This window comes from Kluyvera sp. CHPC 1.2972 (assembly GCF_036759925.1).
GTDB lineage: Bacteria > Pseudomonadota > Gammaproteobacteria > Enterobacterales > Enterobacteriaceae > Kluyvera.
Genome location: NZ_JAPKIB010000005.1, coordinates 172,422 through 230,092, shown reverse-complemented (window position 1 = coordinate 230,092; position 57,671 = coordinate 172,422). Strand labels below are relative to the sequence as shown.

55 protein-coding genes (2 of these 55 cut by a window edge) are annotated in these 57,671 nt (G+C 56.2%); 29 read left to right on the top strand and 26 right to left on the bottom strand.

Annotation, left to right across the window (positions count from 1 at the left end; all coding sequences use genetic code 11):
- On the bottom strand, window positions 1-53 hold the 5' portion of the coding sequence (gene bolA / locus V6944_RS11260; RefSeq protein WP_035894301.1) for a transcriptional regulator BolA. The gene continues 265 nt to the left of window position 1, outside the view; only the first 53 of its 318 coding nucleotides appear in the window; it begins with the start codon at window positions 51-53; its stop codon lies beyond the left edge, outside the window.
- Between the two features lie 297 nt (window positions 54-350).
- Between bolA and V6944_RS11255 the strand changes: the two genes are divergently transcribed.
- The 7 genes from V6944_RS11255 (at window position 351) to cyoE (ending at window position 7,711) form a co-directional block, all read left to right on the top strand.
- Window positions 351-929, top strand: a complete 579-nt coding sequence (locus tag V6944_RS11255) for a lipoprotein (protein ID WP_185667149.1) — start codon at window positions 351-353, stop codon at window positions 927-929.
- A gap of 45 nt (window positions 930-974) precedes the next feature.
- On the top strand, window positions 975-2,450 hold the full coding sequence (ampG, locus tag V6944_RS11250) for a muropeptide MFS transporter AmpG (RefSeq protein ID WP_333499008.1): 1,476 nt from the start codon (window positions 975-977) through the stop codon (window positions 2,448-2,450).
- Between the two features lie 473 nt (window positions 2,451-2,923).
- Window positions 2,924-3,871, top strand: a complete 948-nt coding sequence (gene cyoA / locus V6944_RS11245; RefSeq protein ID WP_035894297.1) for a cytochrome o ubiquinol oxidase subunit II — start codon at window positions 2,924-2,926, stop codon at window positions 3,869-3,871.
- A 19-nt stretch (window positions 3,872-3,890) separates the two neighbouring features.
- Entirely contained in the window at window positions 3,891-5,882 is a 1,992-nt protein-coding gene (gene cyoB / locus V6944_RS11240) for a cytochrome o ubiquinol oxidase subunit I (RefSeq protein WP_333499007.1), read from the top strand.
- On the top strand, window positions 5,872-6,483 hold the full coding sequence (locus V6944_RS11235; RefSeq protein ID WP_035894295.1) for a cytochrome o ubiquinol oxidase subunit III: 612 nt from the start codon (window positions 5,872-5,874) through the stop codon (window positions 6,481-6,483). The genes cyoB and V6944_RS11235 overlap by 11 nt, the downstream gene beginning before the upstream one ends.
- Window positions 6,483-6,812 (top strand): cytochrome o ubiquinol oxidase subunit IV, encoded by a 330-nt coding sequence (locus V6944_RS11230; protein WP_333499006.1) that lies wholly within the window; start codon window positions 6,483-6,485, stop codon window positions 6,810-6,812. The genes V6944_RS11235 and V6944_RS11230 overlap by 1 nt, the downstream gene beginning before the upstream one ends.
- A gap of 11 nt (window positions 6,813-6,823) precedes the next feature.
- A complete protein-coding gene (gene cyoE / locus V6944_RS11225) occupies window positions 6,824-7,711 on the top strand; it encodes a heme o synthase (protein WP_185667152.1) in 888 nt (295 codons plus the stop codon).
- 341 nt (window positions 7,712-8,052) lie between these two features.
- Here the strand turns inward: cyoE and V6944_RS11220 are convergent, their stop codons facing one another.
- The gene (locus V6944_RS11220) at window positions 8,053-8,811 is read right to left on the bottom strand and encodes an IclR family transcriptional regulator domain-containing protein (protein ID WP_202216336.1); all 759 of its coding nucleotides are present in this window, start codon (window positions 8,809-8,811) and stop codon (window positions 8,053-8,055) included.
- Between the two features lie 152 nt (window positions 8,812-8,963).
- On the opposite strand from V6944_RS11220, the gene V6944_RS11215 reads away from it, so the two are divergent.
- From V6944_RS11215 to V6944_RS11180, 8 genes are all read left to right on the top strand, one after another.
- Window positions 8,964-9,785 carry a shikimate dehydrogenase family protein gene (locus tag V6944_RS11215; RefSeq protein WP_333499005.1) on the top strand — a complete coding sequence of 274 codons (822 nt, stop codon included), beginning with the start codon at window positions 8,964-8,966 and terminating at the stop codon, window positions 9,783-9,785.
- Entirely contained in the window at window positions 9,782-11,476 is a 1,695-nt protein-coding gene (locus V6944_RS11210) for an FAD-dependent oxidoreductase (RefSeq protein ID WP_333499004.1), read from the top strand. The genes V6944_RS11215 and V6944_RS11210 overlap by 4 nt, the downstream gene beginning before the upstream one ends.
- Window positions 11,473-11,793: an NIPSNAP family protein gene (locus tag V6944_RS11205; RefSeq protein ID WP_035894285.1), complete on the top strand. Its 321-nt coding sequence runs from the start codon at window positions 11,473-11,475 to the stop codon at window positions 11,791-11,793. The genes V6944_RS11210 and V6944_RS11205 overlap by 4 nt, the downstream gene beginning before the upstream one ends.
- 9 nt (window positions 11,794-11,802) lie before the next feature.
- Window positions 11,803-13,497: an FAD-dependent oxidoreductase gene (locus V6944_RS11200; RefSeq protein WP_333499003.1), complete on the top strand. Its 1,695-nt coding sequence runs from the start codon at window positions 11,803-11,805 to the stop codon at window positions 13,495-13,497.
- A gap of 74 nt (window positions 13,498-13,571) precedes the next feature.
- Window positions 13,572-14,375 carry a sugar phosphate isomerase/epimerase family protein gene (locus V6944_RS11195; protein WP_333499002.1) on the top strand — a complete coding sequence of 268 codons (804 nt, stop codon included), beginning with the start codon at window positions 13,572-13,574 and terminating at the stop codon, window positions 14,373-14,375.
- 13 nt (window positions 14,376-14,388) lie between these two features.
- A complete protein-coding gene (locus V6944_RS11190) occupies window positions 14,389-15,753 on the top strand; it encodes an MFS transporter (protein ID WP_333499001.1) in 1,365 nt (454 codons plus the stop codon).
- Complete coding sequence (locus V6944_RS11185) at window positions 15,750-16,769, top strand: Gfo/Idh/MocA family protein (RefSeq protein WP_333499000.1); 1,020 nt, start codon at window positions 15,750-15,752, stop codon at window positions 16,767-16,769. Before V6944_RS11190 ends, V6944_RS11185 begins: the two co-directional genes overlap by 4 nt.
- A gap of 158 nt (window positions 16,770-16,927) precedes the next feature.
- The gene (locus tag V6944_RS11180; protein ID WP_333498999.1) at window positions 16,928-18,292 is read left to right on the top strand and encodes an MFS transporter; all 1,365 of its coding nucleotides are present in this window, start codon (window positions 16,928-16,930) and stop codon (window positions 18,290-18,292) included.
- Between the two features lie 42 nt (window positions 18,293-18,334).
- On the opposite strand, the gene V6944_RS11175 is transcribed toward V6944_RS11180, so the two are convergent.
- Entirely contained in the window at window positions 18,335-18,826 is a 492-nt protein-coding gene (locus tag V6944_RS11175; protein WP_333498998.1) for a YajQ family cyclic di-GMP-binding protein, read from the bottom strand.
- 159 nt (window positions 18,827-18,985) lie between these two features.
- On the opposite strand from V6944_RS11175, the gene panE reads away from it, so the two are divergent.
- On the top strand, window positions 18,986-19,897 hold the full coding sequence (gene panE / locus V6944_RS11170; protein ID WP_333498997.1) for a 2-dehydropantoate 2-reductase: 912 nt from the start codon (window positions 18,986-18,988) through the stop codon (window positions 19,895-19,897).
- Entirely contained in the window at window positions 19,860-20,453 is a 594-nt protein-coding gene (yajL, locus tag V6944_RS11165; protein ID WP_333498996.1) for a protein deglycase YajL, read from the top strand. Before panE ends, yajL begins: the two co-directional genes overlap by 38 nt.
- A 73-nt stretch (window positions 20,454-20,526) precedes the next feature.
- Here the strand turns inward: yajL and thiI are convergent, their stop codons facing one another.
- Window positions 20,527-21,975, bottom strand: coding sequence for a tRNA uracil 4-sulfurtransferase ThiI (thiI, locus tag V6944_RS11160; protein WP_185667164.1), 1,449 nt, complete (start codon window positions 21,973-21,975; stop codon window positions 20,527-20,529).
- 200 nt (window positions 21,976-22,175) lie between these two features.
- On the opposite strand from thiI, the gene xseB reads away from it, so the two are divergent.
- The 4 genes from xseB (at window position 22,176) to V6944_RS11140 (ending at window position 26,237) form a co-directional block, all read left to right on the top strand.
- Window positions 22,176-22,418 (top strand): exodeoxyribonuclease VII small subunit, encoded by a 243-nt coding sequence (gene xseB / locus V6944_RS11155; RefSeq protein WP_035894270.1) that lies wholly within the window; start codon window positions 22,176-22,178, stop codon window positions 22,416-22,418.
- The gene (gene ispA, locus V6944_RS11150; protein WP_220439708.1) at window positions 22,419-23,318 is read left to right on the top strand and encodes a (2E,6E)-farnesyl diphosphate synthase; all 900 of its coding nucleotides are present in this window, start codon (window positions 22,419-22,421) and stop codon (window positions 23,316-23,318) included.
- Between the two features lie 18 nt (window positions 23,319-23,336).
- Window positions 23,337-25,199, top strand: coding sequence for a 1-deoxy-D-xylulose-5-phosphate synthase (gene dxs, locus V6944_RS11145; RefSeq protein ID WP_333498995.1), 1,863 nt, complete (start codon window positions 23,337-23,339; stop codon window positions 25,197-25,199).
- A 63-nt stretch (window positions 25,200-25,262) separates the two neighbouring features.
- Window positions 25,263-26,237, top strand: a complete 975-nt coding sequence (locus tag V6944_RS11140) for an aldo/keto reductase (RefSeq protein WP_333498994.1) — start codon at window positions 25,263-25,265, stop codon at window positions 26,235-26,237.
- An 89-nt stretch (window positions 26,238-26,326) separates the two neighbouring features.
- On the opposite strand, the gene pgpA is transcribed toward V6944_RS11140, so the two are convergent.
- From pgpA to nrdR, 6 genes are all read right to left on the bottom strand, one after another.
- Complete coding sequence (gene pgpA / locus V6944_RS11135) at window positions 26,327-26,824, bottom strand: phosphatidylglycerophosphatase A (RefSeq protein WP_333499054.1); 498 nt, start codon at window positions 26,822-26,824, stop codon at window positions 26,327-26,329.
- Window positions 26,811-27,782 (bottom strand): thiamine-phosphate kinase, encoded by a 972-nt coding sequence (thiL, locus tag V6944_RS11130; protein WP_333498993.1) that lies wholly within the window; start codon window positions 27,780-27,782, stop codon window positions 26,811-26,813. Before thiL ends, pgpA begins: the two co-directional genes overlap by 14 nt.
- A gap of 76 nt (window positions 27,783-27,858) precedes the next feature.
- On the bottom strand, window positions 27,859-28,278 hold the full coding sequence (nusB, locus tag V6944_RS11125) for a transcription antitermination factor NusB (RefSeq protein WP_185667171.1): 420 nt from the start codon (window positions 28,276-28,278) through the stop codon (window positions 27,859-27,861).
- Window positions 28,279-28,297: 19 nt separating this feature from the next.
- Complete coding sequence (gene ribH, locus V6944_RS11120) at window positions 28,298-28,768, bottom strand: 6,7-dimethyl-8-ribityllumazine synthase (protein ID WP_001021161.1); 471 nt, start codon at window positions 28,766-28,768, stop codon at window positions 28,298-28,300.
- An 85-nt stretch (window positions 28,769-28,853) separates the two neighbouring features.
- Window positions 28,854-29,957 (bottom strand): bifunctional diaminohydroxyphosphoribosylaminopyrimidine deaminase/5-amino-6-(5-phosphoribosylamino)uracil reductase RibD, encoded by a 1,104-nt coding sequence (ribD, locus tag V6944_RS11115; protein WP_333498992.1) that lies wholly within the window; start codon window positions 29,955-29,957, stop codon window positions 28,854-28,856.
- A 3-nt stretch (window positions 29,958-29,960) separates the two neighbouring features.
- Window positions 29,961-30,410, bottom strand: coding sequence for a transcriptional regulator NrdR (gene nrdR, locus V6944_RS11110; protein ID WP_052283888.1), 450 nt, complete (start codon window positions 30,408-30,410; stop codon window positions 29,961-29,963).
- A gap of 151 nt (window positions 30,411-30,561) precedes the next feature.
- Between nrdR and V6944_RS11105 the strand changes: the two genes are divergently transcribed.
- The gene (locus tag V6944_RS11105; RefSeq protein WP_333498991.1) at window positions 30,562-31,104 is read left to right on the top strand and encodes a DUF3251 domain-containing protein; all 543 of its coding nucleotides are present in this window, start codon (window positions 30,562-30,564) and stop codon (window positions 31,102-31,104) included.
- Between the two features lie 299 nt (window positions 31,105-31,403).
- Window positions 31,404-32,267 (top strand): nucleoside-specific channel-forming protein Tsx, encoded by an 864-nt coding sequence (locus V6944_RS11100; RefSeq protein ID WP_333498990.1) that lies wholly within the window; start codon window positions 31,404-31,406, stop codon window positions 32,265-32,267.
- A gap of 89 nt (window positions 32,268-32,356) precedes the next feature.
- Here the strand turns inward: V6944_RS11100 and V6944_RS11095 are convergent, their stop codons facing one another.
- The 7 genes from V6944_RS11095 to queA form a co-directional block, all read right to left on the bottom strand.
- A complete protein-coding gene (locus V6944_RS11095; protein ID WP_035895150.1) occupies window positions 32,357-32,464 on the bottom strand; it encodes a type I toxin-antitoxin system toxin Ldr family protein in 108 nt (35 codons plus the stop codon).
- Window positions 32,465-32,752: 288 nt separating this feature from the next.
- Window positions 32,753-33,100 (bottom strand): HNH nuclease YajD, encoded by a 348-nt coding sequence (gene yajD, locus V6944_RS11090; protein WP_035895149.1) that lies wholly within the window; start codon window positions 33,098-33,100, stop codon window positions 32,753-32,755.
- 116 nt (window positions 33,101-33,216) lie between these two features.
- Window positions 33,217-34,188 carry a protein translocase subunit SecF gene (gene secF / locus V6944_RS11085; protein ID WP_333498989.1) on the bottom strand — a complete coding sequence of 324 codons (972 nt, stop codon included), beginning with the start codon at window positions 34,186-34,188 and terminating at the stop codon, window positions 33,217-33,219.
- Window positions 34,189-34,198: 10 nt separating this feature from the next.
- A complete protein-coding gene (gene secD / locus V6944_RS11080; protein ID WP_333498988.1) occupies window positions 34,199-36,046 on the bottom strand; it encodes a protein translocase subunit SecD in 1,848 nt (615 codons plus the stop codon).
- 27 nt (window positions 36,047-36,073) lie between these two features.
- Window positions 36,074-36,406 (bottom strand): preprotein translocase subunit YajC, encoded by a 333-nt coding sequence (gene yajC, locus V6944_RS11075; RefSeq protein ID WP_123649994.1) that lies wholly within the window; start codon window positions 36,404-36,406, stop codon window positions 36,074-36,076.
- A 22-nt stretch (window positions 36,407-36,428) separates the two neighbouring features.
- Window positions 36,429-37,556, bottom strand: a complete 1,128-nt coding sequence (gene tgt / locus V6944_RS11070) for a tRNA guanosine(34) transglycosylase Tgt (RefSeq protein ID WP_123649993.1) — start codon at window positions 37,554-37,556, stop codon at window positions 36,429-36,431.
- A gap of 53 nt (window positions 37,557-37,609) precedes the next feature.
- Entirely contained in the window at window positions 37,610-38,680 is a 1,071-nt protein-coding gene (queA, locus tag V6944_RS11065; RefSeq protein WP_333498987.1) for a tRNA preQ1(34) S-adenosylmethionine ribosyltransferase-isomerase QueA, read from the bottom strand.
- A 91-nt stretch (window positions 38,681-38,771) separates the two neighbouring features.
- Between queA and acpH the strand changes: the two genes are divergently transcribed.
- Window positions 38,772-39,353, top strand: a complete 582-nt coding sequence (gene acpH, locus V6944_RS11060) for an ACP phosphodiesterase (protein WP_333498986.1) — start codon at window positions 38,772-38,774, stop codon at window positions 39,351-39,353.
- A 169-nt stretch (window positions 39,354-39,522) separates the two neighbouring features.
- Window positions 39,523-40,125: a peroxiredoxin gene (locus tag V6944_RS11055; protein WP_064547849.1), complete on the top strand. Its 603-nt coding sequence runs from the start codon at window positions 39,523-39,525 to the stop codon at window positions 40,123-40,125.
- 73 nt (window positions 40,126-40,198) lie between these two features.
- Here V6944_RS11055 and V6944_RS11050 read toward each other — a convergent pair whose 3' ends face one another.
- Window positions 40,199-41,557, bottom strand: coding sequence for an MFS transporter (locus V6944_RS11050; RefSeq protein WP_333498985.1), 1,359 nt, complete (start codon window positions 41,555-41,557; stop codon window positions 40,199-40,201).
- A gap of 12 nt (window positions 41,558-41,569) precedes the next feature.
- Between V6944_RS11050 and V6944_RS11045 the strand changes: the two genes are divergently transcribed.
- Window positions 41,570-41,743 carry a hypothetical protein gene (locus V6944_RS11045; RefSeq protein ID WP_333498984.1) on the top strand — a complete coding sequence of 58 codons (174 nt, stop codon included), beginning with the start codon at window positions 41,570-41,572 and terminating at the stop codon, window positions 41,741-41,743.
- Between the two features lie 61 nt (window positions 41,744-41,804).
- Here V6944_RS11045 and V6944_RS11040 read toward each other — a convergent pair whose 3' ends face one another.
- From V6944_RS11040 to V6944_RS11030, 3 genes are read right to left on the bottom strand one after another with little or no spacing between them, the layout of a single operon-like run.
- Entirely contained in the window at window positions 41,805-43,673 is a 1,869-nt protein-coding gene (locus V6944_RS11040; RefSeq protein WP_333498983.1) for an amidohydrolase, read from the bottom strand.
- A 20-nt stretch (window positions 43,674-43,693) separates the two neighbouring features.
- The gene (locus tag V6944_RS11035; protein WP_442910736.1) at window positions 43,694-44,236 is read right to left on the bottom strand and encodes an antibiotic biosynthesis monooxygenase; all 543 of its coding nucleotides are present in this window, start codon (window positions 44,234-44,236) and stop codon (window positions 43,694-43,696) included.
- 60 nt (window positions 44,237-44,296) lie between these two features.
- Window positions 44,297-44,938, bottom strand: coding sequence for a hydrolase (locus V6944_RS11030; RefSeq protein ID WP_185667181.1), 642 nt, complete (start codon window positions 44,936-44,938; stop codon window positions 44,297-44,299).
- Between the two features lie 251 nt (window positions 44,939-45,189).
- Between V6944_RS11030 and V6944_RS11025 the strand changes: the two genes are divergently transcribed.
- Entirely contained in the window at window positions 45,190-46,092 is a 903-nt protein-coding gene (locus V6944_RS11025; RefSeq protein WP_333498981.1) for a LysR family transcriptional regulator, read from the top strand.
- Here the strand turns inward: V6944_RS11025 and malZ are convergent.
- The 5 genes from malZ to phoB form a co-directional block, all read right to left on the bottom strand.
- Window positions 46,086-47,906: a maltodextrin glucosidase gene (gene malZ, locus V6944_RS11020; RefSeq protein WP_333498980.1), complete on the bottom strand. Its 1,821-nt coding sequence runs from the start codon at window positions 47,904-47,906 to the stop codon at window positions 46,086-46,088. The two genes, V6944_RS11025 and malZ, sit on opposite strands and share 7 nt — an antisense overlap.
- Before the next feature lie 200 nt (window positions 47,907-48,106).
- On the bottom strand, window positions 48,107-49,459 hold the full coding sequence (proY, locus tag V6944_RS11015; RefSeq protein WP_333499053.1) for a proline-specific permease ProY: 1,353 nt from the start codon (window positions 49,457-49,459) through the stop codon (window positions 48,107-48,109).
- 128 nt (window positions 49,460-49,587) lie between these two features.
- Window positions 49,588-50,907 carry a branched-chain amino acid transporter carrier protein BrnQ gene (brnQ, locus tag V6944_RS11010; protein WP_333498979.1) on the bottom strand — a complete coding sequence of 440 codons (1,320 nt, stop codon included), beginning with the start codon at window positions 50,905-50,907 and terminating at the stop codon, window positions 49,588-49,590.
- Window positions 50,908-51,316: 409 nt separating this feature from the next.
- Window positions 51,317-52,612 carry a phosphate regulon sensor histidine kinase PhoR gene (gene phoR, locus V6944_RS11005; RefSeq protein WP_333498978.1) on the bottom strand — a complete coding sequence of 432 codons (1,296 nt, stop codon included), beginning with the start codon at window positions 52,610-52,612 and terminating at the stop codon, window positions 51,317-51,319.
- Between the two features lie 21 nt (window positions 52,613-52,633).
- On the bottom strand, window positions 52,634-53,323 hold the full coding sequence (gene phoB / locus V6944_RS11000; RefSeq protein WP_185667191.1) for a phosphate response regulator transcription factor PhoB: 690 nt from the start codon (window positions 53,321-53,323) through the stop codon (window positions 52,634-52,636).
- A gap of 191 nt (window positions 53,324-53,514) precedes the next feature.
- On the opposite strand from phoB, the gene sbcD reads away from it, so the two are divergent.
- Both sbcD and sbcC read left to right on the top strand, forming a co-directional pair.
- Window positions 53,515-54,717, top strand: a complete 1,203-nt coding sequence (gene sbcD / locus V6944_RS10995) for an exonuclease subunit SbcD (protein ID WP_333498977.1) — start codon at window positions 53,515-53,517, stop codon at window positions 54,715-54,717.
- Window positions 54,714-57,671, top strand: the 5' portion of a protein-coding gene (gene sbcC / locus V6944_RS10990) for an exonuclease subunit SbcC (protein WP_333498976.1). Its footprint extends 183 nt past the window's final position; the window shows 2,958 of its 3,141 coding nt (coding positions 1-2,958); the start codon lies at window positions 54,714-54,716; its stop codon lies beyond the right edge, outside the window. Before sbcD ends, sbcC begins: the two co-directional genes overlap by 4 nt.

The window sequence follows — 57,671 nt, the reverse complement described above, 5'->3', positions numbered from 1 at the left end:
ACAGGTTCAAACGCTGCCCTCAGTTTTTCTTCGATTTGTTCACGCATCATCATGATATTACTCCTCCGACAACGTTAAGATGCCGCCTATCCCTTTAAATGTTAGCCGCTTTTACTGATTCCATTACACGAAGGCAACAAAAAATTAGCGTTCGCGCCCTTTTATTTGTCAAGTAGATGAAGTTAACGTCTTTTACAATCGCTTCTCATCTGAAATCCTGCCGCAGATTGTTCACGCGAGCAGAAAAACACCAACACGATGAAATTACATGCATTGCCTACTTCCCCTGACCGATGGCGATGTTATGATGGCGGGAATTTTCAGTAAACAATGCGTTTGAGACCCCTAACATGTTAAAAAAAATCCTCTTCCCACTGGTAGCACTGTTTATGCTGGCAGGATGCGCAACGCCTCCGACCACGGTTGAAGTGTCGCCAAAAATCACCCTGCCTCAGCAGGATCCAAGCCTGATGGGCGTGACCGTTAGCATCACCGGCGCTGACCAGCGTCAGGATCAGGCGCTGGCCAAAGTCACCCGCAACAACCAGCTGGTTACCCTGACCGCTTCCCGCGACCTGCGTTTCCTGATGCAGGAAGTGCTGGAAAAACAGATGACCGCGCGCGGTTATATGATTGGCCCGAACGGTGCGGTAAATCTGCAGATTATCGTTAATCAGCTGTATGCCGACGTTTCCCAGGGTAACGTGCGTTACAACATCTCTACCAAAGCCGATATCGCTATCATCGCGACTGCCGCTAACGGTAACAAGATGACCAAAAACTACCGTTCTAACTACTCCGTTGAAGGCGCGTTCCAGGCTTCCAACAAAAACATTTCCGATACCGTTGATAGCGTGCTGGGCGATACCATCGCCGATATGGCACAGGACACCTCTATCCACGATTTCATCAAGCAAAACGCTCGCTAATCCCGTCACAGACCCGGCTCAGGCCGGGTCTGAATGTAGAACACTATGTCTGGTCACTATCTCCGCATTTTTCAGCAACCGAAATCAGCCATTCTGCTGATTCTTGGCTTTGCTTCCGGCTTACCGCTCGCCCTGACCTCAGGGACGATGCAGGCGTGGATGACGGTCGAAAATATCGATCTGAAAACCATCGGCTTTTTCTCGCTTGTCGGCCAGGCATACGTCTTTAAGTTTCTCTGGTCACCGGTCATGGACCGCTACACGCTGCCATTTTTAGGGCGCCGTCGCGGCTGGCTGTTGACGACACAATGTTTACTGCTTATCGCCATTGCTGCAATGGGCTTCCTTGAGCCCTCCACGCAGCTGCGCTGGATGGCAGCGCTGGCGGTGATTATCGCGTTCTGCTCCGCCTCTCAGGATATTGTCTTCGATGCCTGGAAAACCGACGTGCTGCCAGCGGAAGAGCGTGGCGCGGGCGCGGCGATTAGCGTACTGGGCTATCGCCTGGGGATGCTGGTTTCCGGCGGGCTGGCGCTATGGCTGGCCGATAAATGGCTAGGCTGGCAGGGCATGTACTGGCTAATGGCGGCGCTGCTTGTACCGTGCATTATCGCCACCTTGCTGGCTCCCGAACCGAGCGACGTTATCCCGGTCCCGAAAAGCCTTGAGCAAGCGGTGGTGCAACCGCTTAAAGATTTCTTCGGCCGTAACAACGCCTGGCTCATTCTGCTGCTCATCGTGATGTATAAGCTCGGCGACGCCTTCGCCATGAGCCTGACCACCACCTTCTTGATCCGCGGCGTGGGGTTTGACGCCGGCCAGGTCGGGATGGTGAATAAAACCCTCGGCCTGTTTGCCACCATTGTCGGCGCGCTGTACGGCGGAGTACTGATGCAGCGCCTGACGCTGTTCCGCGCGCTGCTGATTTTTGGCATTTTGCAGGGCGTGTCGAACGCTGGCTATTGGGCGCTTTCGGTCACGGATAAGCATATTTATTCGATGGCGGCCGCGGTCTTCTTTGAAAACCTGTGCGGCGGTATGGGCACGGCGGCATTCGTCGCACTGCTGATGACGCTGTGTAATAAATCGTTTTCTGCCACCCAGTTTGCGCTGCTATCGGCGCTGTCCGCCGTCGGCCGTGTCTACGTTGGGCCAATTGCTGGCTGGTTTGTCGAAGCGCACGGTTGGCCGACGTTCTATCTCTTCTCGGTGTTTGCCGCCGTACCGGGCATTCTGCTGCTGCTTATCTGCCGTAAGACCCTGGAATATACTCAGCGAACCGAACAATTTATGCCGCGTGATAGCTATGCGGGCGCCTATCGATTCGCGCTACGTCTGCTAATGCTGGGTGCCACGCTGCTGGGAGTCTGGCTGGTAATGCTGCTGGCAAATGCTCTGAACCTCACCGCCATTCAGTGGTCCGGAATCGTACTCGAGATAGGCGTCGTGATAGCCTTTATTGGCATCATTTACGGCTGCCTGCTGGACTACCTTGCCCTGCGTAAAACGCAGTTCCAATAAAATAAGCGGAAAATGTGAAGAGTACGTTGTAATCACGACGCGTAATAATAACGTTTACGTCGTATGTGAAAAAAAATATTTATGCTTTTGTGCGCTTTAGAATTCTGGAAATTATTGGAACGTCTAAAATGTGCTTTATTTCTTTAACCGATTCAGCACCAGAACAATTAATTTTTCGTTTTTGAATTGTCCATTATTTGATGATTAATTGTTAATTATTTGTATATTTTTGGCAATGGTTATACCAATTGCCATCTTAACCCCTTCCCCATACCCCCTTTCGTTATAACGCCCGCCAGATGGGCTTTCCGCTCGGAAAATAGACACATTTGGCAACATCTGTGACAGGCACGGCAGAACCCGGTAACACATAACTGACAGAGCACCAATGATGTTTACAGTAATGTAACCTTCCCGTAAAATGACCCCACACTTTAAACGCCACCAACACCCCGTGGAATTGAGGTCGTTACATGAGACTCAGGAAATACAATAAAAACTTGGGATGGTTGTCATTAATCGCCGGCACTGTATTACTCAGTGGTTGTGATTCTGCGCTACTTGACCCCAAAGGACAGATTGGACTGGAACAGCGCTCGCTGATTCTGACGGCTTTCGGCCTGATGATGATCGTCGTGATTCCCGCCGTCTTAATGGCCGTTGGTTTCGCCTGGAAGTATCGTGCGAGCAATAAAGATGCGAAGTATAGCCCGAACTGGTCACACTCCAATAAAGTGGAAGCTGTGGTCTGGACCGTGCCAATTCTTATCATCATCTTCCTCGCCGTACTGACCTGGAAAACCACTCACGCTTTAGAACCAAGCAAACCGCTGGCTCATGATGAGAAACCAATCACTATCGAAGTGGTTTCCATGGACTGGAAATGGTTCTTCATCTACCCGGAGCAGGGCATTGCTACCGTTAACGAAATCGCCTTCCCGGCGAACGTTCCGGTGCAGTTCAAAGTGACCTCCAACTCCGTGATGAACTCCTTCTTTATCCCGCGTCTGGGCAGCCAGATTTACGCGATGGCCGGTATGCAGACCAACCTGCATCTGATCGCTAACGAAGCAGGTATCTACGACGGTATCTCTGCTAGTTATAGCGGCCAGGGCTTCTCTGGAATGAAGTTCAAAGCCATTGCTACGCCGGATCGTGCCGCATTCGATCAGTGGGTCGCGAAAGCGAAACAATCTCCGAACACCATGGATGACATGGCCACCTTCGAGAAATTGGCTGCACCGAGCGAATATAACAAGGTGGAGTACTTCTCCAGCGTGAAACCAGATTTGTTTAAAGCAGTGACCAGCAAATTCATGGATCACGGCAAGAGCATGGACATGACCAAACCTGAAGGCGAACACGCATCGCACGAAGGAATGGAAGGCATGGACATGAGCCACGCGGAATCCGCTCACTAAGGGGCCGAGGAAGAATACGATGTTCGGAAAACTGACACTGGATGCAGTGCCCTACCACGAACCCATTATCGTGGTTACGGTGGCTGCCATTATCGTCGGGGGACTCGCTCTCCTGGCGGCCATCACTTACTTTGGTAAGTGGTCCTATCTATGGAATGAGTGGCTGACCTCCGTCGACCACAAACGTCTTGGCATCATGTATGTCATCGTTGCTATCGTCATGCTGCTGCGTGGCTTTGCCGATGCCGTGATGATGCGTAGCCAGCAGGTTCTGGCTTCGGCCGGGGAAGCTGGGTTCCTACCACCGCATCACTACGACCAGATCTTTACCGCCCACGGCGTTATCATGATCTTCTTCGTCGCGATGCCGTTCGTTATCGGTCTGATGAACCTGGTGGTTCCACTGCAGATCGGCGCGCGTGACGTAGCGTTCCCGTTCCTGAACAACCTGAGCTTCTGGTTCACCGTTGTCGGTGTGGTTCTGGTTAACCTGTCTCTGGGCGTTGGTGAATTTGCTCAGACCGGTTGGCTGGCCTATCCGCCGCTCTCGGGAATAGAGTACAGTCCGGGCGTAGGTGTCGATTACTGGATTTGGGCGCTTCAGCTCTCCGGTATTGGTACCACACTGACCGGTATTAACTTCTTCGTGACCATCATCAAGATGCGTGCACCAGGAATGACGATGTTCAAGATGCCGGTATTTACCTGGGCATCTCTGTGCGCCAACATCCTGATTATCGCCTCCTTCCCAATTCTGACGGTTACCGTCGCGCTGCTGACCCTGGATCGCTATCTGGGCACCCATTTCTTTACCAACGATATGGGCGGCAACATGATGATGTACATCAACCTGATTTGGGCCTGGGGTCACCCGGAAGTGTACATTCTGGTTCTGCCTGTCTTCGGTGTGTTCTCTGAAGTTGCAGCAACCTTCTCGCGTAAACGCCTGTTCGGTTACACCTCTCTGGTGTGGGCGACCGTGTGTATTACCATCCTGTCGTTCATCGTTTGGCTGCACCACTTCTTCACCATGGGTGCGGGTGCGAACGTAAACGCCTTCTTCGGTATTACCACGATGATCATCGCCATCCCTACCGGGGTGAAGATCTTCAACTGGCTGTTCACCATGTACCAGGGGCGTATCGTCTTCAACTCAGCAATGATGTGGACCATCGGCTTTATCGTGACCTTCTCGGTCGGCGGTATGACCGGCGTTCTGCTGGCAGTGCCGGGTGCGGACTTCGTGCTGCACAACAGCCTGTTCCTGATTGCGCACTTCCATAACGTTATCATCGGCGGTGTGGTCTTTGGTTGCTTCGCAGGTCTGACCTACTGGTGGCCGAAAGCCTTTGGCTTCACGCTGAACGAAACCTGGGGCATCCGTGCTTTCTGGTTCTGGATCATCGGCTTCTTCGTAGCGTTTATGCCGCTGTATGTGCTGGGCTTTATGGGTATGACCCGTCGCCTGAGCCAGCAGATTGACCCGCAGTTCCACCCAATGCTGGTTGTTGCAGCATGCGGTGCAGCGCTGATTGCCTGCGGTATCCTGTGCCAGCTGATTCAGTTCTACGTTTCTATTCGCGACCGCGAGCAGAACCGTGACCTGACCGGTGACCCATGGGGCGGCCGTACGCTGGAGTGGGCAACTTCTTCCCCTCCTCCATTCTACAACTTTGCCATTGTGCCGCAGATTCACGAACGCGATGCATTCTGGGAAATGAAAGAGAAAGGCGAAGCGTACAAGCAGCCGGCGCACTATGAAGAAATTCATATGCCGAAAAACAGCGGCGCGGGCATTGTGATTGCCGCCTTCGCAACCATCTTTGGTTTCGCCATGATCTGGCATATCTGGTGGTTAGCGATTGCTAGCTTCGCAGGCATCGTGATCACCTGGATTATCAAAAGCTTTGACGAGGACGTGGATTACTACGTGCCGGTTGCAGAAGTCGAAAAACTGGAAAATCAGCATTTCGATGAGATTTCTAAGGCAGGGCTGAAAAATGGCAACTGATACTCTCGCGCATAACGCCCACGCGCACGAACACGGGCACCACGATACAGGGCCGATGAAGATCTTCGGCTTCTGGATCTACCTGATGAGCGACTGCATCATCTTCGCCACCCTGTTCGCTACCTATGCCGTTCTGGTGAACGGCACGGCTGGCGGCCCGGCGGGTAAAGATATCTTCGAACTGCCGTTCGTTCTGGTTGAAACCGCACTGCTGCTGTTCAGCTCCATCACCTACGGCATGGCGGCTATCGCCATGTACAAAAACAACAAGAGCCAGGTCGTTTCCTGGCTCGCCCTGACCTTCCTCTTTGGTGCAGGGTTCATCGCGATGGAAATCTATGAATTCCATCACCTGATTGTTGAAGGTATGGGCCCGGATCGCAGCGGCTTCCTGTCAGCGTTCTTCGCACTGGTAGGGACTCACGGTCTGCACGTCACCTCCGGTCTTATCTGGATGGCCGTGCTGATGGTGCAGATTTCCCGCCGCGGCCTGACCAGCACTAACCGTACTCGTATCCTGTGCCTGAGCCTGTTCTGGCACTTCCTGGACGTAGTGTGGATCTGTGTGTTCTCCGTTGTTTACCTGATGGGGGCAATGTAATGAGTCATTCTAACGATCACAGCGGCGCATCCCACGGCAGCGTGAAGTCGTACATGACAGGTTTCATCCTGTCTATCATCCTGACGGTCATTCCGTTCTGGATGGTAATGAGCGGAAGCGCGTCGCATGCGGCGATTCTGGGGACCATTCTGGTCACCGCTGTTGTGCAAATTGTCGTACACCTGGTGTACTTCCTGCACATGAACAGCAAGTCTGACGAAGGCTGGAACCTGACCGCGTTTGTCTTTACCGTGATAATCATTGCCATCGTGGTGGTAGGCTCCATCTGGATTATGTGGAACCTGAACTACAACATGATGGTTCACTAAGAGCGGCGAGTATGTTTAAGCGATACCTGCAAGTAACGAAGCCTGGCATCATTTTTGGCAACCTGATCTCCGTGATCGGCGGTTTCCTGCTGGCCTCCAAAGGTCACATCGACTATCCGCTGTTCGCCTGGACGTTGATCGGCGTGTCTCTGGTGGTCGCCTCGGGTTGTGTTTTCAACAACTACATCGATCGTGACATCGACCGTAAGATGGAGCGAACGAAGAACCGAGTGCTGGTTAAGGGACTGATTGCGCCAAAAACGTCACTGGTCTACGCCACCTTGCTGGGTCTCGCTGGCTTCATGCTGCTGTGGTTCGGCGCCAATCCCCTCGCCTGCTGGCTGGGGGTGATGGGGTTTGTGGTTTATGTCGGCGTTTACAGCCTGTACATGAAGCGCCACTCCGTTTACGGCACGCTGATTGGTTCACTCTCCGGCGCTGCGCCGCCGGTGATTGGCTACTGCGCAGTGACCGGTGATTTCGACAGCGGCGCACTGATTCTGCTGGCGATCTTCAGCCTGTGGCAGATGCCTCACTCCTACGCTATCGCGATTTTCCGCTTCAAGGATTATCAGGCAGCGAACATTCCGGTTCTGCCGGTGGTGAAAGGCATTGCAGTGGCGAAAAACCACATCACGCTGTACATCGTGGCGTTTGCTCTGGCCACATTGATGCTCTCCCTGGGTGGCTACGCTGGGTATAAATACCTGATCGTTGCAGCAGCAGTGAGCGTCTGGTGGCTTGGCATGGCGCTGCGCGGTTACAAAGTGGAAGATGATAAGGTCTGGGCGCGCAAGCTGTTCGGCTTCTCCATCATCGCCATTACCGCGCTCTCCGTGATGATGTCCGTCGACTTTATGGTGCCAAATTCTCAGAACCTGCTGACTTACGTCTGGTAAAGAGACTCCGTTTGAAAAAACCTCGCTTCGGCGAGGTTTTTTATTGCCTGAAGAAAATTGCCCAGTATTGATGTTTTCCTAAATAACGGTGAAGCCAGCGCTGAGGCAGCTCATTTGAAGGGAAGAGGTATAGAATCGCGGCGGGTGCTTGAGACTGTTTGTCTTGAGCATGATGTGAAAGGCAAATAGACAAAAGCCCCAGATAACATTCTACGTCCGGCAAGACGCTTAACATTAATCTGAGGCCCCTAGCCTCTTACCGACCTTAGGGTCAAGGAGAAGTAGCCTATGAAACGGTACTGTTGACAGGTATTCTCAACGCACCCAATTTTTTCATTTGACTAGCCCACCAGCATCGCCTGGGCGCTATACAGCAGATCCAGATGATCCCGGCACAGCGCCTCCAGCGAGGTGCGCGACTGGTGGCTGGTCAAGCTCAACGCCCCCCAGTACAGCCCTTCCCTATCAGCAAGCGGAACGGCTATCACCAGCATGCCTATCTCAAACTCCTGCTCAATAGAGGCGTATCCCTGACGGCGTACCTGCGCGATACGCTCCATCAATGTTGGTACATCCGTCACCGTGTAAGGCGTTCGCTGCTCACGGGTTACGCGCTGCAGTACCGCTTCACACTCCGCTTCCGGTAACGAAGCCAGCCATAACCTGCCGCCTGCGGTGCAGTGAATCGGTACTCGTTCACCGAGTCGCACAGAGGTTGAGTTAAACGGCGTGTGTTTGCTGCGGGCGATATAGACCAGCTCGTTATCATCAATCACCCCAACTGACGCGTGTTCTTCGCTGCGGCTAGCCACGTACTCCACGATAGGCCGCACCATTCGCGGGAACTGCGCGGAATCAACATAGGCCTGCCCCAGACGCAGCGTTTTCGCCATTAGCCAGTAGTAGCGCCCGTCGGTATCCAGATAGCCGTCATGCACCAGCGTCAGGAAAAATCGGCGGGCGGCGCTCTGCGTCAACCCGCTCATTTTCGCCGCCTGCGGCACCGTCAGTCGCGGGTTCGCCTTCGAAAAAAGCTGGATCAGCGCCAGCCCTTTTTGCAACCCGACGATCAAATCGCGCTGATGAATCTCGTTTTGCATAGCTGTTCACACTTTTGCAACTGAGGGAGTCGATTACTGCGATTATCGCACTGCTGGTGCGATTAACAACCAACCTGTCCGAATTCTGCGTTGTCGCTCACCCCTTACATTGAAATACTCAAGCAACAGTTTATTAACAAGTGAGGTGAGCAATGGTCAGCGGATTTACTCAGGTCGTCGCCGTTATCGGGCATCCCATTACCCAGGTGAAATCACCGGACAACTTTAACCACTACTTTGCCACTCAGGGCATGGACAAGGTGATGATCCCTGTCGATATCGCGCCAGAAGCCGTCGCCGACTACCTGAATGCCCTGCGCGGTTGGCAGAATATGAGCGGCATTCTGGTTACCGTACCGCATAAACAGCGTGTTGCCGGTCTGCTTGATACCCTCACGTCCCGCGCTCGCCATCTCAACGCCGTTAACGTGGTGCGCAAGCTGGCAGACGGTCGTTTAGAGGGGGACATGCTGGACGGCGTGGGCTTCCAGCGCGCGGCAGAAGCTCACGGTTTTAACCCTACAGGTAAACGCGCCCTGCTTTCCGGTTGTGGCGGCGTCGGTAGCGCTATCGCCTGGGGACTGTGCGAAGCGGGTATCAGCCATCTCGCACTGTATGACCGCGATGACGCCAGTCGTCAGCGTCTGGAAAACCGTTTAGCCACCCATTTCCCTACCGTACATATCACTCCCCTTCCCGACTCGCTCTCGGAGATTGATCTGCTGGTCAACGGTTCTCCCGCTGGCATGGCGGGCTTCGACGCACTGCCGTTAAGTCAAAATCTGCTGGAGACATTAACAGCGGCCACTCACGTCGCCGACGTCGTCACCGCGCCGGTTATCACCCCGTTGCTAGCCTTTGCTAACACCCGAGGCTGCCGTACACAAACCGGCCCGGAAATGGCGCTGGCGCAGATGCAGCTGATGGGGCAATTCATCGGTGCTATTGAACAACCAGACGAGGCCGCAGCATGAAAAGCTGGGATGTGATCGTGATTGGCAGCGGCGCGGCGGGTTTCGCCACCGCCGTTACCGCCTGCTGCAAAGGTCTCTCGGTACTGATGCTGGAAAAGGCCCCGCATTTTGGCGGGACGTCAGCAATCTCCGGCGGCGCGGTGTGGATTAACGACACCGACCAGGCCCGTCGCCTGGGAAAAAGCGGCTCGCCGGAGGCAATAAAAACCTACCTGCGCACCATCATTGGCGAAGCGAACTACCGCCCAGACATGGTTGACGCATTCGTCCATGCCGGGCGAGAAGCGCTGGCCTTTCTCGAACAGGAAGGCGCGGTGAAATACAGCCTGCGCCCGCTGTCGCCGGACTACTATCCGGATGAACCTGGCGGGGTGGACGTCGGCCGGGCGCTGGAAGTAGTGGAATATGATGGCCGCGAGCTGGGTGAGCACTTTACCACCCTGCGCTCGCCGCCGCCGGGGATGCTGCTGTTTGGCGGCATGATGGTTAACCGTGTCGATATTCAGCACTTCCTCGATATGCGCCGTTCATGGCGCTCATTGCGCCACTGCACCAGGCTGCTGCTCCGCTATGGGCGCGATCGTCTGCGCCATCATCGCGGTACCCGTCTGGCAATGGGCAACGCGCTGATTGCCCGCATGGCGACGCTGGCGCTGCGTAAAGGGCTGGAGCTGGAACTTAACGTGACGGTGAAATCGCTGGTCGAACGGAACGGTCGTGTGACCGGGGTTGAAATCGAACGCGATGGTCAAACGCTGACATTACACGCCCGTCGTGGCGTCGTACTTGCCGCCGGAGGCTTTGCCGCCGGGCGCATCGCCCCCCAGTATCGCCCAGCGACGCAGCAGCACTACACCATGTCGCCCGCCACTAACGACGGTGCAGCATTCCAACTGGGACTTAGCGTTGATGCCCGACAAGGCGCAGACCTGCCGTCAAACTTTTTCTGGGCACCGGTCTCCGTGCTGCGTCGCCCGGACGGTAGCGAGGAGCGCTTCCCACATCTGGTGACCGACCGCGCCAAACCGGGGGTGATCGCGGTTAACCAACGCGGCGTACGTTTCGTCAACGAATCAAATTCCTACCACCATTTTGCCAGCGCCATGCAGCAGCAGCCGGAAAACGCCCCGTGCTACCTGTTGTGCGATGCCCAGGCAATGAAACGCTATGGCTTGGGGTTGGCGCGCCCGGCACCGGTTAACAACGACGCGTTGGTGAACGCCGGTTATCTGCATCAGGCCGAAAGCCTAAGCGAACTGGCGCAGCAGTTAGGTATAGACCCGCAACAGCTTGAGCACACCGTTTCCCGCTACAACCTGCATGCGGCACACGGCAGCGACCCGGCGTTTCATAAAGGCGGTAACAGCTATAACCGCGCGATGGGCGACGCGGCACACGCCCCGAACGCCTGCAACGCGCCGCTGCTCAGCGCGCCGTTCTACGCCATCAAACTCTTTACCGGCGACTTAGGCACTTCACGCGGGTTGGTCACTACCGCCGACGCGCAGGTCATTAACCAGCAAGGCCAGCCTATCGGCGGTCTGTATGCGGTCGGCAACGATATGGATTCGATGATGGCGGGCACCTACCCCGGCCCAGGCATCACCCTCGGCCCAGCGCTCACCTTCGGCTATCTGGCCGCCATGCATATGACAAAAGCATCCTCACTCACTTCAGGAGAAGCAGCATGATCTACGAAAAACGCACCTACACCATCAATCCGCTGAAAATGGCCGACTGGCTTGCGCTATACAAAAGCGACGCCTTTGCGGTGCAAACTGAACACCTCGGCAAGCTAATTGGCTTTTTCTTTACTGAAATCGGCGTGGTCAATCAGGTGGTGCATATCTGGGCCTACGAGAGCCTGGATGACCGTCTGGTGCGCCGCGCGCGCATGTCTCAGGACGAGCGCTGGCTGACCTTCTCACGGAAAAACCGCGAACTGGCGGCGGTTGAACGCCTGGAATCGGTGCTGATGCGCCCTACCGATTTCTCGCCGCTGCAATAAGGAGTCCCCATGAGCAGGCATGTAGAGGTAGATATGCTGGTGATTGGCTCCGGCGCCGCCGGGCTTTCTGCTGCCGTCACCGCCGCATTGCGCGGTGCGCGAGTGCTGGTTGCCGAAAAAGAGTCAACGATCGGCGGCACCAGCGCCTGGTCGGGCGGCTGGCTGTGGATCCCGCAAAACCCGCTAGCCCGTGAGGAAGGCATAATGGAAGACGATGCTGCCCCATTGAGCTATCTACAGTCCGAAATGGAAGGCTGCTCTGCCGATGCACGCCTGCGCACCTTTTTACGCTACGGCCCGGAAATGGTGGATTTTTTCCGGCAAAACACCGCCGTGCAGTTTCTGTCCGGTAGCAAAATGCCTGACTTTCATAACAACACGGGCTTTGTCACCGGCGGCCGCTCCGTCACCGCCCAACCGTACGACGCTCGCGGACTAGGCGACTGGCTTCACCGCCTGCGCCCGCCGCTGGAGACCATCAGCCTTGCCGGTATGGGCATTGCGGGCGGCGCGGATATGGCGCACTTCTTTAACGCGACGCGCTCACCGCGTTCGGCACTGTATGCCGCCCGCCGCCTGGCGCGTCACGGCTGGCAACGCCTGCGCCACGGACGCGGCCGTCATCTGGTCAACGGCAACGCGCTGGTCGCGCGTCTTCTGCGCTCGGCGCTCGACGCTAACGTCAGCTTTCAGCTCAACGCCCCGGTCACACGTTTATTACAGGATACCCAAGGCGTGACCGGTGCCATCCTCAGCGGCGATGATGGTGAGGTTCAGGTTACGGCCCGTGCGGTGGTACTGGCCTGCGGCGGTTTTCCGCATGATAAACAGCGGTTGGCCGAGCAGGTGCCGCACGCGGCGCAGGGCTACGGCCACTTCTCCGCCGCGCCACCGGGAAATCAGGGCGATGGCATTCGCCTTGGCGAAACCGTAGGCGGCCAGTTTGACCGCTCGCTTAAGCACCCGATGGCGTGGGCTCCGGTCTCCCGCGTCTCGCTCGCCAGTGGGCTACAGCTGGCGTTTCCGCACCTTGTTGAGCGAGCTAAACCGGGGTTTATCGCGGTACGCAGTAACGGCAAGCGTTTCGTCAACGAAGCCGACTCCTACCATGATTTTATCGCCACGCTGCTGGATGCCACGCCAGAAGGCGAAAAACCGGTGGCCTGGTTGATTGCCGATAGCCGCGCGCTGCACCGCTACGGCCTGGGTCACGCACGCCCCACCCCGTTCCCGGTAAAGGCCTGGCTGCGAACCGGCTATCTGCAAAGTGCCAATACGCTTGAGGCACTGGCGCAACAGTGCGGCATCGACGGTTCCGCGCTCAGCGATACCGTCGAACGCTTTAATGGCTTCGCCCGACAGGGGCGCGACGACGACTTCCAGCGCGGCGCATCGGCCTATAACTGTGCGCAGGGTGATGCTAGCCACCAGCCCAGCCCGACGCTGGGCGAGTTGAAACAGCCGCCTTACTATGCGGTACGTATCCTGCCCGGCTCGCTGGGATCATTCAGCGGCCTGAAAACCGACGAACAGGCGCGCGTTCTGGATGCCGAACAACACCCCATCCCCGGCTTATTTGCCGTGGGAAACGATATGTCTAGCGTGATGCAGGGGTTCTACCCCAGCGGCGGCATCACGCTGGGCCCCGCCATGACGTTTGGTTACCTGGTGGGGAAAAATCTGTCCGCAAATACAACCTCATAAAAAAAACACGCATTTAGCCAGGGAAAGGCGCCAAAAAAACAACAAACCTCACCTGCAACTGTACTGGAGTCTGTATGAATATGCGTTCTCTCTCCCTAGCGGCACTAACCGTGCTGGACGTTTCACCGCCGGAACAGGTGCGTATCGCCGCGCTCACCGGCTACAGCCACGTCGGCATTCGTCTGTTGCCCGCGACGCCTGACGACCCCGATTACGACATGCTTGGCGATACGCGCACCGTACGCGAAACGCTGGCCGCGATGCGCGATACCGGTATTCGCGTCTCCGACGTGGAGATTGTGCGCCTGACGCCGGATTTCAGCCTCGATGCGCTGCGTCCGTTCCTCGACACCGCTGCCCGATTGGAAGCCCAGCAGGTGCTGGTCGCCGGTAATGACGATAACCTTCCTCGCTGCGCGGAGAACCTGGCGACGTTGGCACAGGCGGGGGAAGCCTACGGCCTGACCATGAACCTGGAACCGATGCCGTGGACTCATCTGCCCACGCTTGCCAGCGCGCAACAGCTGATTGCCGCCAGCGGGCAGCGCAACGTCGGTATTCTGGTGGATGCCATTCACTTCTGGCGAGCAGGCGAGTCGCTGGAGGCACTGAGTGCGCTTGCACCAGAGCGGTTGAACTACATGCAGCTCTGCGACGCCCCAGCGCGAATTCCCACGGATACCCAGGAGTTGATTTATCAGGCCCGCAGCGCGCGTCGTGTCCCGGGTGAAGGTGAGCTGGATCTCCACGGTCTGCTTGCAGCGCTCCCGCCGACCATTCCCGTCTCGATAGAGGTGCCGCTGGCCGGCGCTCAGGGAGCACTTCCGGCACAACAACGCGCTCAGCTGCTGTTTAACGCTGCACAATCCTTCCTGTAAACAGGAGCTTGCCATGTCACAGACACAACGCCTGGATGTCAGAGAATTAATTAACACCAACCCGCTCAGCCGCTACCAGAAGCTGGTCATTTTTCTCGGTTTTTGCGTCATTGCGCTGGACGGTTTTGATATCGCCATCATGGGCTTTATCGCCCCAACGCTAAAGCAGGAATGGGGCGTCAGTAACCATGAACTCGGCTTTGTTATTAGCACGGCGCTGATTGGCCTTGCGCTCGGCGCGCTCTTCTCCGGCCCGCTTGCCGACTGGCTGGGACGCAAGAAAATCATCATCAACAGCGTCTTCTTCTTCGGTTTCTGGACCATCGCGACGGCGTTCTCCCAGAACATCGAACAGATGATCTTTTTCCGTTTCATGACCGGCCTCGGGCTAGGCGCCGCCATGCCAAATATGAGCACGCTGGTTTCGGAGTACGCGCCGGAGCGCCAGCGCTCGTTTATCATCACCGTTATCTTCTGCGGTTTTACCTTTGGTGCGGCCATCGGCGGATTTGCCGCCTCGTGGCTTATTCCACAGTTTGGCTGGCATTCACTGATGGCGCTGGGCGGTGTGCTGCCGCTGCTATTCGCACCGTTTCTTATCTGGAAGCTGCCGGAATCGGCGCGCTTTCTGGTGATTAAACAAGCCCCCGCCGCACGAATACACGCCATCCTTCAGCGCTTTTTCCCCGGCCAGGTCAGCGAAAATGTCAGCTTTATTCTGCCCCAGCAGCCGATTAAGAGCAGCGCCATGCGCATTGTGCTGTCACGTGAATATCTGTTCGGCTCGCTAATGCTGTGGCTGGTCTACTTTATGGGGCTGTTTCTGGTCTATATCCTCGGCAGTTGGCTACCGACGCTGGTGAAAGAGATAGGGCTGACCGTCAGCCAGGCGGCGATAATGACCGCGATTTACCAGGCTGGCGGCACCGTCGGCTCCCTGTTCGCGGGCTGGTTGATGGACCGTATCGATCCGCACCGGGCGTTGGGGGTTATCTTCGCCGTGGGTGGCCTGTTCACCATGGCGATTGGTTACGCGGGGGTGAACTTCCCGTTGCTGTGCCTGCTGGCGTTTGTCAGCGGCGCCTGCCTTAACGGCGCGAATACCGGAATGAACGCCCTTTCCGCCCGCTTCTACCCCACCCAGGCACGTGCGACCGGTTCCAGCTGGATGCACGGCGTCGGGCGAATCGGCGCCATTCTCAGCGCATTTGCTGGTGCGGAAATGCTGGCGCTGGGGCTCGATTTTAAATCGGTGTTCCTGATCCTCGGCATTCCCGCAGCGCTGACCGTCATCGGTCTGGCCGCCAAAGGCTACTGGGCGGCAAGCCCGACTAACGCGAAGCCAACCGTCACAACCACCCTGAGGAGCCCATCATGAATCGCATCCGTCTTGCCATCATCGGTGCAGGCGCTATCGGCCGCAAGCATATTGAGGTCATTCAGCAGACGCCAGAGGCGGAGCTGGTCGCGCTGGCCGATCCGTCACCGCAGGCTCAGGCGCTGGCGACATCGCTGGGCATCGCGTGGTATGCCGATATCAACGACATGCTGGATCAGGTCAATCCGCAAGGAGTGATTAACGCCACGCCAAACACCCTGCACGTGCCGTGCGCTATTGCCTGCATCGAGCGCGGTATTCCGGTGCTGGTAGAAAAACCGGTCGCCGAATCGCCAGAACGCGCGCAAGCGCTGGTCGACGCCGCGGCGCAGCATGGCGTTCCCGTTTTGGTGGGCCACCACCGGCGGCACAACGCGCTGACGGTGGCGGCAAAGTCGCTTATCGACAGCGGTGAGCTGGGCAACATTGTGGCGGTCTCGGCGCACTGGATCCTGCAAAAGCCCGATGACTACTTCAACGTTGCCTGGCGTCGTGAACCAGGTGCCGGGCCGCTACTGGTGAATCTGGTGCACGATATCGATCTGCTACGCTATCTTCTGGGGGAAATTGAGGAAGTGCAGGCAATGACCAGCAACGCCGGGCGCGGCTTCGCCAACGAAGATAGCGCGGTAGTGAATCTGCGCTTTGCCTGCGGAGCGCTCGGCAGCGCGGTGCTCAGCGACTGCGGCGTCAGCCCGTGGAGCTGGGAGATGAATTCGGCGGAGAATACGGTTTACGCCCATACCCCAGAAAACTGCTATCTGATTTCCGGCAGCAAAGGGGCGCTGGCCATTCCGCAAATGCGCTGGTGGCGCTACGGTGAACAAAGCGGCTGGCATGCGCCGCTGTTGCAGGAAACGCTCGCCGTCGAGCCTATCGATCCCTTTATCCTGCAATTGCGCCATTTCCTGCAGGTGATCGCCGGTGAGGCCGAGCCAATCATTGATGCGGCAGATGCTTTGCGTTCACTGAAAGTGATCGACGCCATTCGCCAGATATCGCAGAAAGCCGCCTGACCAGGCTTTGAACCCGACGGCCTTCGGGCCGCCGGGTTATTGTTTATGTCTCTATTCCGCACAAATGATTCAATAATGTAATATTTGTTAATTAAGCGTCTGTTTACCCTGCCCTCTCCCCGCACTACACTACTCCCAGCTTTTATATAGAGGTGGGAATGAACGATTACAAAATGACGCCGGGTGAGTTACGCGCCACCTGGGGTTTAGGGACCGTATTTTCTTTGCGTATGCTCGGCATGTTTATGGTCCTTCCGGTTCTGACCACATACGGCATGGCATTACAGGGCGCAAGCGAAGCGCTGATTGGCCTGGCCATCGGTATTTACGGGCTAGCGCAGGCCGTTTTTCAAATTCCCTTTGGACTTATCTCCGATCGCATTGGCCGCAAACCGCTGATTGTCGGCGGGCTGGCCATTTTCGTTCTCGGCAGCGTGATTGCGGCAATGTCGGATTCTATCTGGGGCATTATCCTCGGCCGCGCCCTGCAGGGCTCTGGCGCGATTGCCGCCGCGGTCATGGCGCTGCTTTCCGACCTGACCCGTGAACAAAACCGCACCAAGGCGATGGCGTTTATCGGCGTCAGCTTTGGCGTCACCTTTGCGATTGCGATGGTGCTGGGCCCGATTATCACCCACAAGCTCGGCCTGCACGCGCTATTCTGGATGATTGCCGGGCTGGCAACGTTGGGCATCTTGCTGACCCTTTGGGTGGTGCCGGACAGCAAAAACCACGTGCTTAACCGCGAATCAGGGATGGTCAAAGGCTGCTTTAGCAAAGTGCTGATGGAGCCGAAGCTGCTGAAGCTAAACTTCGGCATCATGTGTCTGCACATCCTGCTGATGTCGACCTTCGTGGCGCTGCCTGGTCAACTGGAGCCCGCAGGCTTCCCGGCCGCTGAACACTGGAAAATCTATCTGGTGACCATGGTCGTCTCGTTTGTCGCGGTCGTGCCTTTTATCATCTACGCCGAAGTGAAGCGGCGCATGAAGCGCGTGTTCGTGCTGTGTATCGCCCTGCTGCTGATTGCCGAAATCGTGCTGTGGGGATCCGGTACCTACTTCTGGGAACTGGTCGCTGGCGTACAGATTTTCTTCCTTGCGTTTAACCTGATGGAAGCGCTGCTGCCTTCGCTTATCAGCAAAGAGGCTCCGGCGGGCTACAAAGGTACGGCAATGGGGATTTACTCCACCAGCCAGTTCCTCGGCGTCGCTATCGGCGGCTCGCTAGGAGGCTGGATTGACGGCCTGTTCGACTCACAAACGGTATTCCTCGCCGGCGCGCTGCTGGCAACGGTCTGGCTACTGGTTTCGATGACGATGCAGGAGCCGCCGTACGTTAGCAGCCTGCGCGTGCAGATCCCGGATGATGTCGATGCGGACGACGCGCTGCGCGAGCGCCTGCTGGCGACCGAGGGCGTTAAAGAGGTATTGGTGGTGGCTCAGGAACACTCTGCCTACATCAAAATTGACAGCAAAGTGACAAACCGCTTTGAGGTAGAGCAGGCGATAGCTGCCAGGTAAGACGAAACTGCCCGCAGCAGCGTGCGGGCAGTACTTTCACGGTTAGTCGCGGAAGTTTTTAAACTGGAACGGCTGACCGAGGTCGCCGCCGCGCACCAGCGCCATCGCGGCCTGCAGATCGTCGCGAGATTTCCCGGTTACACGAATCTCTTCGCCCTGAATCTGCGCCTGCACCTTCAGCTTGTTGTCTTTGATAAGCTTAATGATTTTCTTCTGAATCGCGCTTTCAATGCCCTGTTTCAGCTTCGCTTCCACAAACCAGGTTTTGCCGCTGTGGACGAACTCTTCCGGTACATCAAGAGATGTGCCTTCAATGCCGCGCTTGAGCAGCTTGGCACGCAGGATATCCAGCAGCTGGTTCACCTGGAAATCGGACTCGCTCAGCACCTTAATGGTCTTATTCGCTTCGTTAAGCTCAATTTTCGCTTCTACGCCGCGAAAATCGAAGCGAGATTCAACCTCACGGGCTGCGTTATCCACGCCGTTACGCGCTTCCTGAAGATCGACTTCAGAGACAATATCGAAAGATGGCATCTTTTCCCCTCCCTTAGTTTCTTTTGCGTTGCATAATACCTGCAACACGGCATAACTCAACTTGTTATCCCCGGAAGCTTAGTTGATAACGCTATACTCATTCGAGTGCTCGCGTGAAGTATGACATACCAGCAGCATCTGGTGTGGTAAGGAGGATGTTTGAAAATTACCGTTTTGGGATGTGGTGCGCTTGGCCAGCTCTGGATGACCGCGCTCCATAAAAAAGGATTTGAAGTACAAGGATGGCTACGCGTACCTCAGCCCTACTGTAGCGTCAACGTGATGGAATTGGACGGTAGCGTATTCAACCACTCATTTATCGCCAATGACCCTGACTTCCTGGCGCAGAGCGATCTGCTGCTGGTGACCCTCAAAGCCTGGCAGGTGTCAGACGCGGTCAGAAGCCTGGCGGCGACGCTTCCGGCAACAACGCCCATTTTGCTGATTCATAACGGTATGGGGACGCTGCAGGAGCTTAACGGCCTACATCAACCGATTCTGCTTGGGGCAACCACGCAGGCCGCCCGCCGCGACGGCAATATCATTATTCATGTCGCCAACGGCACCACCCACATCGGCCCGGCCAAATGCTACGATGACGACTACAGCCAGCTGGCGGAAATCCTCCAGGAGGTGTTGCCGGACGTTGCCTGGCACGACAATATTCACTCCGCCATGTGGCGTAAGCTCGCCGTAAACTGCGTGATTAATCCGATGACGGCGCTGATGAACTGCTCTAACGGTGAACTTCGTCATCATCAGGAGCAGGTGGCGCGTATTTGCGATGAAGTGGCAATGACCATGACGCGGGAAGGGTTTCATACCTCTCCGGAAAGTCTGTTATTTTATGTTAACCAGGTGATCGATCTGACGGCGGAGAACATTTCCTCCATGCTGCAGGACATCCGCGCGCTTCGGCATACGGAAATCGACTATATCACCGGTTTCCTGCTCAAGCGCGCACGGGCGCACGGCATTCCGGTGCCGGAAAATACTCGCCTGTATGAACAGGTTAAACGTAAGGAGAGTGAATATGAGCGCGTCGGCACTGATTTGCCTCGCTCCTGGTAGTGAAGAGATGGAAGCCGTCACCACTATCGATCTGTTAGTGCGTGGCGGCATCAGCGTCACCACCGCCAGCGTCGCCAGTGATGGCAACCTGACCATTACCTGCTCCCGCGGCGTTAAACTGCTGGCCGATGCCCCGCTGGTTGAAGTGGCAGACGGTGATTTCGATATCATCATCCTGCCGGGCGGCATTAAAGGCGCGGAGTGCTTCCGCGATAGCCCTCTGCTGGTCGAGACGGTGAGACAGTTTCACAACTCCGGGCGTATTGTCGCCGCTATCTGCGCAGCCGCCGCCACCGTGCTGGTGCCCCATGAGCTCTTCCCTATCGGCAATATGACCGGTTTCCCGGCGCTGAAAGACCAAATCCCTGAAGGTCAGTGGCAGGATAAGCGTGTGGTCTGGGACCCGCGCGTCAACCTGCTAACCAGCCAGGGGCCGGGCACATCGATTGATTTCGGGCTGAAGATTATCGACCTGCTGGTCGGGCGTGAAAAAGCGTATGAGATTGCGTCGCAGCTGGTGATGGCGGCGGGGATTTATAACTTTTACGAAGAGTAGGTGCAAAACCCGGCGTCGCTCTGCTCAGCCGGGCTACCTGATATAAAAAAACCGGCCAGGCCGGTTTTTTTAGTTATGGGCGGTATACCTTAACATTGGTGAAGCCCTGCTCACGCAGATAAAGCGCCTGCAGGCGGCTCATCACGCCGCGCTCGCACCACAGCAGGTAGGTTTTACTCTGGTCGAGGTCACCGAACTGGGTGCTCAGCTTGTAGAACGGCAGAGAAGCAATTTCCACGCCTTCCAGCTTCAGTGGTTTATCGTCCTGCTCATCAATGGAGCGGATATCCAGAATCACGTCGTTGTCGCTAAAGCCGCTGACGGTTTCAACTTCCACCACGTCTTGCTGGGTCTGCTGCGCGATTTCGCGGATATCGACGTTATTCGCTTCGGCAACCACTTTATCCAGAATCGCAAAATCGAAGTTTGCTTCTTCCGCTTCGATTTTCGCCTTCACCGCTTTGATAGTCGGGCTCTTCGAGATCACGCCGCAGTATTCCGGCATGGTGCGGGCAAAGTCTTCAGTGCCAATTTCACGCGCCAGATTTATGATGTGCTCTTTATCGTGAGAAATCAGTGGACGCAGGATCAGGGTGTCAGAGACGTTATCAATCAGACGCAGGTTGGTCAGCGTCTGGCTGGACACCTGACCCAGCGCTTCACCGGTCACCAGCGCCTGTACGCCGTAGCGCTCAGCCACTTGCGATGCCGCACGGACCATCATGCGCTTCAGCACGACGCCCATCTGGCCGTCTTCCACTTTCTCAAGAATTTCGCCAACCACCGGCTCGAAGTTGATCGCCACGAAACGCACGCGGTGTGAGCTACCGAAACGGTTCCACAGATAATGCGCGACCTGACGAACGCCGATTTCATGAGCCGCGCCGCCGAGGTTGAAGAAGCAGTAGTGCACGCGACAGCCGCGACGCATCAGCATATAGCTGGACACGCCGGAGTCGAAGCCGCCGGAGATCAGCGACAGCACGTCTTCCTGAGTACCAATCGGGAAGCCGCCAATGCCTTCGTAGCGCCCTTTCACCAGCAGCAGACGGTCGTTCTCGATTTCGAGGTTAACGGTCACGTCTGGGTTAGTCAGCTTCACGCGTGCCGTTTCAATGTGCTGATTCAGGCCGCCGCCAACATACCGCTCCACTTCAATTGACGTGAATTCGTGCTTACCACGACGCTTAACGCGCACGCAGAACGATTTACCTTCCAGCGCTTCACGCCACAGCGGCAGCGTCTGCTCAAAAATATTGTGCAGCGAGGTAAACGGAACGTCTTCGACTTCCAGAATATGGTGGATACCCGGAATACGGGTCAGCGCGTCGCGAAGCACCAGACGTTTGTCTTCATCTTTAGAACGCACTTCGATGTGGTCCCAATGGCGAACGACGGCAAGCGTTTCATCGTAGTTTTTAAGAACGTTACGAATATTCCCGGTTAAAATTTTAATAAAGCGCAAACGCACAGTTTGGCTTTTGATGGTGATTTCCGGGAACAATTTAATGATAAACTTCATGGCGGCAATGGTTCGTTGGCAAGCCCGACGGGGCTTTAGGCAAAAAGATGTATCGCAGCGTACCGTTTCATAGCGAGGGCACCTGCGTCCAGGACGCGGAGTATACCATCATCCCGCTTACCATTGCGTGTTATTTGCTTCACACCCAGACTCCGTTACCATAGACGCAGTCGCGACATAACAAGAGCCAAACATTCACTATGCCAAAGAAAAACGAAGCCCCGGCCAGTTTCGAGACCGCTTTAACCGAGCTGGAGCAAATTGTTAACCGTCTGGAAAGCGGCTCCCTTCCTCTGGAAGAGGCGCTGAACGAATTCGAACGTGGTGTGCAGCTGGCACGTCAGGGGCAGACCAAGCTGCAACAGGCGGAACAACGCGTGCAGATCCTGCTGGCCGATAACGAAGATTCCCCACTAGAGCCTTTCACGCCGGACGCTGAATAAATGGATTTTTCGCAACAGCTGAATGCCTGCGTTGAGCAGGCAAACGACGCGCTGCGCCGTTTTATTGCACCACTGCCGTTTCAGAACACTCCTCTGGTTGATGCCATGCAGTATGGCGCACTATTAGGCGGTAAACGTCTGCGTCCGTTCCTGGTGTACGCCACCGGGCAGATGTTCGGCGTTAGCCTCGCGACGCTGGATGCACCCGCAGCGGCGGTTGAGTGCATTCACGCCTATTCGCTGATGCATGACGATCTCCCGGCGATGGACGATGACGACCTGCGTCGCGGTCAGCCGACCTGCCATATTAAATTTGGTGAGGCGAGCGCCATTCTGGCCGGGGATGCGCTACAAACGCTGGCGTTTTCTATACTGAGTGATGCGCCGATGCACGAGGTCTCCGATCGCGATCGTCTGGCAATGCTCTCCGAGCTGGCAACCGCCAGCGGCGTGGCGGGTATGTGCGGCGGTCAAGCGCTGGATCTGGAAGCCGAGGGGCAACAGGTTAATCTTGAAATGCTGGAGCGCATCCACCGCCATAAGACCGGTGCGCTAATCCGCGCCGCCGTGCGTCTGGGCGCACTCAGCGCGGGTGAACAGGGCCGCAAGGCGCTGCCGCTACTGGATAAGTATGCCGAAAGCATCGGCCTCGCGTTCCAGGTTCAGGATGACATTCTGGATGTGGTGGGCGATACTGCGACCCTCGGAAAACGCCAGGGTGCCGACCAGCAGCTCGGCAAGAGCACCTATCCTGCACTACTGGGCCTTGAGCAAGCCCGGACTAAAGCCAGTGACCTTATTGCCGATGCCCGTCAGTCTCTTACCGAACTGGCCGCGCAATCACTGGATACCACAGCACTGGAAGCGCTAGCGAACTACATCATCCTGCGCGACAAATAAACCATAAATGAGTCTCAGATGAGTTTTGATATTGCCAAATACCCGACCCTGGCGCTGGTCGATTCCACTCAGGAATTACGTCTGCTGCCAAAAGAGAGCCTGCCGAAGCTGTGTGACGAGCTGCGCCGTTACCTGCTCGACAGCGTGAGCCGTTCCAGCGGACACTTCGCCTCCGGGCTTGGCACGGTGGAGCTCACCGTGGCGCTGCACTACGTCTACAATACGCCGTTCGACCAGCTTATCTGGGACGTCGGCCATCAGGCCTATCCGCACAAAATTCTGACCGGCCGTCGCGACAAAATTGATACCATTCGCCAGAAAGGTGGCCTGCACCCATTCCCGTGGCGCGGCGAGAGCGAGTACGACGTGCTGAGCGTCGGTCACTCCTCCACCTCGATTTCCGCCGGTATTGGTATTGCGGTTGCGGCGGGCAAAGAAAACAAACAGCGTCGCACCGTCTGCGTGATTGGCGATGGCGCGATTACCGCCGGTATGGCGTTTGAAGCGATGAACCACGCGGGCGATATCAAGCCCGATATGCTGGTGGTGCTGAACGACAACGAAATGTCTATCTCTGAGAACGTCGGCGCGCTGAACAACCATCTGGCGCAGCTGCTTTCCGGCAAGCTCTACTCTTCCCTGCGTGAAGGCGGCAAGAAAGTCTTCTCCGGCGTACCGCCGATTAAAGAGCTGCTGAAGCGTACCGAAGAACATATCAAAGGCATGGTGGTGCCGGGCACGCTGTTTGAAGAGCTGGGTTTCAACTACATCGGGCCGGTTGACGGTCACGACGTACTGGGGCTGGTGAATACGCTCAAGAACATGCGCGACCTGAAAGGCCCGCAGTTCCTGCATATCATGACCAAAAAAGGCCGTGGCTATGAGCCGGCCGAAAAAGATCCTATTACCTTCCACGCGGTGCCGAAGTTTGATCACACCAGCGGTAAGCTGCCAAAAAGCAGCGGTGGCCTGCCGTCGTACTCGAAAATTTTCGGTGACTGGCTGTGCGAAACCGCGGCGAAAGACAGCAAGCTGATGGCGGTGACGCCAGCGATGCGCGAAGGCTCCGGCATGGTGGCGTTCTCGAAAAAATACCCTGACCAGTATTTCGACGTGGCAATTGCCGAACAGCACGCGGTGACTTTCGCCGCGGGCCTGGCGATTGGCGGCTACAAACCGATCGTGGCTATCTACTCTACCTTCCTGCAGCGCGCCTACGATCAGGTGATCCACGATGTGGCTATCCAGAAGCTGCCGGTACTGTTCGCTATCGATCGCGCGGGCATCGTCGGCGCCGACGGGCAGACGCACCAGGGGGCATTCGATATCTCCTATCTGCGCTGCATTCCGGATTTCGTCATCATGACGCCAAGCGATGAAAACGAATGCCGCCAGATGCTCTATACCGGCTATCACTACAGCAGCGGGCCAAGCGCGGTACGCTACCCGCGCGGCTGCGGTACCGGCGCGGAACTTCAGCCGCTGGAAAAACTGCCGCTCGGCAAAGGGGTGGTGAAACGCGAAGGCGAGAAGCTGGCGATCCTCAACTTCGGTACCCTGCTGGCCGAGGCGGAAATCGTTGCCGAGAAACTCAACGCGACGCTGGTGGATATGCGCTTTGTCAAACCGCTGGATGAAAGCCTGATCCTCGAAATGGCCGCGCGCCACGACTCGCTGGTGACGCTGGAAGAGAACGCCATCATCGGCGGTGCGGGCAGCGGCGTGAACGACGTGCTGATGGCGCATCGTAAACCAGTGCCGGTGCTCAATATTGGCCTGCCTGACTTCTTCGTCCCGCAGGGTACGCAGGAAGAGGCCCGAGCCGACCTCGGCCTGGATGCCGCCGGTATCGAAGCGAAGATCACGGGCTGGCTAGCATAATCCTCCCCATCGCTCCTGCTATGCTTAAAGGTAAACCGCTTACCCGCTAGCAGGAGCTGATTCATGCAATACGATACGTTAGGACACACCGGCCTTCGGGTCTCTCGTCTTTGCCTTGGTTGTATGACCTTCGGCGAACCGGATCGGGGTAAACACGCCTGGACACTTCCGGAAGACAGCAGTCGCCCCATCATCCAGCGCGCCATCGAAGGCGGCATCAACTTTTTCGACACCGCTAATAGCTATTCTGACGGCAGCAGCGAAGAGATCGTCGGCCGTGCGCTACGTGATTTCGCTCGCCGTGATGAAGTGGTGGTCGCCACCAAGGTTTACCATCAGGTGGGGGATCTGGAAGAGGGTCTGTCCCGCGCGCAAATTCTCCGATCCATCGACGACAGCTTAAAGCGCCTCGGGATGGACTACGTCGATTTGCTGCAAATTCACCGCTGGGACTACCGCACGCCCATTGAGGAGACGCTGGAAGCGCTGGATGAGGTAGTGAAGTCCGGCAAGGCACGATTTATTGGCGCATCGTCAATGCACGCTCGTCAGTTTGCCCACGCGCTGGCGCTGCAAAAAACCAACGGCTGGACACCGTTCGTCACCATGCAGGATCACTACAATCTGATCTACCGGGAAGAGGAGCGCGATATGCTGCCGCTCTGCACTCAGGAAGGGATAGCGGTGATTCCGTGGAGTCCGCTGGCGCGTGGTCGCCTGACGCGCCCGTGGGGCGAGACGACGGCAAGGCTGGTTTCCGACGAGTTCGGGCAAACGCTGTATAGCTCAACCGAAGAGAACGATGAGCAGATTGCCGGGGAACTGGAGCGGGTCGCGCAGGAAGTTGAAGCCAGCCGGGCGCAGACGGCGTTGGCATGGCTGCTGAGTAAACCGGGCGTTGCGGCACCGATTATTGGGGCGTCGCGCGAGGATCAGTTGGATGAGCTGTTGAACGCGGTGGATATTACGCTGACGCCGGAACAGATTGCGTCAATGGAAGCGCCGTATCAGCCGCATCCGGTGGTTGGGTTCAAATAATCTGTAGCCCGGGCGAGGCGGTCACGCCGACCCCGGGGCAGCTCCGTACCCTCCCCGGCGTCGCTCTGCTCGGCCGGGCTACAGAAACATCACAAAATGTAATGCCCCACCACAAACAGTATCCCCGCCGAAATCACCCCGGCGATAACATCGTCGACCATAATCCCCATTCCACCGTGGACGTTTCGGTCGAACCAGCGAATAGGCCAGGGTTTCCACATATCAAAAATACGGAACACCACAAACCCCGCCAATACCCACTGCCAGTTGATGACCGGAATCGCCATCAGCGTGATCCACATGCCGATAAACTCATCCCAGACGATGCTACCGTGGTCATGCGTGCCCATATCACGCGCCGTGCGGCGGCAGATATAAACACCGATACAAATACCGAACATCACCACCAGCGAATAGAGCTGCAACGGCAGAAACGTCAGCACGTACCAGAAGGGAATGGCGGCAATCGATCCAGCCGTGCCCGGCATTACCGGGCTCAGGCCGCTGCCAAACCCCGTTGCCAGCAAGTGCCAGGGGTTGCGTAAATTAAGACGGCTTTTTGCGTCATCATGCTTAGCCAAAATGATCGTATCCCTTCCAGTCAAGCTGCACCGCTTTCCCTTCCTGGGTGAAATGCAGTCCTTCTACATCAGCGCTGATTTGCCCGATGCAGGTAAACGGTGTGCCCAGTTGACCCAGCGCCACTTCCAGCGCGCCACGGTTCAGTTCCGGAACGGTAAAACAGAGCTCATAGTCTTCACCACCGGAAAGCGCCCAGCGACACGCCTGCTCCGGCGGTACATGGCGACGCAGCGCATCCGAGTACGGCAGCAGATCGAGGTCAATGCGAGCACCTACACCGCTGGCGTTAAGAATATGCCCCAGATCGGAAATCAGACCGTCGGAGAGATCGATAGCCGAGCTTGCCAGGTCGCGCAGCGCTTGTCCCTGCAGAATACGCGGCGTCGGACGAAGATGACGCTGACGCAGATAGGCTGCATCTTCAGGGTTATCAATCGTCAGCTGATTCAGAATCAACGCCAGACCCGCCGCGCTGTCACCGGGCGTGCCGGTCACGTAGATCCAATCACCCGGTTTTGCACCAGAACGTTTTAGCGCGCGGCCCGCCGGCACGTAGCCGTGAATACCCAGCGTCATCGACAGCGGCCCTTTGGTCGTGTCGCCGCCAATTAACTGCATATCGTAATAGCTTAACAGCTCAAACAGGCTGTCACTGAACGCCGCCAGCCAGGCTTCATCCACCGCCGGTAGCGTCAACGCAAGCGTCAGCCAGGCCGGGTCTGCACCCATTGCCGCTAAATCGCTAAGGTTTACCGCCAGTGCTTTGTGGGCCAGGTCAGCCGGGTCGATATCAGGAAGGAAATGGTTGCCCACCACCAGCGTGTCGGTGCTGATAGCCAGGGTCTGTTTTTCGGGAATATTGAGTAACGCGCAGTCGTCGCCGATTCCGGTTTCTACATCAAGACGGGCGTTTCGTACTCGGTCAAAATAACGGGCAATCAGGGAGAATTCGCCGCATGCCATACGTTATGCCTCAGCAGAAGGATAAAACAAGGCCGGAATTTGCCAGAAAGAGATTCGGCAAAACCCGGCCTGAAGATTACTTTTTGTGGGGACGAATAGCAGGAGCGGCTTTATCCAGCACGCCGTTGACAAACTTGTGGCTGTCTTCAGCGCCAAAGGTTTTTGCCAGTTCGATAGCTTCGTTGATAGCCACTTTGTATGGCACATCATCACGCTTCGACAGCTCGAACAGCGCGATGCGCAGTACGGCTTTCTCTACCTGGCCCAGCTCTTCGAGCATACGGGACAGGTATGGCTTCATCAATCCGTCGAGGTACGCGCTGTTAGTCGCCACCCCGGACAGCAGCTCACGGAAGTACACGACGTCGACATCTTTAACGTCTTGTTCCGCCAGGAACTGGTATTCAACATCGGAGATGTCGTTCTGGGACAACTGCCAGGAGTAGAGTGCCTGGACGGCACACTCACGGGCGCGGCGACGAGCAGCAGGTTTCACGGATTTCCCCTTACAAAAATCAGGCCTTGATGGCTTTCAATACATTAATCATTTCAAGCGCGGTCAGTGCAGCTTCTGCACCTTTGTTACCGGCTTTTGTGCCAGCGCGTTCGATGGCTTGTTCAATACTTTCGGTGGTCAGAACACCAAAGGCTACCGGGATTTCGCTGTCCTGAGCGACGTGCGCCAGGCCATTGCTTGCCCCGCCAGCAACATATTCGAAGTGCGCAGTACCGCCACGGATAACTGTACCCAGCGCGATCACCGCATCGTATTTACCGGTTTTTGCCAGTGCGCCAGCCGCCAGAGGCAGTTCATAAGCACCTGGAACCCAAACAACGGTGATGTTTTCATCTTTAACCTGACCAATGCGCTTCAGGGCGTCGATAGCACCTTCCAGCAGGCTGTCATTGATAAAGTTGTTGAAACGCGCGATGGTGATGGCGACGCGAGCGTCCGGGGTAGCAACGTTAGCTTCAATAATGTTCATACTCTTCCTTTGGGTTCATTTGCCCCGCAGGGGGGCGGATTTTATCATAATATTCTGGGCGCTGCTTCCTCTAATTCGGAAAGCCTCACGCAGTGGTTAAATGCAGGCACACATCCGGGCCCACCTGGCGTATCTCGTTGAATTTGAAATGGGGGGCGTCGGCCAGTTTCTCAAGTCCTGGCAGCACACATAATCCCCGCGCATCGCTTCCTAATAGTTTAGGCGCGATATAGACGATAAGCTCGTCAACCAGCCCCGCCTGAATCAGCGCGCCAGCAAGCGTTGGCCCCGCCTCCACCCAAATGCTGTTAATCTGCTGTTTGCCCAGTTGCATCATCAGCAGCACCAGATCGAGATGACCGTTGTGCTCCGGTATTTTCAGCGTCTGTACGCCTTCCGGCCACACGCGGGTATCCTCCTCGGTGCGCGCAAACAGCGTTTCACCCGGCTGCTGCACAATGCGGTGCTCCGGCGTGACGCGGTTGCCGCTATCGATAACGATGCGCAGCGGCTGACGCAGATTTGCCTGCGGGTAGAGCGCCTGCGTTTCGGCATTGAGCTCGTCCCAGCGCACGGTCAGCGCCGGGTCATCCGCCAGCACCGTCGCGCTGCTGGTTAGTATCGCGTGGCTTTCCGCGCGCAGGCGCTGCACGTCGCGTCGTGCCTGCGGCGAGGTAATCCATTGGCTTTCACCGCTGGCCATTGCCGTGCGGCCGTCGAGCGATGCGCCAAGCTTCAGTTGGATGTAAGGGAAACCGGTGCGCATCCGCTTAAGGAAGCCTTTGTTCAACGCTTCGGCTTCGCTCATCATCAGACCGTGGCTGACTTCAATACCCGCCTGCTGCAGGCGGTACAGCCCACGCCCTGCGACCTGCGGGTTTGGGTCCTGCATGGCGGCGACAACGCGGGAAACGCCCGCGGCAATCAGCGCGTCACAGCACGGCGGCGTCCGGCCATGGTGACTGCACGGTTCGAGCGTCACATAGGCGGTAGCGCCTTTCGCTTTATCACCCGCCATGCGCAGCGCATGCACTTCCGCATGGGGTTCACCGGCGCGATAGTGGAAACCTTCGCCAACAATTTCGCCCTGATTGACAATCACGCAGCCCACACGCGGGTTGGGATGCGTGGTAAAGCGACCGCGTTGCGCCAGCTTTAGCGCGCGCGCCATGTACATTTCATCGTGCATAGCTTAGTCCTGTAAGCGGGCGATCTCTTCGCCAAATTCTTTAATATCTTCGAAGCTGCGGTAAACCGACGCAAAGCGGATATAGGCCACTTTATCGAGCTTTTTCAGCTGTTCCATGACCAGGTTACCCAGCAACTTGCTCGGCACTTCGCGTTCACCGGTCGCGCGCAGGTGCGATTTGATATGGTTAATCGCCATTTCCACATCATCGGAGCTGACCGGACGTTTTTCCAGCGCACGCAGCATGCCGCTACGCAGCTTATCTTCATTAAACGGTTCACGCACGTCGTTGCTTTTCACCACGCGCGGCATCACCAGTTCTGCCACTTCAAAGGTGGTAAAGCGCTCGTTGCACACCAGGCATTGCCGACGGCGGCGGACGGAAGAACCTTCTCCCACGAGACGGGAGTCAATGACTTTAGTATCTACGGCGAAACAGAATGGGCAGTGCATACGACGTCCTGACGATGAGGTGATGGGAATCTATTTTACCCTGAACTGCGGATACAACAAAGGCGCAGCGCTTTTTGAGACAAAGGATCGATGCCAGATGCCGTATTGCGCGCTACCATTGCGTTATCCCGAAGAGAAGGAAACAGACAGCATGACAAGACGTTACCTAAGAATCGCCCTGCTGGGAAGCCTCGTCAGCCTGAGCGCCTGCGCGCAGCAGTCTGAAGTCAAGCAGATGCATCAGAGCATCAGCGCGCTCAGCACCGAGATGACGCAGCTGAATAAAGAGACGGTGAAAATCACCCAGCAAAATGCGCTGAATGCGAAATCAACGCGCGGTGTCTATCTGCTTCCCGGCGCTAACACCCCTGCCCGTCTGAACAGCCAGGTGGGAACCCTACGCATGTCGCTACGCAATATCGCCGCGAATGCTCAGGGCACGGCGGTGACGCTGCGCATTCAGGGGGAATCAAACGAGGCGCTCCCGGCCTTCACCGGCACCGTAGAGTGGGGCCAGATTCAGGGCACAACCGAGCAGTATCAAGAGGTTAACGTGCAGAACCAGCTCTTCTCCGCGCCAGCAAGCGTGCTGGCACCGAGCGATGTCGATATTCCGCTGCAGCTTAACGGCGTGACTCCCGATCAGCTCGGCTTTGTCCGTATTCACGACGTACAGCCTGCCAACACGCAGTAACCGTACTACAAGGGGGAGTTGTAACAATACTCCCCACTCAATCCAACCTCTTTGTCCCCTGCCTGAAACACATTTCTCGTATGTAAACATTTGCAATAATTCACCCCATCAGTACAATCGCGGCGTCTAAACTACGCAAACGTGAACGCAATCGATTACGCGTTTGAAAAATGTGTGAACTATGACTGATTTTCGTGAGCAAGGATTCATATAATAGGCTCGCAGAAACACGAAACATTTAGAAAAACTTCGGTGATAAAAATCACTCTCTTTCGATTTTTTTTATTAGTGGCAGAAATATGAAAAAAACATTATTAGCAGCCGGTGCTGCACTGGCGCTCTCCGCATCTTTCACTGCTAACGCAGCAGGCGATTCTCAACCTCAGTATGTCTCCGACTGGTGGCATCAGAGCGTGAACGTAGTGGGTAGCTACCACACCCGCTTCTCGCCAAAGCTGAACAACGATGTGTACCTGGAATATGAAGCGTTTGCCAAGAAAGACTGGCTCGACTTCTACGGCTACATCGATATTCCTAAGACCTTTGACTGGGGTAACGGCAACGATAAAGGCGTATGGTCCGACGGTTCTCCGATGTTTATGGAGATCGAACCACGCTTCTCTATCGACAAGCTGACCGGTGCTGACCTGAGCTTTGGTCCGTTCAAAGAGTGGTACTTCGCGAACAACTATATCTACGATATGGGTGACAACAAAGGCAGCCGCCAGAGCACCTGGTATATGGGCCTGGGTACCGATATCGATACCGGCCTGCCAATGGGTCTGTCCCTGAACGTGTATGCCAAATACCAGTGGCAGAACTACGGTGCCGCGAACGAAAATGAGTGGGATGGCTACCGCTTCAAAGTGAAATACTTCGTACCAATCAGTGACCTGTGGGGCGGCAAGCTGAGCTACATCGGCTTCACCAACTTCGACTGGGGTTCCGATCTCGGCGACGAACCAAACCGTACCAGTAACTCCATCGCGTCCAGCCACGTCCTGGCGCTGAACTACGATCACTGGCACTACTCCGTGGTTGCCCGTTACTTCCATAACGGCGGCCAGTGGCAAGGCGGTTCGAAAATGAACTGGGGCGAAGGCGATTTCAACGGTCAATCGACCGGTTGGGGTGGTTACTTTGTTGTAGGCTACAACTTCTAAGTTCGACACCGCAAAAAAGGCCAGAGGTTTCCCTCTGGCCTTTTTCGGGCGCATGCTGCCACGCGAGCGGCAGGTTCGCCCACCTCACCTTATCTCTGACTATGCCACCAGCCTAAAAACAGACCTGTCGCAATACCGACCAGCGTAGGTGCTGCCAGATCGTGCCAGACAATAATGCAAACTTCCGTGAGCGTCATACAGCCGCCTTGGTTGCAATGGCAACGGTTCGCGGCTATCCTCAACTTGTCTAGAGATAGGATTGCCCCCGTTATGTTGCCGGTGAATACCGAACAATGTGCGGGGGTTTTCTCTTTCCAGCGACAAGGCCACCGGGGATCAAGCCCCCGCAACACTGCGCCTCACCGGGAGACCCGGCTTGCCGCTGATTCTACTCTGCTCATCGGCATCGACATGGCCTAAAAATAAAAAAATCCCGACCTTGCGATCGGGATTCCAGTAACCATGTACGCATTACAGCACGTCGGCTATTTCTTTTTGTTCAGCATCGCTTTCAGGTCTGCAAACGGATTGTAGGTCGCCTCGCCCACATCTTTCTGCGCATCTTCCCCGGCCACTACCGTGGACCCGTACTGATCCGCCTCGGTGTACTTCGAGTGTTCGTGATCGTGACAGAACAGGCAAAGAAGCTCCCAGTTGCTACCATCTTCCGGGTTATTGGTGTGGTCGTGGTCCATATGGTGAACCGTCAGCTCACGCAGATTGGAGTAGACGAACTCGCGCGAACAGCGCCCGCAGACCCACGGAAACAGTTTCAGCGCTTTTTCTCGGTAGCCGCTTTCCAGCCGCACATAGTTTTTTGGGATGATGGCCATAATGACTCGATATGTCGTGTTCAATGTAAGGGAATACGCACAGTCTAAATGGGCAATAAAAAAGCCGCAACACCCTACGGCGTTGCGGCTTTTATTCGTGCCCTAAGTGCGACAGATTACGGCAGAATTGACGGCTGATCCGCCCCTTCTTTCTCCACTTTCTGCTGCAGCATATGTTCACGCTTCATACCCAGCTTCAGCGCCAGCGCCGAGGCTACGTAGATAGACGATGCGGTACCGATGGAGACACCGATAAGCATAGTCAGCGAGAAGCCTTCCAGTACCGGACCACCGAAGAGGTACAGCATCAGAATAACCACTAACGTGGTACCGGACGTAATCAACGTACGGTGCAGCGTCTGGGTCAGCGACACGTTAAAGATTTCGTACGGCGTACCGCGACGAATCTTGCGGAAGTTTTCACGAATACGGTCAGATACCACGATACTGTCGTTCAGCGAGTAACCGATGACCGACATCAACGATGCCACGATGGTCAGGTCAATCTCGATATGGAACAACGACAGAATCCCGAGCGTAATGATAACGTCGTGCGCCAGCGCGATAACCACACCTGCCGCCAGTCGCCACTCAAAGCGGAAACCGACGTACACCAGGATAGAGATCAGCGCCACCATCAGCGCCATGGCACCGGTTTGCGCCAGATCGGCCCCCACGCTTGGCCCAACGAATTCGATACGCTTCACGGCAGCATTCTGACTGGTGGATTCGTTAATCACACTCAGCACTTTGCTACCCAGTACCTGGCCACCATCTGCACCTTTAGTTGGTGGCATACGTACCATGATGTCATGGCTGCTGCCGAAGTTCTGCAGAAGCGGATCAACGAAGCCCGCTTTCTCCAGCGCATCGCGCATCAAGTCCATGTCCGCCGGTTTTTCCAGCGTAATTTCAATCACCGTACCACCGGTGAAATCGAGACCCCAGTTAAACCCGCGAACGCCCATCACCACGATGGCCGCGATCAGCAGGAAACCGGAAATACCGAAAGCCCAGTAGTCCCAGCGCATAAAGTCATAGACTTTACGGCCGTGGTTTAATTGTTCAACACTATATTCCTGTGCCACATCGCACTCCTCAGATTGACAGCTTTTTGACGCGTTTGCCGCCATACAACAGGTTTACGATGGCACGCGTACCGACAATCGCGGTAAACATCGACGTTGCCACACCGATACCGGTAGTAATCGCGAACCCTTTAATTGCCCCGGTGCCAACTGCATACAGGATCAGGACTTTAATCAGCGTCGTAATGTTCGCATCGAAGATGGAACTGAACGCGCCGGCATAGCCCTCGTTGATTGCCTGTTGTACCGAACGTCCGTTACTCAGTTCTTCTTTGATACGTTCGTTGATCAGTACGTTAGCATCGACCGCAACCGCCAGGGTTAACACAATCCCCGCGATACCCGGCATACTCAACGTCGCGCCCGGCAGCAGTGACATGATACCGACGATCAGTACCAGGTTAGCCAGCAGTGCGCTTGTCGCGATCAGACCAAACTTCTTATAGAAGAAGAGCATGAACAGGATAGAGACCACCAGACCGGCCAGACACGCTTCCAGACCTTGCTTGATGTTCTGCATACCCAGGGTTGGGCCGATAGTACGTTCTTCAACAATCTGAATTGGCGCAATCAGCGCACCAGCACGCAGCAGCAGAGAGAGCTGACGCGCTTCGTTCGGGTTGCTGATACCGGTAATACGGAAGCTGTTGCCCAGGCGAGACTGGATATTGGCGATGTTAATCACCTCTTCCTGTTTCACCAGAATGGCGCGACCGTTAGCATCTTTCTTACCGCTGTCTTTGTACTCCACGAACAGGGTCGCCATCGGCTTACCGATGTTATCCTTGGTGAAGTTAGACATGATGTTACCACCCGCGCTATCGAGCGAGATGTTAACCTGCGGCTGGTTGTACTCATCCTGGCTTGAAGTGGAGTCGGTGATATGGTCACCGGTCAGAATCACGCGCTTGTACAGCACAACCGGCTGACCTTCACGGGTATCTTTCACTTCAGAATCGCCCGGCACGCGGCCAGATGCAGCAGCAGCCTGGTCAACGTTGGTGTTTACCAGACGGAATTCCAGGGTTGCAGTCGCACCCAGAATCTCTTTCGCACGCGCGGTGTCCTGAATACCTGGCAGTTCAACCACGATGCGGTCAGCACCCTGACGCTGAACCACTGGCTCAGCAACGCCCAGCTGGTTAACACGGTTACGCAGAATGTTGATGTTCTGCTGAACCGCATATTCGCGGGCTTCGCTCAGGCGAGCATCGGTCATCACCGCACGCAGCGCAGTGCTAACCTGGCTGGAAATCACCAGATCCTGATGGCGTTTGCTCAGATAAGAGACCGCTTCATCACGCGCATTGCTATCACGGAAAGCAATGCTCAGACCGTAGTTGTCTTCTTTGCGAACGGTAGTATAAGGAATGCCTTTTTCACGCAGGTCACTGCGCAGGCTATCGATATTTTGTTCCTGGAGTTTGCCCAGCGCAGTGTCCATATCCACTTCCATCAGGAAGTGCACACCACCACGCAGGTCAAGACCGAGCTTCATTGGCTCTGCGTTAATCGCAGCGAGCCAGCGCGGTGTTGCCGGAGCAAGGTTAAGCGCCACGACGTATTTGTCACCCAGCACGTTTACCAGCGCTTCACGCGCACGCAGCTGGATGTCGGTGGTGTCGAAGCGCGCAAGAATAGCGCCCTCTTCCAGTGCCACAGACTTAGCGGTAATTTTTTCTTCTTGTAACGTTTTCTGGACCTGGATCAGCGTTTGCTCACTGGCGGCGACGCCGCGCACGCCAGTGATTTGAACGGCCGGATCCTCACCATACAGGTTGGGAAGCGCATACAGCAGACCGACGACAATAACGACGATCAGCATGACATACTTCCACAAAGGATAACGGTTTAACACGGCAGTTCCCTTTGGGAAAACGAAATATTACAGCGCCTTCATGGTGCCTTTCGGCAGAACGGCAGCTACGAAGTCACGTTTGATAACCACTTCAGTGGTGTCGTTCAGTGCGATAGCAATGTAGCCAGTTTCCGCTACTTTGGTCACACGACCCACCAGGCCACCGTTAGTCAGCACTTCATCGCCTTTCGCGATGGAGCTCATCAGGTTTTTATGCTCTTTGGTACGTTTTTGCTGTGGACGCAGGATCATGAAATAGAAGATCAGGCCGAAAACCACCAGCATCAGAATCAGAGACATCGGGCTGCCCTGCGACGGAGCCCCGGTTGCTGCTACCGCATCAGAAATAAAAAAGCTCATTCAAATTCCCTCATTATTAAAATTAATCAACGTTCAAAGGTGGAACGGTACGCCCCTGGCGTTGGTAGAAATCGGTCACGAAGCTCTCTAATTTACCCTCTTCAATAGCCTTGCGTAAACCAGCCATTAAGCGCTGATAGTAGCGAAGATTATGAATGGTATTGAGGCGCGCGCCCAATATTTCGTTGCAACGGTCAAGATGATGCAAGTATGCACGCGAATAATTGCGACAGGTGTAGCAATCACACTCGGCATCAAGCGTGCTGGTATCGCTCTTATGTTTGGCATTACGGATTTTCACCACACCGTCGGTCACAAACAGATGACCGTTACGGGCGTTACGCGTTGGCATAACGCAGTCAAACATATCGATACCGCGACGAACGCCTTCAACCAGGTCCTCTGGTTTGCCGACGCCCATCAGGTAACGCGGTTTGTCAGCAGGGATCTGCGGGCAAACGTGCTCCAGGATACGGTGCATGTCTTCCTTCGGCTCACCTACCGCCAGGCCGCCGACAGCGTAGCCATCAAAGCCAATCTCCACCAGACCTTTGACGGAGATATCACGTAAATCTTCGTAAACGCTGCCCTGAATGATGCCAAACAACGCATTTTTGTTGCCAAGGCCATCGAAACGGTCGCGGCTACGTTTAGCCCAGCGCAGAGACATTTCCATCGAGCGCTTGGCGTAGTCCCAATCCGCCGGGTACGGCGTACATTCATCGAAAATCATCACGATATCGGAACCGAGATCGTACTGAATTTCCATCGATTTTTCTGGATCGAGGAAGATCGGGTCGCCGTTGATAGGGTTGCGGAAGTGCACACCCTGCTCGGTGATTTTGCGGATATCGCCCAGGCTGAAGACCTGGAAACCGCCGGAATCGGTCAGGATTGGCCCTTTCCACTGCATGAAATCATGCAGGTCGCCGTGCAGCTTCATGATTTCCTGACCCGGGCGCAGCCACAGGTGGAAGGTGTTGCCAAGAATGATTTGTGCGCCGGTCGCTTCTACTTCTTCCGGCGTCATGCCCTTAACGGTGCCGTAGGTACCCACCGGCATAAAGGCTGGCGTTTCGACAACGCCGCGATCAAAAACCAGGCGGCCGCGGCGGGCGCGACCGTCTGTGGTGTCCAGTTCAAATTTCATCTTTACTCCTGCGTCAGAAAAACAGTCCGACGTTAAATTCTCATGCCGGGAACTTATTCCCCGACACGCTCAAAAATAGCCTGCGGATTGTACGTGATAAACATGGCATCGCCGTAACTAAAAAAGCGATATTTTTGTTCTACAGCAGCCTTATAGGCGTTCATGGTGTGCTGATAACCCGCAAAAGCGGAAACCAGCATGATAAGCGTCGATTCCGGCAGGTGGAAGTTGGTCACCAGTGCATCAATCACCTGGTATTGGTAGCCCGGGAAAATAAAGATTTGCGTGTCGCCGAAGAATGGCGCAATCAGTTCATCTTTTGCCGCCTGCGCCGCGCTTTCCAGCGAGCGAACAGAGGTGGTGCCCACCGCAATCACACGGTTGCCGCGCGCTTTCGCCGCCAGCACCGCATCAACCACTTCTTGCGGTACTTCTGCATATTCGGAGTGCATGATGTGGTCTTCAATGCTGTCGACGCGCACCGGCTGGAAGGTGCCCGCCCCCACGTGCAGGGTAACAAACGCCATCTCGATGCCCTTTTCGCGAAGCTTCGCCAGCAGCGGTTCGTCGAAGTGCAAGCCCGCGGTTGGTGCCGCAACGGCACCCGGTTTTTCGCTATACACGGTCTGATACAGTTCGCGGTCAGCGTCTTCGTCCGGGCGATCGATGTATGGTGGCAGCGGCATGTGGCCGATAGCATTCAGAATATCCAGCACGCTGCGATCGTCGTCGAACTCAACTTCAAACAGCGCATCATGGCGGGCAACCATCGTCGCTTTAATGCTGTCATCATCACCCAGCAGCAGCTCAGCACCCGGCTTCGGCGCTTTAGAGGCGCGAATATGTGCCAGAATACGTTTATCATCCAGCATACGCTCGACCAGCACTTCAATCTTGCCGCCGCTGGCCTTACGACCAAACAGGCGCGCCGGGATCACGCGGGTATTGTTAAAAACCAGCAGATCGCCAGGGTTGAGCTTATCGAGCAAATCGGTGAAAGTACCGTGCGTCAGCGCGCCCGTCGGCCCATCCAGCGAAAGCAAGCGACAGCTGCTACGTTCGGCTTGTGGATAGTGGGCAATCAGGGATTCGGGTAGTTCAAAGGAGAAATCGGCAACGCGCATGACTGTGACTCTGGGCTTAATAATGAGGCGGGTAGTCTAGTGCCGGGGAGACATCCCTGCAACCCTTACCCCTCTGGATAAACGTTTAACAATGAATTTTCTCGCTCACCTGCATCTCGCGCACCTGGCCAATAGCTCGCTATCGGGAAACCTGCTGGCAGATTTTGTTCGCGGTAACCCGCAGCAGGATTACCCGGCCGACATCGTTGATGGCATCTATATGCATCGCCGCATTGACGTGATGACCGACAATTTGCCGCAGGTTAAAGAAGCGCGCGAATGGTTCCGCCCCGAAACGCGCCGCGTTGCGCCGATTACGCTCGACGTCATGTGGGACCACTTCCTTTCGCGCCACTGGGCACAAATCTCGCCGGAGATAGCCCTGCCTGAGTTCACCCACTATGCACGCAGCGAAGTCGCCACGATCCTTCCGGATGTTCCGGCACGCTTTCTGACGCTGAACGAACACCTGTGGTCTGAACGCTGGCTGGAGCGCTATGGCGAGATGGACTTTATCCAGAGGGTGCTGAACGGGATGGCCAGCCGTCGTCCGAAGCTCGATGCGCTGCGCGATTCATGGCATGACCTCGACGCGCACTATGATGCGCTGGAAACGCGTTTCTGGCAGTTCTATCCACAGATGATGGCGCAGGCGAAAAACAAAGCGCTGTAGGGCTTGCATCGGGCCACGGAACGGCTATGCTTATTCCTTTGGTAAGATAATAATTGATAGGTGAATCCTATCTTATTAATCGTCATAGTCTTTTTGTGTTCCCCGCTTACCCTCCCTATACTGGCCCGCGTTGCGTTCCATTAACCTTATAAATTCAAAGGAGAACCCCATGGTTCTGGTTACTCGTCAAGCGCCTGACTTCACCGCAGCAGCGGTACTGGGCAACGGTGAAATCGTTGAGAAATTCAATTTCAAACAGCACACCCAGGGTAAAGCCACCGTTCTGTTCTTCTGGCCGATGGACTTCACCTTCGTCTGCCCGTCCGAGCTGATTGCCTTCGACAAACGTTACGAAGAGTTCCAGAAGCGCGGCGTTGAAGTGGTTGGCGTCTCTTTTGACTCCGAATTCGTTCACAACGCATGGCGTAACACCCCTGTCGACAAAGGCGGCATCGGTGCAGTGAAATACGCTATGGTTGCCGACGTTAAACGCGAAATTCAGAAAGCTTACGGTATCGAACACCCAGACGAAGGCGTTGCACTGCGCGGCTCCTTCCTGATCGACGCTAACGGCGTGGTTCGTCACCAGGTGGTTAACGACCTGCCGCTGGGCCGTAACATCGACGAAATGCTGCGTATGGTTGATGCGCTGCAGTTCCACGAGCAGCACGGCGAAGTGTGTCCGGCGCAGTGGGAAAAAGGGAAAGAAGGCATGAACGCGTCTCCGGACGGCGTTGCTAAGTACCTGAGCGAAAACGTATCCAGCCTGTAATCGGCTGACGTTTCGTCAAAAAAGGCTCGCATTGCGAGCCTTTTTGTTTTGCAGGAGTCGGTGATACACCCCGTTATGAAGACTGCTGCACATACACCGCCCGCTTCGGTGCAAAGAAAATCATGATAATCACGCTCGCCAGCAGCACCGCCGCAATGCTGTAAAGCCCCGCATTACTGCTCCCGGTCATATCCCGCGTCACGCCCATTATCCACGGTGCAAAGAAGCCGGACGACGTGGAGATCATACTGATCATCGCAATCCCCGCCGGCGCTTTCACCGGATCAAGATAGGTCGATGGGAAGGTCCAGGAGATCCCCGATGCCCCGCTAAAGCCAAACCCGGCCACCCCCAGCAGCACCAGCTTCAGATACATCGGCACCTCCAGATAACCCACCGCAATCAGGCTCACGGCAGCAAGCGTCGCACCAAAGACAAAGTGCCAGCGGCGTTCACGACGGATATCGGAGCTGCGGCAAATCGTGAGTTCCCCCAGAATCGCCATGGCGAACGGGATCGCCCCCAGCAGCGCGATAACCGCAATATTGCCAACCCCCATCTCTTTAATCATCGTCGGTAGCCAGAAGTTAAACGCATACGCGCCGCAGTTGGTGGCAAAAATAAAGGCGATCAGCAGGAACACTTTCGGGTCAGCCAGCGCCCCCAGCATCGCTTTGTTACCGTGCGTGCCATAACCCGCCGTGATGCCCTGCTTTTCCCGGTCTTTCTGCATCATCTGCTGGTGCAGCGCCTTTTCCTGCGGGCTTAACCATGTCGCCTCTTCCGGCTTGTCGGCGAGATTAAAATAGATAACCCCCGCGATGATAAAGACCGGCAGCGCGTCCAGCAGGAACATCCACTGCCAGCCCTCCAGCCCGTGCCAACCGTGCATATATTGCAAAACAACCCCGGAAACCGGGCCGCCAATCATTGGTGCGGTCAGCGTGGCAACCAGGAAGATGGCGGTGATGCGCCCGCGAATATGGCTCGGGAACCAGTAGGTAAAGTAGAGGATCACCCCCGGTACAAATCCAGCTTCAAAAATACCCAGCAAGATCCGCAGCGCATAAAGCTGGTTGATAGTCTGCACAAACATCGTGCAGGCGGAAAGCGCGCCCCACAGCAGCATGATGCGGGTCAGCGTTTTACGTGCGCCGATTTTATCCATCAGCATATTGCTGGGAATTTCGCATAGCGCATAGCCGATAAAAAAGATCCCCGCCGCAATCGCATACTGCGTATCGGTAAAGCCAATAGCGCTCTGCATCTGCAGCTTGGCATAGCCAATATTGACGCGGTCAAGAAAAGAGAAAAAGTAGGCGATAAACAGTACCGGCATGATTTTCCACACCACCTTCTTTAATAACCGCTGTTCTTCTGCACTGCCGGTCAGGCTGTTTAATATTGGTTTATCGGCATAAACGTGACTCATCTGGCATCCCCATTGGCACGTAAAAACGGTGGCCAGCGCGGTATTGCGCTCGCCTTGCTCTATTCTGATATATACAAATCTATTGATTATTATCTAATCATTAAGATGTTAATGACATTAGAAGAGGCAGGCGCAAAGATCCAGACGGATCGCACCAATAAAGATCACAAATTTGAAATATATTGATAACAACAAGGCGAGAATCACAAGAAAAGGCGGTCAGTGAACCTGACCACCTGAGAGCGGGTTAGAACGAGAAGCAGGAGCAGCCGAGTGCGCCCCAGAAGGCGCGATCGTCAGATACCGGAATACCAGACTGACGCGCAATGTCGTGCTGATGCCCGTGTACGCCGCAGCTGCCGCAGCACTGGTGCATCTGAACCACCGCGCCGATATGCTCAGAACCCGGAGGCGCGGAGCGATAGTGACCCGGCACTTTCACCACTGGCGACCAATCCGGCACCACCGGAATCGACGGCGGGGCGATCGGCGTGAAGTGCCCGGCGGCGTAGACCACGCGGCCATCGACAATCGTCATCACCGACTCAATGCCTTTGATCTCTTCTTCCGGCACGTTGAAATAGTCCTTCGACAACGCCACCAAATCCGCCAACTGCCCAGCGGCAATACGTCCCTTTTTCCCCTGCTCGCTGGAGAACCAAGCGCTGCCTGCCGTCCACAGTTCCAGCGCCACATCGCGCGGCAGACGGTTTTCATCGTCATACATCGCCATACCGCCGACGGTACGCCCGGAAACCAGCCAGTACAGTGCCGTCCACGGGTTATAGCTCGCCACACGGGTCGCGTCCGTACCCAAACCAACAGGAACGCCCACCTCCAGCATTTTCGCCACCGGCGGCGTGTGTTTCACCGCATCTTTGCCGTAGCGATCGACAAAGTATTCCCCCTGGAAGGCCATACGGTGCTGCACCGCAATCCCGCCACCCAGCGCCTTCACGCGCTCAATGTTACGCTCGGTGATGGTCTCTGCGTGGTCAAAGAACCAGTGCAGACCATTGAACGGAATATCACGGTTAACCTTCTCGAACACGTCCAGCATGCGGCTGATCGATTCATCGTAAGTGGCGTGCAGACGGAACGGCCAGCGATGTTCGACCAGGTGACGAACCACACGCTCAAGCTCATCTTCCATACCCGGCGGCAGATCCGGACGCGGCTGCAAGAAATCTTCAAAGTCGGCCGCCGAGAAGACCAGCATCTCGCCCGCGCCGTTGGCACGGTAGAAGTCGGTGCCCTGCCCCGGTTTCAGCATATCCGTCCAGCGTTCGAAATCCTCGACCTCCTGCTTCGGACGCTGGGTAAACAGGTTATAGGCGATGCGGATAGTCATCTGCTTATTGGCGTGCAGCTGCTCAATAATTTCGTAATCTTCCGGGTAGTTCTGGAAGCCGCCGCCCGCATCAATGGCGCTGGTCAGCCCCAGTCGGTTGAGCTCGCGCATAAACTGACGGGTGGAGTTGACCTGCATCTCCAGCGGCAGCTTCGGCCCCTTCGCCAGCGTCGCGTAGAGGATCATGGCGTTAGGTTTGGCAATCAGCATCCCGGTCGGGTTGCCGTTGTTATCGCGGACAATTTCGCCGCCCGCAGGAGCTGGCGTATCTTTGGTGTAGCCCACCGCCTTCAGCGCGGCGCGGTTGAGCAGCGCACGATCGTAGAGGTGCAGCACAAATACCGGCGTATCTGGCGCGGCATCGTTAAGCTCTTGCAGCGTTGGCATCCGGCGTTCGGCAAACTGGAACTCGCTCCAGCCGCCCACCACGCGCACCCACTGCGGCGACGGCGTACGGTCGGCCTGCTCTTTGAGCATGCGTAGCGCATCCGCCAGCGACGGTACGCCTTCCCAGCGCAGCTCCAGGTTGTAGTTCAGCCCGCCGCGAATCAGGTGCAGGTGCGAGTCGTTAAGGCCGGGGATCACCGTGTGACCATGCAGGTCGACAATCTGCGTGCCTTCACCCGCCCAGGACATCATCTGCGCGTCGCTGCCGACGGCCAGAATTTTGCCGTCGGCAATGGCCACCGCATCCACGAGCGGCTGTTGCGGGTCAAGCGTGTGAATCTGCCCCTGGGTTAAAATCAGGGTAGCGGTTTGTGACATAGCGTTCTCCTCGCGTCGGTTCAGGCTTTTTTCAGCCAACCGGCAAACAGGCGGGTCACGATGGGCATCCAGAACCAGACCACCAGCGCGACCACACAGGCATCATTGATAAAATGCAGCGACAGGGTTCCCTTTAACGACGGCAGCAGCGCGCCGGTAATCGCGGGCACCAGATTGGTACTGGGGAAAATCACCAGCAGCGTTATCAGAAACTGTTTCCAGCGCTTGGGCTGGCGGACGTTGGCGGCGGGCGGGGTAAACCAGAAGGCGGCTTCGGTGCGCACTTCAGTATGGTCGCCCTCACCCAGCACCGGGGCAATCTCCTCAACCAGCTTGCGCCGCACGTCAGACTGGGTCCAGGCATAAAGGTGTTCGATGGTGTCGAAGCGGATGATGATATTCCAGGCCGTTTGCCCATCGACGGGGCGAATAACGTTGGCCCCCAGATGGCCCGGATAGTTAGCGGCGATAGGCATAATCTCGCCCAGCCAGGCTTCATACTGCACAACGTGTTCGGGGCGAATAGCGTGAGTAATGACCAGCGTGACATGCTTTTGCGTCATGACGATAGGTTCCTTGCGCTTGCAAACCGGCGGGGTCATCGCCCCACCGGATCTCTGGCCTTAAGCTTTGCGCTCAGGCGCGCCATGCACCATGGTGTAGGCGTAATCCACGCCCATCCCATAGGCGCCGCTGTGCTCACGCACCAGATCCATCACCGCGTCATAGGTCTCTTTACGCGACCAGTCACGCTGGTACTCCAGCAGCACCTGCTGCCAGGTCACCGGCACCGCACCGGCCTGTACCATGCGGTCGATAGAACGTTCATGGGCATCCACGGAGGTGCCGCCAGAAGTATCGGTCACCACGTAAACCTCATAGCCCGCTTCCAGCGCCATCAGCGCCGGGAAAGTCAGGCAGACTTCAGTCCACAGCGCGGAGATAATCAGTTTTTTACGTCCGGTCGCTTCCACCGCTTTCACAAAAGCAGCATCTTCCCAGGAGTTCATTGAGGTACGTTCGATAGGCTTAACGTCAGGATGAACGGCGAGTAATTCTGGCCAGATATAACCGCTAAAACTTTTCGTTTCGACGGAGGTATAAATGACCGGAACATTAAATATTTTCCCAGCTTTCGCTAACGCTACGGTATTATTTTTTAATGTCTGGCGATCAATATTCGCCACACCGAATGACATTTGTGGCTGATGGTCAATAAAAATAAGCGCAGAGTTTTTAGGGTCAATCAGTTCCCGGATAGACATAACACACCTTCTTAATCAATAAGTTAAAAGGTAACGGTCTTAAACTGCCGTCAGCAGCAGGATCCTGAATCAGAAAGCTTGTTGAGTATAGCGGGAAATTTCTAACGAGTTATTAAAGAAAACTTACCATCTTGTGACGGTAATAAATCAGCATCAAAAAAATGCGACGCTTTTATCTAATTTATTCACTGGCATTGTTTTTCACTATTCGTTACAACGTAGTGGTTTAATTTTCAGGATATTTTCCCATTATGCGAATCAATCTGGACGTACTGCTTATTCTTGATGCTCTTGAGAAACACGGGACCTTTGCCGCCGCTGCTGATTCGCTGTTTAAAACGCCCGCAGCGCTTAGCTATATGATTCAAAAGCTGGAAAGCGACCTGAACATTACGCTGCTCGACCGCTCCGGGCATCGGGCAAAATTCACCGATACCGGACGCATGATGCTGGAAAAGGGCCGCCTACTGCTCAATGCGGCGAAAGATCTGGAAAAACAGGCGATACAGCTAACCTCTGGCTGGGAAAAAGAGCTAGCGATTGCGCTGGACGACTCGTTTCCCTTTGCCGCGCTATTGCCGGCGATCGACGCATTTTATGCGCTGAATAAACAGACGCGCCTCAACTTTACCCACCACACGCTGGCGGGTTCCTGGGAAGAACTGACCCATAACGGCGCAGATATTATCCTCGGCGCAATTAACGAACCGCCCACCTCGGCCGCCTGGTCATATCGTATGCTCGGCACGCTGGATAACGTGTTTGTGGTCGCCCCGAACCATCCGCTGGCGACCGCCTCAGAGGGCTTAACCAACGAGCAGCTCTGTTTACATCGCGCGGTGGTGATAAGCGATAGCGCGCGAGTATGCCACCCCTTGCAGACCAACCTGATGGATGAACAGCCGCAGATTCGCGTCGACGATTTTCACAGTAAGGTGACGCTGCTTCGTGCCGGTATGGGCTGCGGATTCCTCCCCCGCCATATTGCCAGCCCGTGGCTGGCAGCAGGAGAACTGGTGGAGAAAACGGTAGACTCGTTTCGCCAGAAAGATGTCGCCTATATCGCCTGGCGCAACGGCAGCGACGGGCTCGCTCAGCGCTGGTGGCGTGAAACCCTGCTCGCCAGCGCTGAGATTCGCCGTCTCTATCAGTGACCGGTCCACACCGACGCGGAGACAGCCGGTAGCGTCAGGCCCATGCCCTCAAGCTGCGCATCGCCCTCCCGGCGATGCCAGCGGGCTACGTGCAGCAGCGGAGAGTCCGCTAACGTAATGTCGCAGGCTTCCCCCCGATTAATCGCGACCAGCACGCGCTCAGCGCCAAGTACGCGCAGGAACACCACCACATCTCCCGCCGCATAGAGCACCTGGCAGGCGCCAAGGCGCAGCGCAGGCGTCGCTTTACGCAGCGCCGACAGACGCTGGTAGAGCGCTAGCAGGTTTTTATCCTGTTTATTTTCATCCCACGGGAATGGCTTACGACAGAACGGATCGTTATCGCCGTCCAGTCCGACTTCATCACCGTAGTAAATACAAGGCACGCCGGGCCAGCTAAACAGCCAGACCACCGCCAGCGGTAGACGCGCCACATCACGGCCGAGCAGCGATTTAAAGCGTGCCGTATCGTGGCTATCAAGCTGGTTAAACATGCGCAGCTGCTGCTGATGCGACAGCCCGGCACGGTAATCTTCCATCCACGCAATGCAGGTCTGCGCATCAATTTTCTGCGGGTCGTAGGAGATATCGGTATTGGCGAGAAAACCCCACAGCGGGAAGGTAAAGCCGCGATAGTTCATCGCCGCATCTTCTGCATCCTGCTGTAGCCACTGACGCGCATCACCAAAGTGCTCACCGAGGACGTAGGCATCCGGCCGCACGGCTTTCGCCGCTTGGGTTATCGCCGCCACGTGCTTCAGGTTGTTCTTCGCGCCGCCCGCTTCACCCAACATATGCACCACGTCCAGCCGCCAACCATCCATATTCCACGGCGCTTTCAGCCAGTGACGAACGATACTGTCTTCACCGCCGTAGATTTCGTCAATCAGCGCCTGAGACTGGTAATCGAGCTTAGGCAAGCTGGCGTAGCCCAGCCAGTCGAGCGCCTTGCCCTCTGGCGAGAAGCTATAATGATCGCGCCACGGTGAGTCCGGGTGATGGCAGGCCCCGTTCGCCGTGCGGTTGTGACGGTCAAACCAGGCGTGAGTGTCGCCGCTGTGGTTAAACACCCCGTCAAGGACAAGGCGCATCCCCTCGCGCTGGGTGTGATGGCGCAGGCGCAGCAGCGCATCGTTGCCGCCGAACTGCGGGTCCACTTCACGATAATCTTCGGTATCGTATTTATGCACGCTGGGCGCGGTAAACACCGGGTTCAGGTACAGCGCGGTCACCCCAAGCGCTTTCAGGTAGGGCAGCTTTTCACTGATGCCGTCGAGGTCGCCGCCGTAAAAGGTCGAGCCACCCGCTTCAGCGGTAAGCGGTTCATCCCAGTCGCGCAGAATGATGTCGTGACCGGCCGCGTGATGATGGTAGACGTTGTCTTGCTGGTCGCTACGCGACGGGCTGCGGGCAAAACGGTCCGGGAAAATCTGATAGAAAACCTGTTCAGTCACCCACTGCGGGCCTGCATCCGGGCTATCAAAGGCGAAAAGCGCCAGCTTGGCTGGCGGAAAGGCGCTAAAGCCTGTTGGCGAAAACCACTGCTGGCGGTCATCCCACAGCAGTTTAAAGGCGTAACGACGGCGCGGTTGACCTTCATGCAGACCAATTTCTGCGCGCCATTGCACGATATCGTGGCTCGGCGCTTTGCCGCTGCGGCGCATCGGTACCGCCATCTCTTCGTTATCGACTTCCGAGCGCATCGTCACTCGCTGCGGCAGGTCATCGCCGCGAAGCCACAGCGTGATAATGAGTTTGTCCTGCTGCTGTTTAATAAAGGGAGCAACAGGAAGGTGCCAGGCGTTCAACATCATCTATCCCCTATCCTCAAAGTGAGCCCACCTTGCCATACGACTATTGCACCCTACTCATCTTTTGTACTTTTTTGTAGGGAGGAGGACGGGGGCGGAGAATAGAGGGGGAAAAATAGGGTAGCCCGACCGAGCGAAGCGACGCCGGGAAAGACCCGGAGTCGGTGTATACGCACCTCGTCCGGGCTACGTGATAGGGTAGATTATTTGCTACGACGGGTTTTAAATGCCCAGCCGACTAACAGCAGCAGGATCCACGCAAAGCCCACGTACAGCGAAATACGGGTATCCGGATGGTAACCAATTAGCGCGATAATAAAGACCAGGAAGACGATACCGACGATAGTCGTCGCCACGCCGCCAGGCACTTTAAACTTCAGCGCTTTGATTTCATCAGCCGACAGGCGGCGACGGAAGGCCACCTGCGAGAGCAGGATCATAATCCACACCCACACGGTGGCGAAGGTCGCCAGCGACGCAATCACCAGGAAGACGTTTTCCGGCATGATGTAGTTGAGGTATACCGCAAACAGCAACGCGATGGTCATCACCATCACCGTCACCCACGGAATACCGCGACGGGAGGTTTTAGCGAACACCTTCGGTGCGCTGCCCTGCTCCGCCATACCGTGCAGCATACGACCCACGCCGAACACATCGGAGTTAATCGCCGACAGCGATGCCGTCAGTACCACAAAGTTAAGGATGCTGGCTGCGAAGGTGATCCCCAGATGCTGGAAGGTCATCACAAATGGGCTGCCGTTGGTGCCAACCTGGTTCCACGGATAGATGGACATAATGACGAACAGGGTACCCACGTAGAACACCAGGATTCGCATCGGTACAGAGTTGATCGCGCGCGGAATAGAGGTCTGTGGGTCTTTCGCTTCACCGGCGGTAATACCGATAATCTCGATACCGCCATAGGCAAACATCACCATCTGTAGCGACATCACCATACCGAGCCAACCGTTGCTGAAGAAGCCGCCGTTGCTCCACAGGTTATGAATACCCGTTGGCTGCCCGCCGTTGCCAATACCCCAGATAATGATGCCAAAACCAGCCACGATCATGATGATAATGGTGGCGACTTTGAAGAACGAGAACCAGAACTCCAGCTCACCGAACACCTTCACGCTCATCAGGTTGATGGCGCAGATGATCAGCACCACGCTGAGCACCCATATCCAGTGCGGCACCGCCGGGAACCAGACGCCCATGTAGATACCAAAGGCGGTGACGTCTGCTATCGCCACAATCAGGATCTCAAAGCAGTAGGTCCAGCCGGTGATATAACCGGCCAGCGGGCCCAGGTTGTCCTGCGCGTAGCGAGAGAAGGAGCTGGCAGACGGGTTATGCACGGACATTTCGCCCAGCGCACGCATAATGATATACGCGGCAACGCCGCCAATAATATAGGCCAGCAGAACGCTAGGCCCAGCCATCTTAATCGCATCGGCGGAGCCGTAGAACAGCCCCGTACCAATGGCCGATCCGAGGGCCATAAAGCGAATGTGCCGGGTGCTTAACCCGCGCTTCAGCTTGTTGTTTTCCATCGTTTCCAGTGCCATGTCATACCCATCATCATCGCGCCGCAACGCGAACAACTTAGGTGAAAGTACCCAAAATAAAAAACCACGGAACATCACGTTCCGTGGTTAAAACACCTTGATGCAAACGCCGATTAGTGGGCGCTGGATGTCACCTGACGACCTGCTGTACGGTCCCAGATAATCGCCAGAACCGCCATCACAACCGTCGGCATCAGCCATGCAAGGCCTTGCTCGGCCAGCGGTAAACGGGCAGTCCACGCCGGCAGCACATCTGCAAAAGCAGAGGCTTTGATGCCGTCAAGGATACCAAATACCAGGCTGATAAACATCGGTGGTGCAATAACGCGGCCCGAATTATGCCACCAATTGCGGGTAAAACTCAGCACTACGAGTGCGATACATGGCGGATAAATCGCGGTCAGCACCGGAATAGAGATTTGAATCAGGTGGCTCAGCCCCAGATTCGACACCGCCATAGAGAACAGGCCGAGGATAAAGACCAGCGTACGGTAGGAGAACGGCAGGTATTGGGCAAAGAACTCGGCGCAAGCACAGGTCAGGCCCACTGCGGTGACCAGACAAGCGATGAAGATCAATGCCGCCAGCAGGAAGCTGCCCGCGCCACCGAAGGTATGCTGTACGTAAGCGTGCAGGATTGCCGCACCGTTCGCGTTCTGATCGACCAGCGTCGCGCTATCGGAACCCAGGCGGAACAGCGCCAGGTACAGCAGCGTCAGGCCGACACCGGCCATCAGGCCAGCCCAGATGGTATAGCGAGTCAGCAGACGCGCTTCGGTCACACCGCGGGAACGCGCGGCGTTAACGATAACGATACCAAACACCATCGCGCCCAGCGTATCCATGGTCAAATAGCCGTTCACAAAGCCATTTGAGAACGCTGCAGTTTCATAGGCTTCCATCGCATGGCTAATCGGGCCAGCTGGCCACATCACGGCGGCAACGGACAGTACAATCAGTGCCAGGATTTTCAGCGGCGCCAGGAAGTTGCCGACGGTATCCAGCAGTTTACCTGGATAGAGCGACACCAGGATAACCAGCGCGAAGTAGATAACGCTGTAGATAAACAGCGGCAGTTCACCGCTGCCGGTCAGCGGCGCGATCCCGATTTCAAACGAGACAGTGGCGGTACGTGGCGTCGCAAACAGCGGGCCAACCGCCAGATAGCAGACCGTCGCGAGCAGCACGCCCGCGACTTTACCAATTGGCGTACTCAGGCTGTCCACGCCGCCGCCCACTTTCGCCAGCGCGACCACGGTCAGTACCGGAAGACCAACGGCGGTAATCAGGAAGCCGATCGCGGCAGTCCAGACGTGAGGACCGGCCTGCAAACCAACCATTGGAGGGAAAATGATGTTGCCTGCGCCAACGAACAACGCGAAGGTCATAAAGCCCAGAGCGATGATGTCACGCGATTTTAATTGATGGGTCATATGTAACTACAGCCTGTGGATGTGGTGTTGTAAAACAAATTTATTGTGCCAGCGCCTGTGGAATGATGCAGAGGAAACTGACAATAAACTCAGCGGGATATGCTCCCTTCGCGGCGTAGAGAAGAATAGTTTTTTGATTTACCGCGCATATACAGTCTGTTTACGACTGCATGGGGGCCAATTTAAACGCTTATAACGTTTTAAAGCAACACGGGATCGCAAAACCAGATGATTATATTGATAGTGAAAAAATAGGCAGACGTATTAACTGGATTTAAGAAAAACATCCGGCTAATCATGCGAACAAAAAATAATCAGACGTTCGTAAATCACGCGGGGTTTACTTGACTGCAAAGCAAACAGACCAGCCGAAGCTGGTCTGTGGAAAGTTAAGCTGACAAGGGTGAAATTACTCGCTATTTCTGGCAATTAAACGTTCCGGCAGCAGGAAGCTGAAGCATGAACCTTTGCCGGGCTCGCTGGTAATATCCAGTCGACTATCGTGATGATTAACCGCATGTTTAACAATTGCCAGTCCCAAACCGCTGCCGCCGGTCTGCCGCGAGCGCGCTTTATCAACGCGATAAAAACGCTCGGTCAGCCTTGGCAGGTGCTCAGGCGCAATCCCCGGGCCGTTATCCTCGACGCTGAACAATGCCCCGTGCGGCGCGTGTTGCCAGCGTACGGTAATCAACGTGCCTTCCGGCGTATGGTTAACGGCGTTATAGACCAGGTTCGACATCGCGCTTCGCAGTTGTTCTTCGTTACCCAGCGCTTTCAGCGTCTCATCAATCTCAAAGTGGAACTGGTGCTTATGCTGGCTGAGCGTCTGCGCTTCGCGTTCCACTACCTTCAGCATCATCGGTACATCAATCTTTTCGTTCAGCGCCAGCGTCGGTGAAGCCTCGATTTTAGAGAGCGTCAGCAGTTGTCGAACCAGCCCTTCCATACGCTGCGTCTGCTCACGCATGGTGTGCAGCGCTTTCTCACGCACGTTCCCTTCCAGCACCTGCTCCTGCATCATCTCCAGGTAGCCCTGCAGCACGGTCAACGGCGTGCGCAGCTCATGGCTGACGTTGGCGAAGAAGTTACGCCGCGCCCCTTCCAGCTGGTGCATCTGCGTGACATCGCGCGCCACCATCAGCAACTGACGGTCGGTATACGGCATCACGCGGATCTCCAGATGGCGACCGCTGTTCAGCACCAGATGCAACGGCTTTAAGAAATCGCGCTTTTTGAGGTGTTGGATAAATTCGGGGTAACGCAGCAGGTTGAGGATATTCTGCCCGCTATCGTCGGGCCAGCGAAGCCCCAGCAGCTGCTGGGCCAGGCCATTACACCAGAAAATGGCCCCCTCTTCGGTGGTAAGCACCACCGCATCCGGCAGCGACTCGGCGCCGCTACGAAAGCGCTTAATCAAATTACCCAGCTCGCGGCGGCGTTTTTTATTACGCAGCTGCATCTGATTAAGCCCGTAGAGCAAGGGCTCCCAGCTGCCGCGTCCCGGCGGAGGGGTCATACTTCGGTCGACCCAAAGCCACCAGGAGAGTCGCAGTAAATTCCAGAAATGCCAGATGAGCAGCCCGGTCACTGCCGCCAGTAAAAACCACGGCAGATAACCAAAAATCAGTCCCAGTATCGCGGCCGGGAGACAGCATAACAGCAGCTCCAGTACCAGCCTTTTCCATGACAGCCGTTCCAGCACGCGTCACACTCCTGTCAAAAATTAGAAACGGGCAGAGAAACGATAACCCGTGCCGCGAACGGTTTGCACCATGCGGTCATGACCACTGTGTTCCAGCGCCTTACGCAGACGACGAATATGCACGTCGACGGTACGGTCTTCAACATAAACGTTGGTGCCCCAGACGTGGTTCAGCAGCTGTTCGCGACTGTACACGCGCTCCGGGTGCGTCATAAAGAAATGCAGCAGCTTAAATTCGGTTGGCCCCATATCCAGCGGGTTTTCACCGGTCATCACGCGGTGAGAGGTCGGGTCAAGGCTCAGCCCCTGCATCTCAATCACCTCTTCCACCGCCATCGGTGAAATACGGCGCATTACCGCTTTAATGCGGGCAACCAGCTCTTTTGGCGAGAAAGGTTTGGTGATGTAATCGTCGGCGCCGGTTTCGAGGCCCCGCACGCGGTCTTCTTCTTCACCACGAGCAGTGAGCATCACTACCGGAATGTCACGCGTCAGCGCTTCACGTTTGATATGCTTAATAAATTGCAGTCCCGAGCCGCCCGGTAACATCCAGTCGAGCAGAATAAGATCGGGCCAGGGTTCATTCAGTTTGCTGATAGCGGTATCGTAATCTTCTGCTTCCACCGGCTGAAAACCGTTTTGCTCCAGAACGAAACAGACCATCTCGCGGATTGGCGCTTCATCTTCAACGACCAGAATACGTCTTGCCATTATTTGCCCTGTTTTTAGACATCAGTATTATATACGGCGTCATTATGCGTCAGATTTATGACAGATTTATGAAAAACATGACCGTTAGATGATCGCGGTTTACCGTTTATGACACACGCAAAACGCGCTCATCGACCTCAACGTAGGCTGATGTTTATAATCAACTTTACGCCACTTCTCACGGAACCGCTATGCGCATCATCCACACATCGGACTGGCACCTTGGCCAGAACTTCTACAGCAAAAGCCGCGCGGCTGAACATGACGCGTTCCTGAACTGGCTGCTCACCACCGCCGAACACGAGCAGGTGGATGCCATTATTGTCGCGGGCGATATCTTCGATACCGGCTCCCCGCCAAGCTATGCGCGCGAGCTGTACAACCGATTTGTGGTCAATTTGCAGCAGACCGGCTGCCATCTGGTTGTGCTGGCGGGCAACCATGACTCCGTGGCAACGCTGAATGAATCCCGCGATATTCTCTCATTTCTGAATACCACGGTGATCGCCAGCGCCGGCCATGCCCCCTTTATTCTGAATCGCCGCGACGGCACGCCCGGCGCGGTGTTCTGCCCGGTGCCGTTCCTGCGCCCGCGTGACATTATTACCAGTCAGGCGGGGCTCTCCGGCGGCGAAAAAGTCCAGCAGGTGCTGGCGAGCATTACCGACTATTACCAGCAGCAATACCAGCAGGCTTGTGAACTGCGCGGCGACGCCACGCTGCCGATTATTGCCAGCGGCCATCTGACCACCGTCGGAGCCAGCAAAAGTGACGCGGTGCGCGACATTTATATTGGCACACTGGACGCGTTTCCGGCGCAAAACTTCCCGCCTGCCGACTATATCGCGCTGGGCCACATCCACCGGGCGCAGAAAATCGGCGGCAGCGAGCATATTCGCTACAGCGGTTCGCCTATCGCTCTCAGCTTTGATGAAACCGGCAAAGCCAAAAGCGTCAATCTGGTGAGCTTCAGCGACGGCAAGCTTGCCGACGTCACGCCGCTTACCGTGCCCGTGACTCAGCCGCTGGCGGTAATCAAAGGCGATTTTGACGCTATCAGCGCCCAGCTCGCCGAATGGCGCGATACCGCCGCAGAGCCGAGCACCTGGGTGGATATTGAAATCACCAGCGACGAATACCTGCATGACATTCAACGTAAAATTCAGGCCATCACTGACGACCTGCCGGTCGACGTGCTGCTGGTGCGCCGCAGTCGTGAACAGCGCCAGCGCATTCTGGCAAGCCTTGAGCGCGAAACCTTGAGCGAACTGAGCGTCGAAGAGGTATTTCAGCGCCGCCTGGCGCTGGAAACGTTGGAGGAGCCGCAGCAACAGCGCCTGCACGCGCTGTTTAATGACACGCTCCAGAGCCTTGGCGAGGAGGAACAACCATGAAAATTCTCAGCCTGCGCCTGAAAAACCTCAACTCGCTCAAGGGCGAGTGGAAAATCGATTTCACCCAGGAGCCGTTCGCCAGCAACGGTCTGTTTGCCATTACCGGCCCAACCGGCGCAGGGAAAACCACGCTGCTGGACGCCATCTGCCTGGCGCTGTACCACAAGACACCGCGTCTAAGTAACGTCTCCCAGTCGCAAAACGACCTGATGACCCGTGACACCGCCGAATGTCTGGCGGAGGTCGAGTTCGAGGTTCAGGGCGTAGCCTACCGCGCCTTCTGGAGCCAGAACCGCGCCCGCAATCAGCCGGACGGCAACCTACAGGCGCCGCGTGTCGAGCTGGCGCGCTGCGATGACGGGCAAATTCTGGCGGACAAAATTAAAGACAAGCTGGAAATGACCGCCTCGTTGACCGGACTCGACTATGGTCGTTTTACCCGCTCAATGATGCTCTCTCAAGGCCAGTTTGCCGCTTTCCTCAACGCCGAGCCAAAAGAGCGCGCCGAGTTACTCGAAGAGCTAACCGGCACTGAAATTTATGGTCAGATTTCAGCGCAGGTCTTTGAAAAACATAAGCAGGCGCGGGGGGAACTGGAGAAGCTTCAGGCGCAGGCCAGCGGCGTGGTGCTGCTGAGCGAAGAGCAGCAGCAGACCCTGACACAGAGTTTGCAGGCGCTTACTTCTGACGAACTGCAGTGGCAACAGCAGCAGACCGTCGCTGCGCTGCATCAGCAGTGGCTCACCCGCCAGCAGGAACTGGAACAGGACGGGAAGATCCACCAGCAGTCGCTCACTGCCGCCCGTCAGGCGCTGGAAGAGGCGCAGCCACAGCTTGCTGCACTCAACCGGGCGCAGCCTGCGGAAGCGTTACGCCCGCGCTGGACGCAGTTGCAAGAGCAGGCCGCCACGGTGGTGAAAACCCACCAGTTAGTAGAGCAAGTAAATACTCGCTTACATGATTCCCGCCGCCTTCGTGACCGCATTCGTCTAAGCGCCGAGCAGCAGGCCACCGCGCTCCAGCAGACCCAAAGTCAGCTTCAGCAGTGGCTGCAGGAAAACGAACACATCCAGCAGTGGCTGGGGGAACTGACCGGCTGGCGTAGCGCCTTCACTCAACAGGCCCGCGAACGTGCTCAACTGGAGACCGGCGCGCAGCGTCTGGCCGAGCTGGAAAAACGGCTCGCCCAACTGCCACCCTCAGCGCTAACGCTGACTCAGGAAGAAGTAGCTGGGCAAATTGCCCAGCACGCGACCACCCGCCCACTGCGCCAGCAGCTGAGCGCGCTCCATTCGCAGTTCATCCCGCTGCAAACGCGCCGCCAGCAGCTTCTGCACGCACAGCAACAGCGCCAGCAACAGCTAGAAACGCTGACCACCGGACTTACCCAGCTCCGTCAGGTCTATAAAGAGAAAAAACAGCAGCGCGATGACGTGAACGCCATTTGCGAGCTGGAGGCAACGATCGTGCGCCTCGAGGCCGAGCGTGCGCGTTTACAACCAGGCGCGCCCTGTCCGCTATGCGGCTCAACCAGCCATCCTGCACTGGCGGAGTACCAGGCGTTAGCCCCGGATGCCAACAAAGCCCGCCGCGATGCGCTGGAGAAAGAGGTCGCCCAACTGGCGGAAGAAGGCGCCACGCTACGCGGTCAGCACGCCGCGCTGGAAAAACATCAGCTGCAGGAAAATGCCGAGCTGGAGACGCTTTGCGAGCGAGAGCAAGCACTTACATCACAGTGGCAGACGGTCATTCAGGGGTTGGGTATCACGCTACAGCCTGCTGACGATATCAACGGCTGGCTAGCGGCGCAGGAAGAGGCCGAACAGCAGCGCTATCACTACAGCCAGCGCCTGACGTTTGACGCACAACTCCGCGAGCTACGCACCCAGTACACCCAACAGCAGGATGAGCTAGCACAGCGTACCGCTTTGCTTACCCAGACGCTTACAGGCTTTGGCCTTGCCCTTCCGCAGCCCGACGAAGCGCACCGCTGGCTAGCTGCTCGTGAAGCGGATACCCAGCGCTGGCAGCAGCAGCAAAAACAGCTTCAGCAGACTCAGCAGCAGCTCGTGCAGATCCAACCGCTGCTCGATACCCTTCCCGCGGTGCAAAACCCTGAAGATGCCCACCCGGTGACGCTCGACGGCTGGCAGCAGGTACACCATGACTGCGTGTCACTGGAAAGCCAGTGGCACACGCTCCAGCAACAGGAAGCGCAGGAGAAACAGCGTCTGCAGCAGGCCGAGCAGGCCTTCGACCAGGCGTTGGCCGAGTCGCACTTTAGCGATCGCCAGGACTTTCTCAATGCGCTGCTGGATCAGCATGAACGCCAGCGTCTGGAGCAGCGAAAACAGACGCTGGAGACCCAGCATCAGCAGCACCAGACGTTAGCGGCACAGGCGCAGGAGGCCATACAGCGTCATCTGACTCAGCGTCCAGAAACGCTGAGCGAAGCATTGACGCTGGCAGATGCCCAGACGCAGCTCCTGCATATTTCCCGCCAACTGCGTGAAAACAGCGAACGCCAGGGCGAGCTGCGCCAGCAGTTGAAGCAGGATGAAGAGAATCGCCAGCAGCAGCAGTCGCTGTTCCTGGAGATAGAAAAAGCCAGCGCCGCGCTGGAGGACTGGGCGCATCTGAATGCGCTGATTGGCTCTAAAGAGGGCGATAAGTTCCGCAAATTTGCCCAGGGGCTGACGCTGGATAATCTGGTGTGGCTCGCCAACGAACAGCTCAGCCGCCTGCACGGTCGCTATCTGCTTCAGCGTAAGGTCAGCGACGCGCTGGAGCTGGAAGTGGTCGATACCTGGCAGGCGGACGCGGTGCGCGATACCCGCACCCTTTCCGGCGGCGAAAGCTTCCTCGTCAGCCTTTCGCTGGCGCTGGCGCTCTCCGACCTGGTGAGTCATAAAACGCGCATCGACTCCCTGTTCCTCGATGAAGGGTTCGGCACG

Bases quoted from the DNA above. Each gene is read 5' to 3' on its own strand.
- V6944_RS11255 (WP_185667149.1), top strand. From the start codon at position 351: ATGTTAAAAAAAATCCTCTTCCCACTGGTAGCACTGTTTATGCTGGCA.
- ampG (WP_333499008.1), top strand. From the start codon at position 975: ATGTCTGGTCACTATCTCCGCATTTTTCAGCAACCGAAATCAGCCATT.
- cyoA (WP_035894297.1), top strand. From the start codon at position 2,924: ATGAGACTCAGGAAATACAATAAAAACTTGGGATGGTTGTCATTAATC.
- cyoB (WP_333499007.1), top strand. From the start codon at position 3,891: ATGTTCGGAAAACTGACACTGGATGCAGTGCCCTACCACGAACCCATT.
- V6944_RS11235 (WP_035894295.1), top strand. From the start codon at position 5,872: ATGGCAACTGATACTCTCGCGCATAACGCCCACGCGCACGAACACGGG.
- V6944_RS11230 (WP_333499006.1), top strand. From the start codon at position 6,483: ATGAGTCATTCTAACGATCACAGCGGCGCATCCCACGGCAGCGTGAAG.
- cyoE (WP_185667152.1), top strand. From the start codon at position 6,824: ATGTTTAAGCGATACCTGCAAGTAACGAAGCCTGGCATCATTTTTGGC.
- V6944_RS11220 (WP_202216336.1), bottom strand. From the start codon at position 8,811: ATGCAAAACGAGATTCATCAGCGCGATTTGATCGTCGGGTTGCAAAAA.
- V6944_RS11215 (WP_333499005.1), top strand. From the start codon at position 8,964: ATGGTCAGCGGATTTACTCAGGTCGTCGCCGTTATCGGGCATCCCATT.
- V6944_RS11210 (WP_333499004.1), top strand. From the start codon at position 9,782: ATGAAAAGCTGGGATGTGATCGTGATTGGCAGCGGCGCGGCGGGTTTC.
- V6944_RS11205 (WP_035894285.1), top strand. From the start codon at position 11,473: ATGATCTACGAAAAACGCACCTACACCATCAATCCGCTGAAAATGGCC.
- V6944_RS11200 (WP_333499003.1), top strand. From the start codon at position 11,803: ATGAGCAGGCATGTAGAGGTAGATATGCTGGTGATTGGCTCCGGCGCC.
- V6944_RS11195 (WP_333499002.1), top strand. From the start codon at position 13,572: ATGAATATGCGTTCTCTCTCCCTAGCGGCACTAACCGTGCTGGACGTT.
- V6944_RS11190 (WP_333499001.1), top strand. From the start codon at position 14,389: ATGTCACAGACACAACGCCTGGATGTCAGAGAATTAATTAACACCAAC.
- V6944_RS11185 (WP_333499000.1), top strand. From the start codon at position 15,750: ATGAATCGCATCCGTCTTGCCATCATCGGTGCAGGCGCTATCGGCCGC.
- V6944_RS11180 (WP_333498999.1), top strand. From the start codon at position 16,928: ATGAACGATTACAAAATGACGCCGGGTGAGTTACGCGCCACCTGGGGT.
- V6944_RS11175 (WP_333498998.1), bottom strand. From the start codon at position 18,826: ATGCCATCTTTCGATATTGTCTCTGAAGTCGATCTTCAGGAAGCGCGT.
- yajL (WP_333498996.1), top strand. From the start codon at position 19,860: ATGAGCGCGTCGGCACTGATTTGCCTCGCTCCTGGTAGTGAAGAGATG.
- thiI (WP_185667164.1), bottom strand. From the start codon at position 21,975: ATGAAGTTTATCATTAAATTGTTCCCGGAAATCACCATCAAAAGCCAA.
- xseB (WP_035894270.1), top strand. From the start codon at position 22,176: ATGCCAAAGAAAAACGAAGCCCCGGCCAGTTTCGAGACCGCTTTAACC.
- ispA (WP_220439708.1), top strand. From the start codon at position 22,419: ATGGATTTTTCGCAACAGCTGAATGCCTGCGTTGAGCAGGCAAACGAC.
- dxs (WP_333498995.1), top strand. From the start codon at position 23,337: ATGAGTTTTGATATTGCCAAATACCCGACCCTGGCGCTGGTCGATTCC.
- V6944_RS11140 (WP_333498994.1), top strand. From the start codon at position 25,263: ATGCAATACGATACGTTAGGACACACCGGCCTTCGGGTCTCTCGTCTT.
- thiL (WP_333498993.1), bottom strand. From the start codon at position 27,782: ATGGCATGCGGCGAATTCTCCCTGATTGCCCGTTATTTTGACCGAGTA.
- ribH (WP_001021161.1), bottom strand. From the start codon at position 28,768: ATGAACATTATTGAAGCTAACGTTGCTACCCCGGACGCTCGCGTCGCC.
- ribD (WP_333498992.1), bottom strand. From the start codon at position 29,957: ATGCACGATGAAATGTACATGGCGCGCGCGCTAAAGCTGGCGCAACGC.
- nrdR (WP_052283888.1), bottom strand. From the start codon at position 30,410: ATGCACTGCCCATTCTGTTTCGCCGTAGATACTAAAGTCATTGACTCC.
- V6944_RS11105 (WP_333498991.1), top strand. From the start codon at position 30,562: ATGACAAGACGTTACCTAAGAATCGCCCTGCTGGGAAGCCTCGTCAGC.
- V6944_RS11100 (WP_333498990.1), top strand. From the start codon at position 31,404: ATGAAAAAAACATTATTAGCAGCCGGTGCTGCACTGGCGCTCTCCGCA.
- V6944_RS11095 (WP_035895150.1), bottom strand. From the start codon at position 32,464: ATGACGCTCACGGAAGTTTGCATTATTGTCTGGCACGATCTGGCAGCA.
- yajD (WP_035895149.1), bottom strand. From the start codon at position 33,100: ATGGCCATCATCCCAAAAAACTATGTGCGGCTGGAAAGCGGCTACCGA.
- yajC (WP_123649994.1), bottom strand. From the start codon at position 36,406: ATGAGCTTTTTTATTTCTGATGCGGTAGCAGCAACCGGGGCTCCGTCG.
- tgt (WP_123649993.1), bottom strand. From the start codon at position 37,556: ATGAAATTTGAACTGGACACCACAGACGGTCGCGCCCGCCGCGGCCGC.
- queA (WP_333498987.1), bottom strand. From the start codon at position 38,680: ATGCGCGTTGCCGATTTCTCCTTTGAACTACCCGAATCCCTGATTGCC.
- acpH (WP_333498986.1), top strand. From the start codon at position 38,772: ATGAATTTTCTCGCTCACCTGCATCTCGCGCACCTGGCCAATAGCTCG.
- V6944_RS11055 (WP_064547849.1), top strand. From the start codon at position 39,523: ATGGTTCTGGTTACTCGTCAAGCGCCTGACTTCACCGCAGCAGCGGTA.
- V6944_RS11050 (WP_333498985.1), bottom strand. From the start codon at position 41,557: ATGAGTCACGTTTATGCCGATAAACCAATATTAAACAGCCTGACCGGC.
- V6944_RS11040 (WP_333498983.1), bottom strand. From the start codon at position 43,673: ATGTCACAAACCGCTACCCTGATTTTAACCCAGGGGCAGATTCACACG.
- V6944_RS11035 (WP_442910736.1), bottom strand. From the start codon at position 44,236: ATGACGCAAAAGCATGTCACGCTGGTCATTACTCACGCTATTCGCCCC.
- V6944_RS11030 (WP_185667181.1), bottom strand. From the start codon at position 44,938: ATGTCTATCCGGGAACTGATTGACCCTAAAAACTCTGCGCTTATTTTT.
- V6944_RS11025 (WP_333498981.1), top strand. From the start codon at position 45,190: ATGCGAATCAATCTGGACGTACTGCTTATTCTTGATGCTCTTGAGAAA.
- malZ (WP_333498980.1), bottom strand. From the start codon at position 47,906: ATGATGTTGAACGCCTGGCACCTTCCTGTTGCTCCCTTTATTAAACAG.
- proY (WP_333499053.1), bottom strand. From the start codon at position 49,459: ATGGAAAACAACAAGCTGAAGCGCGGGTTAAGCACCCGGCACATTCGC.
- brnQ (WP_333498979.1), bottom strand. From the start codon at position 50,907: ATGACCCATCAATTAAAATCGCGTGACATCATCGCTCTGGGCTTTATG.
- phoB (WP_185667191.1), bottom strand. From the start codon at position 53,323: ATGGCAAGACGTATTCTGGTCGTTGAAGATGAAGCGCCAATCCGCGAG.
- sbcD (WP_333498977.1), top strand. From the start codon at position 53,515: ATGCGCATCATCCACACATCGGACTGGCACCTTGGCCAGAACTTCTAC.